Raw genomic sequence first — 57,671 nt, 5'->3', positions numbered from 1 at the left:
CGTTTTCGCGTGAAAAGCCGTGCAGAATCTCTCCTATCGCCCCGGCATCGAGGCTGCGCGCGGGCCTGAGGGTAACGGTCACAGCCGGTCTCCGATCAGGAACTGCGCGGCGCGGTCCAGCCGGATATGCGGCGGGCCGTCACCGGGGCGCAGCGACAGATGCGCCGGGGCAAAGGTCATGAACCCATAATCCTCGCCCAACCAGGTGTCGGCCCCCTTGCGCGCGGGGCCCAGCAGGTGGGCGGGGTCTTCGGGCAGCTCTCCGGGGTAAAAGGCCGCCTGCTTGCCGGTGTCCAACGTACCGCGCACGCAGGGCAGTTCGACGCCGTTGTGGGTGCGGATTTCTTCGGTCGTCACGCGCAGCGCGGCGATGGACATGGCAGCGGTTTCGGCCCCGGCGAACCTGGCGCGGTCGCGCGCGTCGCGGGTCAGGGCCTCCATGATCGCGGTCAGGCGCGGGTGTTGCAGGTGGTGCAAGTGATCGGCCTTGGTGGCCGCGAACAGGATGCGTTCGACCCGCTTGCCCAGGAGCAGCTGGCTGAGCCATGCATTGCGGCCGGGCCGGAAGGCCGACAGGATATCGCCCATGGCGCGGCGCATGTCCTCGACCGCCTGCGGCCCCTTGTGGATCGCGCCCAGCGCATCCACCAGCACCACCTGCCGGTCGATCCGGGCGAAATGATCCCGGAAAAAGGGCTTCACGACCTGCGCCTTGTAAGCCTCGAACCGGCGCTCCATCTCGCGGTGCAGGCTGCGGCGGCGCGAGGCGCCCTCGACCGGCAAAGGCGCAAAAGTCAGCACCGGCGACCCGGCCAGATCGCCCGGCAGCAGGAACCGGCCCGGCGTACAGTCATAGAAACCCGCATCCCGCGCGGCAGTCAGATAGTCGGCAAAGCCCCGCGCCAGGCCCTGCGCGGTGGGTTCATCATGGACGTCGGCCGGGTCAACGGACTTGATCTGGGCTAGGAAATCCGCCGCTGCCGGTCGCTGCGCGATGCGGACCAGCGTTTCGCGCGACCAGTCGTCATAGGTTTTTTCGAGTAGGGCCAAATCCAGCAGCCACTCGCCGGGATAGTCGACGATGTCCAGATGCACGGTGCGCGGCCCCTGCAGGCCGGCCAGCAACCCGGCGGGGCGGGCTTTGAACGACAGGCGCAGCTCGGACACGGCGCGGGTGCTGTCGGGCCAGTGGGGCTGCGGCCCGGTCAGGGCCGACAGGTGCGATTCATAGTCGAACCGGGGCACGGTGTCGTCGGGCTGCGGCTGCAGGTAGGCGGCGTTGATCCGGCCCTCCTGCTGGGCGACCAGGCCGGGCATCCGCCCGCGGTCCAGCAGGTTGGCCACCAGCGACGTGATGAACACCGTCTTGCCCGACCGCGCCAGACCGGTGACGCCCAGCCGCACGACCGGTTCGAAAAACGTCTCGGACACGCGGTCGCCCACGGATTCGACGCCGCGCACAAGACTGTCTGCCAGTGATGAGATGACCAAACCGCCGCCCCGCATTTCTTGTTTGTCCCAAGATAGGTAGCCGCTGCCCCGGTTGCCAGCGCTTTTGCCGCCTGCCCTTGCCCGGGCGCGTCCGGCAGGGTACCAGCAGCGCATGCCCAGATACGCGTTGAAAGTCGAATACCAAGGTGAGCCGTTTGCCGGATGGCAGCGGCAGAAAGAGCTGCCCTCGGTCCAGGGCGCCATCGAGGCAGCCCTGTCGAAACTGCAGCCCGGGTCACACACGATCGCGGCCGCGGGTCGCACGGATGCGGGTGTTCACGCGCTGGGGCAAGTGGCCCATTGCGACCTTGAAAAAGACTGGGACCCGTTCCGCCTGTCCGAGGCGCTGAACTATCACCTCAAGCCGTTGCCGGTGGCGATTCTCAAGGCCGCGCGGGTGGCGGATGACTGGCATGCGCGGTTCTCGGCCATCGAGCGGCAATACCTGTTCCGCATCCTGATCCGCCGTGCGCCCGCGACCCATGACAACGGCCAGGTCTGGCAGATCGGGCATCCGCTGGATGTCGCAGCGATGCAGCAAGGGGCCGACATGCTGATCGGGCGGCACGATTTCACCACCTTCCGGTCCTCGATCTGCCAGGCGGCCAGCCCGGTCAAGACGCTGGACGAGCTGCGCGTCGAACAGGTTCAGGGCTTTTCCGGCCCCGAGGTGCATTTCCACGTCCGCGCCCGGTCCTTCCTGCACAACCAGGTCCGCAGTTTCGTCGGCACGCTGGAACGGGTCGGTGCGGGCGCCTGGACACCGCAGGACGTGCGCGATGCGCTCGAGGCCGCCGACCGCGCGGCCTGCGGGCCGGTCTGCCCGCCGCAAGGATTGTACCTGGCGCGAGTGGGCTACCCCGATCCTGTTTTCGACTGACGTCAGAGCGCGCGCAGCAGCAATCCGCCCGCGATCACTGCGATCAGCAGCCCGGCCACCAGTTCGATCGTGGGCGCCAACACGGCCGCGAACCGCGTGGCCGAGGCCGAGGCCAGCAACCCGCCCCGCAACCCGAACGACGTCCAGCCAACCAGGGTGGTGACGGTCGCGGTGCCCAGCGCCATGGCAAAGGCCCCGGCGATACCGACCATCGCGATGCCCATCTGCCAGGTCAGGATCAGCACGAACAAGGCCCCGGTACAGGGTCGCGCGGCGATGCCGGCGATCAGGATCAGCGCCTCGCGCAGGCTGCCAACCTGGGCCACCTCTTCGGCGGTGGGGCCGTGACGATGCCCGCAATCGGAACAAACCTCACCGTCGTGATGGTGATGATGCCCGTGATCATGATGATGGTGATGGTCGTGCGGGGCACTGTCCGCACGACCGCGCCGGGCGAAACTGCGCAGCGATCGCAGAACCAGCCACAGCCCGATGGCCGCGATCGCGCCATAGCTGACCGGGGCCATGATCTGCTCGGTGGTACCGACAAGGCTTTCCCGCGACATCTGGAACACCAGAACGCCTGCATACACCAGAACGATCGCCGTCACGGCCTGCCCCAGCGAGGACAGTACGCTGATCGCCGACAGGCGCAGAAAGGCAACATTACGGCCCAGCCCGTACCCTCCGATCAGCACCTTGCCATGACCCGGCCCCACCGCATGGAAGAACCCATAGGCGAAACAGACGGCCAGCAGCGTGGCCACGGCCTCGGGCTGTTCGGCCCGCGCGGCCCGCAGGGCACGGGCAATTTGGTTCTGGAATTCCCGCTGCTCGCCCGCGGCCCAAGCCGCGAGGTTGTCAAAACCTCCGCTGCCCCAGAACCACAGCAGCAGCGCAATCGCCAAACCAACCGGCAGAATCAGGTAGCGGGACATGAAACGCGGATCTCGGTGGCAAAGCGTTCACCGACCAGAGGGATGTCGTTCTCCTCGAGGTCATAGTCGGCGTCCAGGGTCAGCAGAAAGGCCTGCATCTGGGCCAGTTCGCCGTCGATATCCGGCTCGAACCTGTCGATCCGGCAGGTTTCAGGCCCGGATACGGTGACCGGGCGCGTCACTTCGTAGGCGGTATAGAATGTCTCATCATAGGGTTTGGCCGATAGGCTTTGGGCAACCACTGGGTCGCCCTCGACCTTGCGCAGATGGGTGGTCACGATACGGCCATCCTCGGTCGTGGCGCGCGGCTCCAGCGGACCGGACAAGGCAACCGGCTGATCGGAGGCCAGGATGACGAGATCACCGTTGTATCCTTCGACCCACTGCGCGTCGAAACCGGCGAGGCGCTGCTCTTCCGCCTCAGACAGTACGCCGTCGCCGTCCTGATCCAACCTCATGTCTTCAAGCACAAGCAGCGAGTAGAACTCGTCATAGGCCCAGGTGACGCGGACATGGGTGAGGTTGCCCGACTCGTCCACGATGAATTCCAGCCCGGTGTCGATGAAGACATGCGGGTGCGACACCGCGGAAAACGGCAGGCAACAGGCGATCAAGGTGGGTATCCAGCGCATGAACGCGAAGATAGGGTGCCCGACCGGTGCTGGCAACGCGGTTCGGCGGCGGGCCCGGATTTTGCCGCTCATTTCGGCGGAAACAGGACCAGCGTCTGCAGCGCCGTGCCGATCGGGCCTTGAGTATCGTACAGAACCGACTGCGACATCCCGATGCCGCTGGGCTGCCAGTGCGACACGGAATCCGAGGCGAGCCAGTCGGACGTCGGCTCGCGGTGGATCTGCACCGTAAGGTCGGTGTTCATGAACCCCATTTCCGAGGTCGGCGCATTCCAGGAAATGCCGTTGCCACAATCGGCCAGCGGGCATAGCGACTGGATCGGCGAGGGGGTTTCGCCCTGCAGCAGCGGTGGGGTGCGCATCCAAATGGTTTTTGGGCCCGCCCCCTGATTACCGCATTTGGGATAGGCCACCTCGGAATGATGGGCAAAGCCGGGCAGGTCATGCCGCATTTCGCCGATGGGAAACGGGCCGTCTTCGATCTGCGACAGGTCGGGGCCTTCGATCGCCACATTCGGCACCGGCCCCAGATCCCGGCGCGCCAGATGCATCGTAGTGGCGGTGGCGCAAAGCGTGTCATCGAGGTCATGCACCGTGACACGCGTGGTGGCCAGCGTCTTGGTGTGGCGCACGGTCTCGGCGGCCACGCGCAAACCGGACAGAGGCAGCGGACGCAGCAGATCGACGGTCAGGCGGGTCAGCATCTTGTCGGGGCCGACCTCGATCTCGGCCGCACGCACGATCAGGCCCGCAACCGGGCCGGCATGACAGTGGTCGGCCGACCACGGCCCACGCGCCGGGTCATTCCCGACAAAGGCCCCGTCGGGCTCGACCCGGAAATAGGCGGTCTCGCCCACCACTGGCTGCATCGCCGCGTCCTGCATGTCAGATCTTTTCCTGAGTGTGCTTCTTCAGCTCGGCCCGCGCCACCTGACGGCGATGCACCGCATCCGGGCCATCGGCCAGCCGCAACGTGCGCACATGCGTCCAGGCGGTGGCCAGCGGCGTATCCTGGCTGACGCCCTGCCCGCCGAACATCTGCACCGCCTCGTCGATCACCTTCAGCGCGACGCGCGGTGCCACGACCTTGATCTGGCTGATCCACGGGGCCGCTGCGCGCGCATCGCCCTGATCCATGTACCATGCAGCCTTCAGACACAGCAGGCGGGCCATCTCGATCTCCATCCGGCACTCGGCGATGATGTCGAAATTGGCACCCAGCTGCGCCAGCTTCTTGCCGAAGGCTTCGCGCTGCAGGGCGCGTTTGCACATCTGCTCCAGCGCCATCTCGGCCTGGCCGATTGCGCGCATGCAGTGATGGATGCGACCGGGCCCGAGGCGCCCCTGCGCGATTTCGAACCCGCGGCCCTCGCCCAGCAGGATGTTCTCGGCCGGCACCCGGACATCGGTGAACCGGATATGCATGTGCCCGTGCGGCGCGTCGTCATGGCCGTACACTTCCATCGGGCGCAGGATCTCGATCCCCGGCGTGTCGGCGGGCACCACGATCATCGACTGGCGCTTGTGCTTGGGCAGGTCGTCGCCGCCGGTCTTGACCATCACGATATAGACCTTGCAGCGCGGATCGCCCGCGCCGGACGACCACCATTTCTCGCCATTCAGAACATAATCGTCCCCGTCCCGCACGCAGGACATCGAGATATTCGTGGCATCCGACGAAGCCACATCCGGTTCGGTCATCAGATAGGCCGAGCGGATCTCGCCCTCGAGCAGCGGTTTGAGCCACTGCGCTTTCATCTTCTCGGTGCCGTAGCGCTCGAACACCTCCATGTTCCCGGTATCGGGGGCGGAACAGTTGAACACCTCGGCGCCCAGCGGGGTCTTGCCCATCTCTTCGGCGAAATAGGCGTACTCGACCGTGGTCAGGCCGAACCCCTTGTCGCTGTCGGTCAGCCAGAAATTCCACAGACCGGCCGCCTTGGCCTTGGCCTTCAAGCCTTCCAGGATCTCGGCCTGGCGGTCGGTGTACTGCCAGCGGTCGCCCTTGTTGATCTCGGCCTGGTATTCCTCTTCCAGGGGCATGATTTCGTTGCGGATCATCTCGCGGACCCGCTCCAGCAACGCCCGGTTCTCCTCGCGCAAGACGAATGACATGTTCATGAAGAATCCTCCGTAGATCCCGGAACCGGGCTTTACCTTTGCGCCGAGGATGGCTTAGCTGCGGCAACTGTGTCCAGCGGCGTGACGGCACGTCACTTGCAATCAATTTGAAACGGAAGAGGGGCGCAGATGGCGTTGTTGATCGATACCGGCCTGTCCGACTGGATGAGCGATGCCGATATTGCCGAAGAGGTACGGCGACATGCACCAACGGCCGATGTGCGCACGCCAAGCACCATTGGTGACCCGGCCGAGGTCACCATGGTGGCGGTTGTCGGCCTGCGGGACGATCACGCGAGCCGCCTGCCCAATCTGCAGCTGGTGCAAAAGTTGGGCGCCGGGGTCGAGACAATCGTGTCAAACCCCGCCCTGCCCGCGCATGTCCGCGTGGCCCGCCTGAAACCAGACGCCCCGGCGCAAGGCATCGCGGAGTGGTTTCTGGCCTATATCCTGTACGCTCACCGGAACATAGGCTTTCACGCGGACGCTCAGCGCCGGGCCGAGTGGCGGCCGAAAGCGCCGGTGCTGACATCTGACACCGTAGTCGGAGTTCTGGGGCTGGGCCATATCGGCAGCCGTACCGCCTGCATGCTGCGCGATGTCGGGTTTCAGGTCATCGGCTGGAGCCGGTCACCCAAGCAAATCAAAGATGTCACCTGTCTGCACGGGCAGGATGCTTTGCCGGGAATGCTGGGCGGTTGCGACCATGTCTGCGCGATACTGCCCTCGACCCCCGAAACCATCGGCTTGTTCGACGCAGAAATGCTCAGCGCAATGAAGGACGGCAGCCAGTTGTTGAATGCGGGACGTGGCGACCTGATCGACGAAACAGCCTTGATCGAGGCACTTGACCGGGGTCGTCCGGGCCATGCGGTTCTCGATGTGACCTCACAAGAACCATTGCCCGAAGACAGCCCTTTATGGCGGCACCCGTCGGTCACGATCACACCGCACGTGTCGGGATGGCATCTGGGTGATGCGTTGGCGGATGTCGCCCAGAACTTTCTGCGGCTGAGCGCAGGTCAGCCCCTGCTGTACGAGGTTGATCGCAGCCGCGGTTACTGAGCCGCGATTACGGCGTCAGAATCCAATTGCCGCTGGCATCCTTGCACTGACGGGTGCGGATTTCCGGGTTGGGCGCCGCCCCGGACGGCTGCACAAAGTGCTGGAAGTGAACGCAGTTGTCCTTCACGTCCCGTATCCTGACCGTGCCTTTGGTGCCCGTTTTCTCGTTGACCCAGTTCCGCTCCTGCCCAACGCTTGGGGTTCCGCCTGCCAGCATCGAAGACGTCGTCGCGTCCAGAACTTGGTAGTCTTCCGGGCTCAGCCCCATTTCGGCGATGATCCGGGACAGAGGCTTGGCATCGACCGCCCCCACGACACCCGACAAAAACAGCGCAAACAGGGCAGCAGGCAACCGGACAGTCATAAGGAACTCGCTTTCGTGAAAATTGAACTGCACCAAGAATATACATCCGAGCAATCAGGGCCAAGCCCCCGCGGCCGGACCTTCAAATAATGCCGAACAAACCTATTGGACTGCTGGCGCTATCCGCCTGCTGCTGATGTGACCATAGTAACCGGAAACCAAGCTTGAGGCACAGGAATGGCTCATCAAAACTACTACGCGCCCACCGGCGGGCTTCCGGACCAGACGCAGCTGCTAACTGACCGCGCCATGTTCACTGACGCCTATGCCGTCATCCCGAAAGGCACGATGCGCGACATCGTGACCAGCTTTCTGCCTTTTTGGGAACAGACCCGACTGTGGGTCCTGTCGCGTCCCCTCAGCGGGTTTGCCGAGACGTTTTCGCAATACATCATGGAGGTCCAGTCGGGCGGCGGCAGCGATACGCCCGAGACGGACCCGGAAGCCCAAGGCGTGCTCTTCGTCGTCGAAGGGTCGGTTACCCTGACCCTGGCGGGGCAGGTCCACGTGCTGGACACAGGGGGCTATGCCTACATTCCGCCCGGGTCCGATTGGACCTTGCACAACCGCTCTGACGCCGTGGCCCGGTTCCATTGGGTGCGCAAGGCCTATGAGGCCGTACCCGGATTGCCGGCACCCGATCCGATCATCACCAACGAACGAGACGTCGCCCCAACCCCAATGCCCGGCACCGAAGGTCGGTGGGCCACCACGCGCTTCGCGGACCCGAATGACCTGCGCCATGACATGCATGTGAACATTGTCACGTTTGAACCGGGCGGGGTCATCCCCTTTGCCGAAACGCATGTCATGGAACACGGGCTTTATGTGCTTGAGGGAAAGGCCGTCTATCGACTGAACCAGGATTGGGTCGAGGTCGAGGCCGGTGACTACATGTGGTTGCGCGCGTTCTGTCCTCAAGCCTGCTACGCGGGCGGGCCGGGGCGATTCCGGTATCTGCTCTACAAGGACGTCAATCGGCACATGCCGTTGAAACTGTCCACACGATGACCAGCAAAAGGTCCTGAAAACGGGCTTTTGCGTCGGCAGGGGTTCACAGGGACGGCGGAATTTGCTGAAATCAGAGGTGATTTCGTTTTGTTCATTCGTGGAGATTGGTCGATGAAACTGCGCGCCCCTCTGACGGCACTGGCCATGATCGGCCTGATGGTCGCCGTCGACACCGCCCCGGTCGTGGCGAAGGAAGCGACCAAAACCGTATCCGTCATGAGCCGCATATGGGCTGTGACGCAGGTTGCGGATACCCCTGTCGTGTATCGTGCGACCCGCGACAACAACAACCTCAACCCGTTCGGCCCGCCGCCGCGCCTGCGCACGGTTCAGGCCATTGCGGCCATCCAGCAGGCAACCGGGTGCAAGGTGATCCGGTCAAGCATGTACCAGAATATTTCGGGCCAGTTCTTCTCGCAGGTCAGCTGCGGATAACGGAGACTCCATAGGGGCATTGAGGTCGGTCAGACGGCCTGCCATAGCTTGCGCATGAAACTCGCAATCAACGGATTCGGCCGCATCGGCCGCACGATCCTGCGGCAGGTCATGGCCCTGCCAGCGGGTTCGGATGTTCAAGTGGTGCTGATCAACGACATCGCACCGCTGGAAACCTGTGCCTATCTGTTCAAGTACGACAGCACGTTCGGCCCGTATACCGGGACGGTTGAAACCAGCGCCGGGGCCTTGCAGGTGGATGGACATTCGATTCCACTTAGCCACAGCGACGACCTTGCCGACGTCGATCTGTCCGGCGTGGACGTGATGCTGGATTGCACGGGTATCGCGCGCAGTTCGGACGTGGCGATCCGGGGCCTCCAGGCAGGGGCTGGCAAAGTGCTGATTTCCGGCCCGTCCCCGGCCGCCGAGACAACGATCGTTCTGGGTGCCAACGAAGACATGCTGGGCAATGCCCGGATTGTATCGAACGCGTCCTGCACCACCAACGCGCTGGCGCCGCTGGTCAAGGTGATCGACGAGATCGGGGGCATCGCCTCAGCGCACATGACCACGATTCACTGCTACACCAACAGCCAGCCGATGGTGGACGCTCCGCGTGGCGACCTGGCGCGGTCACGGGCCGGGGCCTTGTCGATGGTGCCCACAACGTCAAGCGCGACCCATCTGATCGACGTGATTCTGCCGCATCTGGCCGGGAGAATTTCCGGTGCGGCGGTGCGGGTGCCCACTGCCAGCGTCTCCGCCGTAGACCTGGTCGTGACCCGGCAAAAAGGAATGGAGCCCGAGCTGTTCTCGGCCGAATTGCGCCGCGCCGTCGAGGCATCAAAGGTGCTCGGCTGGACCGACTTGCCGCTGGTCTCGTCTGATCTGCGTGCGCGACCGGAATCCCTGGTGATTGCCGGACCGGAAACGCGGGTCGTCGGGCAAAACCAGGTTCGGGTTTTCGGATGGTACGACAATGAGTGGGGTTTTTCGGCCCGTATGCTCGATGTCGCCGGTATGATGGCTCAGACGGAATAGCCCGCAGCGCGCTTGGCGCTGCAGGGCTGAGTTACAGGTTTCAGTCGTGCGGCAAACTGCCAGCGCCGTGACCGGCCATTCCGCCCGAGACCTCTTCGGTCGATTCCTCGGCCAGTTCATGCGGCAGAATGAGGTTCAGCACGATGGCGATCAGCGCTGCGGGCAGCAGTCCGCTTGTCATCAGGATGCGGATTGTGTCCGGCAAGTGCTGAACCGCGCCGGGCTCCAGCTGCAAGCCGAGCCCGATCGACAGCGAGATGGCGAAGATCACCATGTTGCGCCGATTCCAGTCCACGTCGGACAACATCGAAATGCCGGCAGCCACCACCATGCCGAACATGACGATCACACCGCCCCCCAGAACTTCGATCGGAACAGTGCGTATGATGGCGCCGACCTTGGGAACAAGTCCGCATAGGATCAGGAACAGCGCACCAATCGTGACGACATGGCGGCTCATGACACCGGTCATCGCGATCAGGCCGACATTCTGACTGAACGAGGTATTCGGCAAACCGCCAAAGATACCGGCGACAGCCGTGCCAACACCATCTGCGTAGGTCGCTCCCGCGATTTCTTTGTCCGTGGCCTCGCGACCCGCACCGCCTTTGGTAATGCCCGAAACGTCACCGACGGTTTCGACCGCTGACACGAAAGCCATGAGGCAGAACCCGATCACCGCCGCCAGCGAAAACTCGAACCCATATTTGAAGGGCACCGGCAGCGCGAAACCAGCGGCCCGCGACCAGCTTGTTCCAATGGTTTCGAACGTCACCATTCCGACCATCAGGGCGTAGACATAGCCGACAGCCAATCCGACCAGAACCGCAGACACCGACAGCATTCCGCGAGCAAAGAACTTGAGGCCCAGCGTGACGATCACGACGACCAGTGCCGCAGACCAGTTGAGCAGCGATCCGTATTCCGGCGTACCGATCGCAGGGACACCACCCGCCGCATACTGGATGCCGACCTTGACCAGTGCCAATCCGATCATCGTCACAACAAGGCCCGTGACCAATGGCGGCAGAGCGAAGCGAATCTTGCCAATGAACATCCCAAGGCAGGCGTGAAAGATACCGCCGATCAGAACGCCTCCGAACAGCGCGGCAAGGGCCTCGACGCCCTTGCCAGCCACCAATGGGATCATGATTGGCAGGAACGCAAAGCTTGTTCCCTGAACGATGGGCAATGCCGCACCAACCGGGCCCAGCGTGATGGTCTGCAACAAGGTCGCCAGCCCTGCAAACAGCATCGACATCTGGATCAGATACAGCAGCTCGGGAAAATCGGGCGAGTTCGACCCGAAGCCAAACCCGGCCGCACCGGCCACGATGATGGCGGGGGTCACGTTTGACACAAACATTGCCAAAACGTGCTGAATGCCAAGTGGTATCGCCTTGTGCAGCGCGGGCGTGTAATTCGGATCCCGAAGCTGATCGGGTGTTCCTATCGAAGTTTCGGCCATGATCTCAACTGTCTCCCTGTTTTCTCATGGGGGTCTTGCCGCTTCTCCGACGGCTTCAAAATTGGCTTAGCGTTCAACTACCTCGTAAGGGGTGTCGAACCAGTGCTCCTCGAGGTTTGCACCCGAACCGATACGGTCGACTACAGCGAACAGGCCAGGCGCGTGCAGCGGCGTCAGCACGCCATGCCACGTGCCGCGATGAAAGTTCACGGCCTGTCCCGGCTGCGTCACGAAGGCCTGTGGCCGGCCCGGAACGCCATCCTCATCCGGCGCGACGATCACCAGGAACGGCTGGTGGGACATGGGAATGAAGGCCTGGCTGCCCAGAGGGTGACGTTCGACCATGTCCAGTTGATAGGGCAATGTCCGTGGGTTGGCGTCGAACAGGCTGATCCCCGCGCGCCCGTCCGCAAAGTCCAGAACCGCCCGGTCGTGATACCGCCCGCACTGACCCTGATTGATGATCTTGTCCGGCGCGCCGGAAACCTCGAGCACGTCACCGAACGGCGCAAAAGCTTGGGCCGTCAACGGCGCGATATGGACGACTCGCGTCATGAGGGCAGCACGTCGCGCAGCCGGAACTCGGCGATGCGCTCGACCTGACAGCAGGCTTCGGCGAGCTCGGTCTCGCGGTCATTCTCGATGCGCCGCTGGAACGCATGCAGGATCGAGGCCTTGTCGTGGTCGCGCACCGCGATGATGAAGGGAAAGCCGAATTTTTCGGTGTAACGCGTGTTCAAATCGGTGAAGGCGTCGCGCTCGGCGTCGGTCAAGGCGTCCAACCCAGCCGAGGCCTGCTCGGAGGTGCTTTCGGCCGTCAGGCGTTTGGCCTGTGCCAGCTTTCCCGCCAGATCCGGATGCGCGGTCAGAACGCCGAGGCGTTCCTCAGGCGAGGCCGAACGGAACACCCGCGCCAGCGCGTTGTGCAGCCCGCCCGCCGTATCATGGGCGGGGCCCAGTTCCAGCGCCCAGGCGCGCTCGGCGATCCAGGGCGAATGTTCGAAAATGCCGCCATAGGCCGCCACGAAGGCGTCGCGGTCCATCTGCGAGGGGCGTGGGCGATCCTGCGGCGGATGATGCGCCGCCCAGTGTTCGGCAATCTGCAACCGGGTCGCGAACCATACATCGGAGAAGCCGCGCGCATAGTCCAGGAACCGCTTCAGCGCCATCACTCGGCCCGGCCGGCCGATCAGGCGGCAATGCAGGCCGATCGACAACATCTTGGGCGCGCCCGCCTGCCCCTCGGCATAGAGCGCATCGAAACTGTCGCGGAGATAGGCGAAGAACTGATCGCCCGAGTTGAACCCCTGCGGCGTGGCAAAGCGCATGTCGTTGCAGTCCAGCGTATAGGGCACGATCAGCTGATCGCGTCCGCTGACGTGCATCCAATAGGGCAGGTCGTCAGCGTAGGTGTCGGCCACATAGGCAAACCCGCCTTCCTCGGCCACCAGCCGAACGGTGTTGTCCGAGCACCGCCCCGTGTACCAGCCGCGCGGACGTTCCCCGACCACCTCAGTGTGCAGGCGGATCGCCTCGGCGATCTGGGCGCGCTCCTCGTCTTCCGGCATGTCCTTGTGCTCGACCCATTTCAGGCCGTGGCTGGCGATCTCCCACCCGGCGGATTTCATCGCCGCCACCTGATCAGGCGAGCGCGCCAGCGCGGTGGCCACGCCATAGACGGTCACCGGCAGGTCGGCCATCAGGCGATGCAGCCGCCAGAACCCAGCGCGGGCGCCGTATTCATAGATGGATTCCATGTTCCAATGTCGCTGGCCCGGCCAAGGCGCGGCGCCGACGATTTCGGACAGAAACGCCTCGGACGCGGCGTCGCCATGCAACACGCAGTTTTCGCCGCCCTCCTCGTAGTTCAGCACGATCTGCACCGCCAGCTTGGCCCCGCCCGGCCACTGGGCTTCTGGCGGGTTGGCTCCGTATCCAATCATGTCGCGGGGGTATCGGGGGGGCTGCATTCTGCTTTCCGTCTTCAATTTCAGGCTTCCATTCGGTTTATCCCATAAAACCGTGATGGATTATCAAATCAATCCGAACGCTGTTTCCGGTTGTTTCAGCGTTCCCTGTGCCACGGCCTTTGCCGCAAGATGGGCAATGCAAACCGGATTGCCTAAAATGGCATCCAAACACGAAACGTGCAGACAACAGCAGGAGCAACTCGTGGCAGGTTATCTGACGACCCACGTTCTGGACACGGCGCGCGGATGTCCGGCCGACGGGCTGAAAATCGCGTTGTACCGGGTGTCCGGCAATTCGCACCGGAAACTGGTTGAGATGGAAACCAACGCGGACGGGCGCACCGACAGTCCCATCCTGCCGGAAAAGACTTTCAAGACTGGTATCTACGAGTTGATCTTCTTTGCGGGGGACTACCTACGTGCCTCCGGACAAGCCGTTGAAGACCCTCTTTTCCTTGATCAAATACCGATCCGGTTTGGCATGTCCGACCCCGAGGCGCATTACCACGTGCCGCTTTTACTGTCGCCATTCGGGTATTCGACCTACCGGGGCAGCTGACCCCTCAGACCTGCGACGTCCGCACCACGTCGCCGATCCGCGAGATCATGAAATCCATGAACAGGCGCGCCTTGGGGTCCTGATGACGCCGATGCGTGTAGAGACACGCCATCTGGACTGAAACCGGTGGCGTGTCGACGGCAACGGGCACCAATCGCCCGGCCTTGAGATGCTCGGCCACTTCAAAAACAGGTTTCATCGCGATCCCCTGCCCAGCCAGCGCCCAATCAGTCAGAACATCGCCGTCGTCGCACTCGAACCGCCCGGACACCGCAAACCGTTTCGGTCCTTCGGCTGTCTGCAGTAGCCATTGGAACTCGGTCGCCCCGGGGAATCGCAGGTTCAGACATTCGTGCCGGTCCGAGATCAGGTCCGCCCCGGTCCGGGGCATGCCTCGGCGCGCGACATAGTCTGGCGCAGCACACAAGACACGCTGGCAATCCGCGATTTTGCGAATCCGCAAAGTGCTGTCTTCGGGTTGACCGATGAAGAACGCCAGATCCAGCCCTTCGGTCGTGAGATCAACAGACCTGTCCGTCAGACGCAGCCGCACGTCAATCTCGGGGTAGTCGGCAAGAAATTCAGGCACTTGAGGCGCCAACAGCCTTCGCCCGACCCCCAGTGGAGCCGCAACAAAAAGCGATCCCCGGGGCGCTTCGGTCAGGTGCACGACCTGCGCCTCGGCCTCGTTCACGGCATCCAGAACCGCAACCGCACCGGGGTAGAACGCCCGGCCCTGCTCGGTCGGGCTGAGGTTTCGGGTGGTACGCTGGAACAATCGCACACCCAAATGATCTTCGAGCTGGGAAATCCGCGCCGAAGTCACCGCTGGCGAGATTCGCAGATCGCGTCCGGCCGCGGACATGCTGCCAAGATCATAGACCCGGACAAAGGTACGGATATTGTCGAGATAGGACATCTTTTCGTTTTTTTTGATACAGTTTGACAATATACGGGAATACCGAAGAAAACCCCGTTTGCCTAGTGTGTCGGCAAGCAATCGGAGAGCTTTGCATGTATGAATTCGCCGTGTTCTGGGACTGGATGGCATTTGCGGTGCGGTGGCTGCATGTCATCACGGCAATCGCCTGGATCGGATCGTCGTTCTATTTCATCGCGCTGGATCTTGGCCTGAACCGCGACATCCCCGGTCCTGCTGATGGCGAGGAATGGCAGGTGCATGGCGGCGGCTTCTACCATATCCAGAAATACCTCGTGGCGCCCGAGCGGATGCCCGACCACCTGACCTGGTTCAAATGGGAAAGCTATGCAACCTGGCTCAGCGGCGCGGCACTGCTGATGATCGTCTACTGGGTGGGCGGCGAGCTGTATCTGATCGACGCACAGAAGGCCGATCTGGCGCTGTGGCAGGGCATCCTGATCTCGGCGGCATCGCTGACCGTGGGCTGGCTGATCTATGATTTCCTGTGCAAATCGGGTCTGGGTGAGCGTCCGACCCTGTTGATGCTGCTGCTGTTCGTTCTGCTGGTGGCGATGGGCTGGGGATACAACCAGATCTTCACCGGCCGCGCGATGATGCTGCATCTGGGCGCCTTCACCGCCACGATCATGACGGCCAATGTGTTTTTCATCATCATGCCCAACCAACGGATCGTGGTGGATGACCTGAAAAATGGCCGCACCCCGGACCCGAAATACGGCAAGATCGCCAAGCTGCGCTCGACCCACAACAACTACCTGACGCTGCCGGTCGTTTTCCTGATGCTGTCGAACCATTACCCGCTGGCCTTTGCGACCGAATACAACTGGATCATCGCGGCGCTGGTGTTCCTGATGGGCGTCACCATCCGGCACTATTTCAACACACGCCACGCCCGGGCCGGCAACCCGACCTGGACCTGGCTTGTGACGGCCCTGCTGTTCATCGCCATCATGTGGCTGTCCACTGCGCCGATGTACAAACCGCTGGAAGAGGCCGAGGCGCAGCCCCTGACCCAGTTCGAGGAGCGCTTTGTGCAGGCCAGCGGCTTTGAAGAAGCCCATGACGTCGTGCTGGGGCGCTGTTCGATGTGCCACGCGCGCGATCCCGTCTGGGACGGAATCCTCTGGGCCCCCAAGGGTGTTCTTCTGGAAACCGAAGGTGACATCGCCCGCAATGCCGAGCAAATCTATCTGCAGGCTGGCGTCAGCCACGCGATGCCGCCGGCCAACGTCACCTATATGGAACCCGAAGACCGCGAAGCCATTATCCGCTGGTTCCGAAACGCGGGCCTGTAGCGGCAGCTTTTCCACAACTTCACATGGGAACTGGGAAATCCGCGTTTATTTCTTTGCCTGAGCGGTTTGAGATGGTCTAACTGTTTCCAAGGGATCGCGGCGCCGCGACAAGCGGCGCAAATCAATGCGGCCCGGGACAGGTGGAGCCATTTTATGCAGGCGAGCAGACGTAGGGGCGGTCTGAAGAACTGGTGCGCGGGTGTGTTTTTTGCCCTCGCCCCGACCTGTGCGATGGCACTGGAAACATCGCTTGCAGCGCCAGGTTTGTCGGACGACTTGAAAAAGCAGATTGAGGAAACGTCCTCGGTCATGACTGCCGACAACCGGGGTCTGGACACGCCGCTTGAAGTTCTGTCCGCCGCATTGTCGGATTACCGAACGATCGTGCAAATTCTCTATGATGCCGGATATTTCGGCCCGTCGGTCAGCATCAAGCTGGACGGGAAGGAAGCGGCAGATCTCAGCTCGCTGAGCGTTCCTGCGCAGATCAATCGGGCAACGATCACCATTCGCCCCGGCAAAGCGTACAATTTCGGAACCGCAGTCGTTCAGCCTCTGGCCCCCGATACCGAGTTGCCCGAAGAGTTTGCCTCCGGCAAGCTGGCCACGACCGGCGCCATTCAACAGGCGACTTCGGCCGGGATTCAGGCCTGGAAGGACGCGGGCCACGCCAAAGCCAAGCTGCGCGATCAACAGATCGTCGCCCGGCACGCACAGGCACAGTTGGACGCCCGGATCGACCTGGACCAAGGACCGCGCCTGAAGTTCGGCAAGATGTATATCGAAGGCGGCACCGATGTCCGCCACAGCTCGATCGAAAAAATCGCCGGCTTCCCCTCGGGCGAGGTCTACTCGCCGGAAAAGCTGCAGAAAGTCGGCACACGGCTGCGGCGGACCGGTACGTTCAGCACCGTCTCGATCCAGGAACGGGACACGCCGAACCCGGGCGGCACGCTGGATTTCGACGCCACTTTCGAGGACTTGCCCAAACGCCGCCTGACGTTCGGGGTCGAACTGGCCTCGCGCGATGGTCTCGACTTGACTGCGACCTGGACCCACCGCAACGTGTTCCGCCGCGCTCAACGGCTGCGCTTTGAGGCCGCCATCCGAAACATCGGCGGGTCTGAGGATATCGACGGGCGGTTGGGTCTGCGTCTGGATCAGCCCGACCGACTGGGCCCGGACGACAATACCTTCTGGAGTGCGCTGCTCGAGCGCCGAAACACCGACAATTACAGCGTGTCGGTTGCCTCGCTGACCTATGGTGCGCGGCGGACGTTCTCGGACGAGTTGTATGCCGAGGCGGCTGTGGGTTTTTCCATCTCGAACGCTGACGACGCCTATGGTGACGGCCGCAAGTTCAGATATTTCATCATTCCGTTCCGGTCCGAGTGGGACAAACGCGACAGCAAGGTCAGCGCCACCCGCGGGTATTACCTGGACAGCCAGTTCATGCCCTTTGTCGGCATCTCGGGCACGGATACCGGGCTGCGCCTGTTTTTCGACGGTCGCGCCTATACCAGCCTGGGCACTGGCGGTCGGATCGTGCTGGCCGGACGGGTGCAACTTGGATCGATTCTCGGCCCTCCGGCGGATGGTGTCACACCGGATTTCCTGTTCTTCTCCGGCGGCGCGGGCACTGTGCGCGGTCAGCCCTATGAAAGCCTTGGTGTCCCCGTCGGCACGGGCATTACCGGCGGCAAGTCCTTTCTTGGCCTGTCGGGCGAGGTGCGCGGTAAGGTCACTGAAAAGCTGTCTCTTGTAGGGTTTTACGACTACGGTATCGTGGACACGTCCTCGTTCATCGGCAGTGGCGCCGAGTACCACGCGGGCGCGGGCCTTGGCGTTCGGTACGATCTGGGCGGCTTCGGCCCGCTGAGGCTGGACCTGGCGGTGCCTGTGCAAGGTGACACGGGCAACGGGCTGCAGTTCTATATCGGGATCGGGCAAGCATTTTGAGGCGTTACCTTTCATATCCTCTGGCGGTCGGGGCAACCGCCTTTGCCCTTTCCGGCCCCGTGGCCGCGCAAGAGGAAGAGAGCGGCGGTCTGCTGACCGATTTCCTGCAGAACACGTTATCCGGGGACAACCGCAATATCCGGGTCATCGGCCTTGAGGGCGCGCTGAGCTCTCGCGCACGCATTCAGGAGATCACGGTGGCCGACGACGAAGGAGTCTGGCTGACCATCAAGAACGCCGAGCTGGATTGGAACCGGCTGGCCCTGATCCGCGGCCGGTTTTCCGTGAACGCCCTGACCGCCGAAGAAATCGACATCGCACGCGCACCCGGCAAGACCACCACGGACGAACCGGCCGCCACCGCCGAGACCGAACCCTTTCAACTGCCCGAACTGCCCGTGGCGATCGAGATCGGTGAACTGCGCGTCGACGAATTGTCTCTGGGCGAACCGCTGATCGGCGTTGCGGCAGACCTTTCGGTGGACGGAAACTTGAATCTGGCCGATGGCGCGCTGGACACCAAGCTGGACATCAATCGGTTGGACCGGGCCGGCGATCAGATAAATCTTGTGGCCGGTTTCCAGAACGAAAGCCGGCAAATCGACCTGGACCTGACCATCTCCGAGGCGTCAGGTGGGCTGATTTCGACCGCATTGAATATTCCGGACAGCCCACCCATCGGCCTGACGGCCAAAGGGTCCGGTCCGATCACCGATTTCACGGCGGATATCGGGCTGAGCAGTGACAATGTCGACCGTGTCTCGGGCCAGGTGCGCCTGCGCGGGATCGAGAAGACCGAAGGGGCGGCAGACGAAGGCATTGCCTTTACCGCCGACCTGGGCGGCGACCTGACTCCATTTCTGGCCGCCAACATGGATACGTTCTTCGGTACGGATACACGCCTGTATGTCGATGGCCGTACCGGAGCCGAAGGTGCGCTGGAGATTACCGAGGCGGACATCACGTCCGAAGCTTTGAAACTGGAAGCGCAGCTCAGCCTTGGAACAGGTGGGGCGCTGCAACTGGCAGCCGTCCAGGCACGGATCTCGCCGCCGGCCGGGGACGACGTCGTCCTGCCATTCGGTGGAGGAGACACATCCGTCAAGGCCGCACAGCTCTCTGCCCTGTTCGACCACGAAAACGGCAATCATTGGGATCTGAGCCTGACGACCGAGAATGTTGTCACACCACAAATCCAGATTGCGCACACGCGGTTGACCGCACAGGGCACTCTGACTCAGATCGGCGGTCTGGACCTGTCCGGAGATCTTCAAGCCTCTCTGGACGGTTTGGACTTGGCTGACCCTGCTCTGAACACAGCGGTGGGCGATCGCGTCACCTTGGATGGCCTGTTCGAATACGGACGGGACAAATCGCTCCGACTCTCGGGTATCGAACTTGGGGGAACCGACTATTCAGCGACCGCCGATGCGGTCGTCAGCGGGCTGGAAAGCGGTCTGAAAATTGACGGATCGGCAACGGTGGAGGCGTCAGATCTGTCTCGTTTCTCTGAGGTCGCCAAATTGGATCTGGGCGGCCGGGCGTCGATCCGGGTCGAGGGGGCGGGCTCGCCGTTGGAGGGCAGTTTTGACGGCAAGCTGGCCGTTTCCGGACAAAACCTGTCCACTGGTCGGGGCGACATCGACCCCATCATCGCGGGCGAGACGGACATCACGCTGGACGCCAAGCGGGATGCAAACGGCATCCTGATCCGCGCTTTCACCATCGACGGCGAAACATTGAACGCACAGGCGGATGGCGCTGTCACCACTCCGAACGGCAATTTGACCATCGACGGCCAGGCCCGCGTGAATGCCTCGGACCTCTCAGTATTCTCCGGCCTCGCCAAGCGCGATCTTGCGGGGGCCGTTCAGGCCCAGGTGGATGGCAAGGGCACCGTGCAGACCCTTGAGTTTGATGGCACTGCGCAGGTGACGACTACAGACCTGCAAACCGGGCTGGATCAGGTGGATCCGCTTGTGACCGGGCGCGTTGTCCTGAACTTCGACGGGGCCCGCACCGGTGACCGGATCGAAATTCGAAAAGCAACCGTTGACGCAGCCGCGCTGAATGCCCAAGTCGCGGCAACCATCGACGATCCGACCGGAAACCTGGCTTTTGACGGTCAGGCGCAGGTAGATGCCCCCGACCTGTCCGTCTTTTCCGGACTGGCAGGCCGTACGTTGGCGGGCGCGGTCACAGCGGATGTGACCGGTCGAGGGGCCCGTGGCAGCAAAGTCTTCGACGTGCAGGGCAAAATCAATGCAGAGGACATCCTGACCGGAATCGAAGCGGTGGATGCGCTGATCCCCGGACAGACGACGCTGACAGTCGACGCATCGAACGGCGATGAAGGGTTGAACATCCGAAACTTCCGGCTTGCAGGGACAGCCTTGTCCGCCAACGCATCCGGCATCTTGAGCCGCGAAAGCGGCGGGCTGAGCTTCTCCGCCGCGTTGGACGACCTCGCCCGGGTTTCACAGACCCTGACGGGACCGCTGAAGGTGAACGGGAATGTGGCCCCCACATCCAGCGGAGTCGAGGGCACGGTCAGAGTGACCGGCCCGGAGACGTCCTACGCCAATCTTGTAGGCAGCGTGAATACGGATGGCTCGGCCGACCTGGACTTTGACGCCAAGTTCGATCGGGTCGAACGTTTTGCGCCCGAGTTTCCGGGCAGCTTGACGGCGAAAGGCAATGCAACGCGCCAGAACGGCGTGTGGACCATTGATGCCAATGCCGCCGGACCAGCCGAGATCAGCAGTGCAGTCAAAGGAACCTATGACGAAGCCTCGGGCAATGCCGACATTTCTGCACAGGGCGGCGTCAATTTGGGTATTGCAAACATCTTCATCACGCCCAACAAGATCGACGGATCGGCCCGGTTCGACCTGGCGTTGAAGGGCAAGCCGGCGCTGGAGACGGTGAGTGGTCAGATCACCACCTCAGGGACGTCGATGGCGATCCCCAGCGTTGGGCAGACCATCACCGATATCGGCGGAACTGTAGACCTTGCCAACAGCCGCGCAACGGTTTCGATGCGCGGCGGCATGCGCGCCGGAGGCGGATTTACGGTCAGTGGCCCGGTCGACCTGACACCGCCGTTCAACGCGCAGATCACAACTGCAATCAACAACCTCGTCCTGACCGACAATCTTCTGTACGAGACCACGTTGAACGGCCAGATCGCAATGACGGGCGCCTTGGCAGGGAACAGTTCGCTGGTCGGGCAGATCACGTTTGGCGAGACCAACATCAACCTGGCCGCGGCATCTGGCGCGGTCGGGGCCGCGCCGATCCCGAAAATCGAACACGTGAACGAAAGCAATGCCAGCTACGTCACTCGGGAACGGGCGCAGTTGGTTGAAAAAGAGGAAACGTCGCAATCGGACTCTCGCATCTCTCTCGACATCAGCCTGTTGGCCCCCAAGGCGGTTTTCGTGCGAGGCCGCGGTGTGAATGCTGAATTGGGCGGTGCTATCTTCATCAAGGGCACCACCAAATCCGTCATCCCATCGGGCCAGATCGAACTGATCCGCGGCAATCTGGACATCCTTGGCCGGAGGCTGGCGCTGACCAAGGGCGTGGTCAGCCTGCAGGGCGACCTGACGCCGTATATCGAGTTCGAATCCTCGGCCAGCACTTCGGATGGAACCGCGACGTTGGAAATCGCGGGCCCGCTGGATTCTCCGACAGTCGATGTGTTCTCGGACCCCGAACGCCCCGCCGAAGAGGCGCTGGCCATGCTGCTGTTCGGCAACCGCTTTTCCGAACTGTCCCCGTTTGTCATTGCCCAGATGGCCGCGTCGCTGGCCCAGCTGAGCGGTGCCGGTGGCGATGCCACCAAGGGCGTTCGGGACGCCACGGGCGTAGATACCGTCGACGTCGGCGCGACCGAGGGCGGCGGCGGGCGTCTGGGCGCCGGCGCTTATCTGAGCGACAACCTGTACACCGATTTCACCGTGAACACCGAAGGCGACACCGAGGTGAACCTGAACCTGGACGTCAGCGACAGCGTGACGGTGCGTGGCACCGTAGATGGGCGCGGCGATACCGGCATCGGGATTTTCTTCGAGCGTGACTACTAGGGTTGGGCGGGACCGCCACCCTAGACTTCTTCGACGGACAAGACCCCATCCAGTGATTTGATGGCACCCTTGATCTGGGGATTGATCGGGAACTCCTGCCCCAGATCCATTTCGACCTCTCCCGGCAAGCCCGGATCCAGCAGACACAAATGGATCGGCCCTTTCGAGGCGTTCTTGGCCGCCCCCGCGGCATCCGCGAGAACGCTGGCGACCGTCGACAGCGCCTGTGATTGGTCCAAAAAGATACGAAGCCCGGTCGCGCCGGCCTCGGCCACGACTGAATCCGCCGGCCCGACCGAGCGCGCCAGCAGCTTCAGCTGGTCGGCCTCCATCGTGGCTTCGGCCGTCAGCACGACCTGCGCGCCGGTTTCCAGGTATTCGCGTGATTTCTCCAGGGTTTCCGAGAACAGCGTCACCTCGTACGCCCCCGTCGGGTCGGACAGCTGTGCAAAGGCGAACCGGTTGCCCTTGGCCGATTTCCGCTCCTGTCGCCCGGCGACCACACCGGCCATCTTGGCGATCAACGGACCCGAGCGTGCCTTTTCGGTGACCTCGTCGAGTGTCATCACCTGCTTGCGTTTCAGGGCCGGCATGTAGTCGTCCAGCGGGTGGCCGGACAGGTAGAAGCCGATCGCCTTGAATTCTTCGCTCAGCCGTTCGGCGGGCAGCCAGTCGGGCGATTTCGACAGGCGCGGTTCAGGCAGATCGTCGCCCGCCTCGCCGAACAGCGACACCTGGTTCGAGTTCTTCTGTTCGTGGATCGCCGCCGAATACTGCACCAGCTGTTCCAGGCTTTCGAAGACCCGGCGGCGGTTCTTGTCCAGCTCGTCAAAGGCCCCCGCGCGGGCCAGCATCTCCAGCGGCCGTTTGCCGACCTTCTTCAGATCGACCCGGCGGGCAAAGTCAAAGAGGTTGACGAACGGCTTGTCGCCCCTGCCCTGCACCACGAGGTTCATCGCCTCGACGCCCACGTTCTTGAGCGCGCCCAGCGCATAGACCAGTTTGCCATCCACCACATCAAACGTCGCCTGCGACCGGTTTATGCAAGGCGGCACATAGGGCAGTTCCAAACCCTTGCGGACCTCTTCGAAATAGATCGCCAGCTTGTCGGTCAGATGGATATCGCAGTTCATGACACCGGCCATGAATTCGACCGGGTGGTTCGCCTTCAGCCAGCCGGTCTGATAGCTGACCACCGCGTAGGCCGCCGCGTGAGATTTGTTGAAGCCGTAGTTGGCGAATTTCTCCAGCAGGTCGAACACCTCGGACGCCTTCTTGGCATCTACCCCGTTCGCGGCTGCCCCGGCCTCGAATTTCGGGCGCTCGGCGTCCATCGCCTCTTTAATTTTTTTACCCATCGCGCGGCGCAGCAGGTCGGCGCCGCCGAGGCTGTAGCCCGCCATGACCTGCGCGATCTGCATCACCTGCTCCTGGTAGACGATGATGCCTTGCGTTTCTTCCAGAATGTGGTCGATCAGCGGGTGGACCGAAGTGATCTTGCGCTGGCCATTCTTGACCTCGCAATAGGTCGGGATGTTCTCCATCGGGCCGGGGCGGTAGAGCGCGACAAGCGCCACGATGTCCTCGATGCAGGTGGGTTTCATGCGCTTGAGCGCATCCATCATGCCCGAGCTTTCAACCTGGAACACCGCCACGGTCTTGGCCGCGGAATAAAGCTTGTAAGTGGCCGGGTCATCCAGCGGAATGGCATTGATCTGGTTCTCGGCCCCCTCGGCCGGCTCATAAAGCTGCCGACCGTCGGCCGCCACGTGCAATGGCCGTCCGGACTTGAAGATCAGGTCCATGGCGTTCTGGATGACCGTCAGAGTCTTGAGGCCCAGAAAGTCGAATTTCACCAGACCGGCCTGTTCCACCCACTTCATGTTGAACTGGGTGGCAGGCATGTCCGAGCGGGGGTCCTGATAGAGCGGTACCAGCTCGTCCAGCGGCCGGTCGCCGATCACCACCCCGGCGGCGTGGGTCGAAGCGTTGCGCAGCAGCCCCTCGACCTGCTGGCCGTAAGTCAGAAGGCGGTCGACCACCTCTTCGTTGCGGGCCTCTTCGCGCAGGCGCGGTTCGTCTTTCAGGGCCTTCTCGATCGACACCGGTTTGACGCCTTCGACCGGGATCATCTTGGACAGGCGGTCCACCTGGCCGTAGGGCATCTGCAGCACCCGTCCGATGTCGCGCACCGCGGCCTTGGACAGGAGCGCGCCGAAGGTGATGATCTGGCCAACCTTGTCGCGGCCGTATTTCTGCTGAACATACCGGATCACCTCTTCGCGGCGGTCCATGCAGAAGTCGATGTCAAAGTCGGGCATCGACACCCGTTCGGGATTCAGGAAGCGTTCGAACAGCAGGCTGTAGCGCAGCGGGTCAAGGTCGGTAATCGTCAGCGCATAGGCCACCAGCGACCCCGCGCCCGAGCCACGGCCCGGACCGACGGGGATGTCGTGATCCTTGGCCCATTTGATGAAATCCGCAACGATCAGGAAATAACCGGGGAACCCCATGCCCTCGATGATGTCCAATTCGAAATCCAGACGTTTCTGGTATTCCTCGGGTGGGACGGCGTGCGGGATCACCGCCAGTCGGGCCTGCAGACCCTCGTTGGCCTGGCGGCGTAGCTCCTCGACCTCGTCATCGGCGAATTTCGGCAGGATCGGATCCCGCTTGTAGGCCATGAAGGCGCAACGTCTGGCAATCTCGACCGTGTTTTCGATCGCCTCGGGCAGATCGGCAAAGAGCGTGACCATTTCCTGCGGCGACTTGAAGTAATGCTGCGCGGTCAGGCGGCGGCGGCCCTCTTGCTGGTCGACATAGGCGCCCTCGGCAATGCAGATCAGCGCATCATGCGCCTCGTACATATCCGAGGTCGGGAAATAGACGTCATTCGTGGCCACCAGAGGCAGGTTCTTGGCATAGGCCATTTCCACATGGCCGCGCTCGGTCAGGCGCTCGGCCTCGGGCTGGCCATCCTCGCCGGGATGACGTTGCAGTTCCACATAAAGGCGATCGGGGAACATCGCGGCCAACCGATCGACCAGCAACTCGGCTGCCGGACGCTGGCCCTGCTGCAACAGGCGGCCAACGGGGCCGTCCGGTCCGCCGGTCAAGCAGATCAGCCCATCGGAATGCGCAGCCAACTCCTCAAGCGTGACCTGGGGCAACTGCCCGCCCTTGTCCACATAAAGGCACGAACTGAGCTTCATCAGATGCTCGTACCCCGTCTCAGATTGTGCCAGCAGTACAATCGGCGCGGGGGGCTTGGGTTTTTCCCCCGGCTGCGCTTGGATATATGCCAGATCAACCTGGCAGCCCATGATCGGCTGCACACCCGCACCACTTGCGGTAACCGAGAATTCCAGCGCTGCGAACATGTTGTTGGTGTCCGTCACCGCAACTGCGGGCATGTCCATCTGCTCGCACAGCGTTGGCAGTTTTTTCAGTCGCACCGCCCCCTCAAGAAGGGAATATTCGGTGTGAACTCGGAGGTGGATGAATCGAGGAGTACTGCTCATACGAGGCAGGCTATCGCACTCGCGACCCGGGAAAAAGCCGGAACAGTTAAGGGTGATTGCTGAAAAAATAGCCGCGCATTATTCGGAGATTCCAGAAGGTGCTTCAGCCGACGCCGCCGGCGTTTCACCAAAATCTCTTTCAATTCAGATGCCTAGATAATAATGACGTGGTGCATATCAAGGCATGGGATCGGGAATGGTACATTCGGCAGGCAGTTTTTCTTGCCAGCGCGCACAGGCTGTTTCTAACATCTTCAGGCAAGCTACAAGCCCGCTTCTTTCTCTACGTCGCATCGAGACAGGAGCACCCATGGGCGCAACCGGGTAAGGCGACGGGTTTCAAGAATGAATATCACGTTTCTTCTGAACGGAGAGACAGTGGAGCTGGCGGATGTCGATCCGACGGCCACATTGCTGGATTGGCTGCGCGAGGATCGCGGCCTGACCGGCACCAAGGAAGGCTGCAACGAGGGCGATTGCGGGGCCTGCACCGTCATGGTTACGGACGAGGCCGGTGCCAAGGCGCTGAATTCCTGCATTCTTTTTCTGCCTCAACTGCACGGCAAGGCTGTGCGCACGGTCGAGGGGGCGAGCGGGCCTCACGGCGAGCCCCATCCCGTCCAGCAGGCGATGGTGGATCTTCATGGCTCGCAATGTGGATTCTGCACACCCGGTTTCGTGATGTCGATGGTGGCGAGCCATGCAAATGGCGCGACCGATCACGACACGCAACTGGCCGGCAACCTGTGCCGCTGCACCGGCTATGCGCCGATCATCCGCGCGGCAAAGGCCGTCGAAGACCAGCCGGTGCCGGTCTGGGTCAAGGACAAGCCGGTTGCGGCCAAGCCGGCCTCGCCCCTTCTGCCGAAGTCATCCGACGAACTGGCCAAAGTCTTTGCCGCCCATCCCGGTGCAACTTTGATCGCGGGTGCCACCGATGTCGGCCTCTGGGTCACCAAGCAACTGCGGAACCTGGACCCGGTGATCTTTCTGGGCAGCTGCGACGATCTGAAGGAGATCTCGGTCACTGAAGACGAAGTGCGCATCGGCGCGATGGTGGACATGAACCGCATGGGCGCGGCGATGGCCGATCTGCATCCGTCCTATGCCGAGATGATCCGGCGCTATGCCAGCGTGCAGGTGCGCCACGCGGCTACGGTGGGCGGCAATATCGCGAACGGCTCGCCCATCGGGGACAACCCGCCCGCGCTGATCGCGCTGGGGGCCACATTGCACCTGCGCAAGGTCGACGAGAGGCGGGCGATCCCGCTGGAGGATTTCTTTGTTGATTACGGCAAGCAGGATCGCGCGCCCGGCGAGTTCGTGGAAGCGGTCAGCTTTATGCGCCAACCCGATCGGCTGAAATGCTACAAGCTGAGCAAACGGTTCGATCAGGATATCTCGGCCGTCTGCGGCTGTTTCAACATCACCGTTTCGGACGGCGTCGTCTCGCAAGCCCGGATCGCCTTTGGCGGAATGGCCGGTGTGCCGAAGCGCGCGACACAGGTTGAGGCCGCGCTGACCGGTCGCCCGTGGACGGCGGAAACGGTTCAAAGCGCCTTGCCGGCCTTTGCCGAGGACTATTCCCCGATGAGCGACATGCGTGCCTCGGCCTGCTACCGGCTGGAGACCGCAAAGGCCATGCTCGAACGCTATTTCCTAGAAGACCAGGGCGAGCTGACCAATGTGCTGGAGGTATCGGCATGAGCGTGACCAAGCCCCTGCCCCATGACGCGGCACCCCTGCATGTGTCGGGAACCGCCCGTTATGTTGACGACATTCCGACGCCCAAGGGTACGCTGCATCTGGCGTTCGGCCTGAGCCCGATCGCCAAGGGCCGGATCACGGCGATGGACCTGTCAGACGTCCGCGCGGCCCCGGGAGTCGTTTTGGTGATGACGGCCGAAGATCTGCCCTTTGCCAATGACGTCTCGCCCTCGATCCATGACGAGCCGCTGCTGGCGGATGGGACGGTGAACTATGTGGGCCAGCCCGTGTTTCTGGTTGTCGCCACCAGCCATCTGGCGGCGCGCAAAGCCGCGCGGTTGGGCAGGATCGACTATGCCGAGGAAACGCCGATCCTGACGATCGAGGAGGCTCTGGCCGCAGACAGCCGGTTCGAGGACGGCCCCCGCATCTATGCCAAAGGTGATGCGGAAGCCGCCATCGCGCAGGCGGCGCATGCGATCGAAGGCACGTTCGAGATCGGCGGGCAGGAGCATTTCTACCTGGAAGGTCAGGCCGCGCTGGCGGTGCCGCACGAAGGCAGCGACATGCTGGTGCATTCCTCGACCCAGCACCCGACCGAGATTCAACACAAGGTAGCTGATGCTTTGGGCGTTCCCATGCATGCGGTGCGGGTCGAAACCCGGCGGATGGGCGGCGGGTTCGGTGGCAAGGAAAGCCAGGGCAACGCGCTGGCCGTGGCCTGCGCAGTTGCGGCACGGGCAACCGGTCGAGCCTGCAAGATGCGCTATGACCGCGATGATGACATGACCATCACCGGCAAGCGCCACGCCTTCCGCATCAGCTACAAGGCCGGCTTCGACGAAAACGGCCACATTCAGGGCGTTTCCTTCCTGCACTACGCCATCTGCGGCTGGGCGCAGGACCTGTCGCTGCCGGTCGCCGACCGCGCGATGCTGCATTCCGACAATGCGTACCTTCTGCCCAATGCGCGGATCGAGAGCCATCGGCTGAAGACCAACACACAATCGGCCACCGCCTATCGCGGCTTTGGCGGGCCGCAGGGAATGGTGGGCATCGAACGGGTGATGGATCACGCCGCGCATGTACTAGGTCTGGACCCGGTCGAGCTGCGACGGCGAAACTACTATGAACCGGCGCATGCAGGTGTTGAAGAACCGGTGCAGGACAAGCCGCTGGGCCACCCGGATCCGAACGAGGATCTGACCAGCCGCGGCGCGGTCGAAACCGGCCGCTCGGTGGTGCGCCCCGTTCCCGCGGGTGGGAACACCACCCCCTACGGCATGGAAGTCACCGATTTCGAGTTGCATCCCATGACCGAAGCCTTGCTGGAGTCCTGCGATTACGCAGCACGCAAGGCGGCGATCGAGAAGTGGAATGCCGAAAACCGCGTGATCAAGAAGGGCATCGCCTTTTCACCGGTCAAGTTCGGCATTTCCTTTACGCTCACCCATCTGAACCAGGCCGGGGCGTTGGTGCATGTCTACCAGGACGGCTCGGTGCATCTGAACCATGGCGGCACCGAGATGGGCCAGGGCCTGTTCCAGAAAGTGGCGCAGGTAGCGGCCGCGCGGTTCGGCATTCCGCTGGAGATGGTGAAGATCACGGCGACCGATACCGCCAAAGTGCCGAACACCTCGGCCACGGCGGCCTCGTCCGGCAGCGATCTGAACGGGATGGCGGTCAAGGCCGCCTGTGACACGATCCGCGACCGGATGGCCGCCTATCTGGCCGAGCGGCATCAGACCGATCCAACGGCGGTCGTCTTTGCCGATGGCCGGGTCAGCGTGGGCGAGGAAAGCTACAGCTTTGCCGAGGCGGCAGCGCTGGCCTATCAGGGGCGCGTCAGCCTGTCGGCAACCGGGTTCTACAAGACCCCCAAGATCGAGTGGGACCGGATCGCCGGACGCGGGCGCCCGTTCTTCTACTTCGCCTATGGAGCTTCGGTGACCGAAGTCGCCGTGGACACTCTGACCGGCGAGAACCGCATCCTTCGGACGGATATCCTGCATGATGCGGGTGCTTCGCTGAACCCTGCGCTGGATATCGGCCAGGTCGAGGGCGGCTATGTGCAAGGTGCGGGCTGGCTGACGACCGAGGAACTGGTCTGGGACGACAAGGGCCGGCTGCGCACCCATGCGCCATCGACCTACAAGATCCCTGCCTGTTCGGATCGCCCCGACATCTTCAATGTCGCACTTTGGGACTGCCGGAACCGCGAGGACACGATCTATCGCTCAAAAGCGGTGGGTGAGCCGCCCTTCATGTTGGGCATCTCGGCCTGGCTGGCCCTGTCGAACGCGGTTGCGGCCTGCGGTGACGGGTATCCGGCGATCAATGCCCCAGCCACCGCCGAAGAGGTCTGGACCGCCGTTCAACGCATGCGTGGAGGCACCTGATGGGATTTGACCGGGAGACTTTGAGGGAGGCGGTCAAAACGCATGGCAAGGTGACTCGCGTGGTCATTGCCGCAATCCGAGGCTCGTCCCCGCGCGAGGTCGGCGCTGCGATGCTGGTCTGGAAGGGCGGGCAATCCGGCACGATCGGGGGCGGCACGCTGGAGTATCAGGCGGCTGAGGCCGCCCGGGTTCAGCAAAGCCCAACCCGCCTGTCCCGCCATGCGCTGGGTCCCGACCTCGGGCAATGCTGCGGCGGTGCCGTAACGCTGCTGAGCGAGGTCTATGACCTGAAGTCCGTCGAGGCCCTGGACGATACCGTCATCGCACGCCCGACTGCCGGTGGTGACATGCCATTGTCGGTCAAGCGGCTGCTGGCAACCGCACGCGCACAGGGTATCGCGCCTGAACCGCAATTGCTTGACGGCTGGATGATCGAGCCGGTGCACACACCGACCCGCCAATTGTGGATCTGGGGGGCCGGTCATGTCGGACGGGCGCTGGTGGATGTGCTGTCGCCTCTCCCCGATCTTGCCATCACTTGGGTAGACACCGCAGCCGACCGGTTTCCGGCTGACATCCCAGCAGGTGTAACCGTGGTTCCGGCAGCGAACCCGGCCGACCTCGTGCACCACGCACCGGTTCAAGCCGAGCACTTGGTGCTGACTTATTCACACAATCTGGATCTGGAACTGTGCAACCGGCTATTGACGCACGGTTTTCACTTTGCCGGGCTGATCGGCTCGGCTACGAAATGGGCGCGATTCCGCTCGCGCCTGGCTGCGCTGGGTCACTCACCGGCTCAGATCGCCCGGATCACCTGCCCGATCGGTGACCCATCGTTGGGCAAGCACCCGCAGATGATCGCAGTTGGTGCGGCAGCGCAAATCCTGCGCCCCGCCCGACAGAACGACTTGAAGAAGGACCAGAGCGCGTGACCACTCCACTACTGAGCTTGCAGGGGTTGACCAAGGCCTATCCCGGCGTCGTGGCCAACGACCAAGTGTCCTTTGACATCGGTGAGGGCGAAGTTCACGCCCTGCTGGGCGAAAACGGCGCGGGAAAATCCACGCTGGTGAAGATGATCTACGGGCTGGTCAAGCCTGACAGCGGCACGATGCTGTTGCGCGGCCAACCTTATGCGCCGGCCGAGCCGCGCGCGGCCCGTGCCGACGGCATTGCCATGGTGTTCCAACATTTTTCGCTGTTTGACGCGCTGAACGTGGCCGAAAACATCGCCTTAGGCATGGAAAGCCCGCCGCCGATGGGTGATCTGGCATCGCGCATTCGCGAGGTCTCGGAGACCTATGGCCTTCCGCTGGATCCGTATCGTCGGGTTGGTGATCTGTCCGCCGGTGAACGCCAGCGGGTTGAGATCATCCGCTGCCTGCTGCAGGACCCAAAGCTGCTGATCATGGACGAACCGACCTCGGTCCTGACCCCGCAGGAGGTAGATATCCTGTTCGAAACACTGAAAAAGCTGCGGTCGGAGGGAACCTCGATCCTGTATATCTCGCACAAGCTCGAGGAAATCCGCACGCTGTGCGATCACGCCACCATTCTGCGGCTGGGCAAGAACGTGGGTGAATGCACACCCAGCGAAACAACCGCCCGCGACATGGCCGAAATGATGGTGGGATCAGCCCTTCAGACCCCTGAACGGTCCGGGCGAGAGTTCGGACCCGTAGCACTGGATGTTACCGGGCTTTCGGTTCCGTCCCCTTCCGAATTCGGGACCGCGCTGAAGAACGTGCACCTGACCGTGCGCAAGGGCGAAATCCTTGGCATCGGCGGCGTGGCTGGCAACGGTCAGGATGAACTGCTGGGCGTTTTGTCCGGCGAAATTCTGACGGACGCGGATGCGATCCGCTTCAACGGCCAGCCGATTGGCAAACTGGGTCCGACGGCCCGGCGCAGACTGGGTGTGCTGACGGCCCCGGAAGAGCGGTTGGGACATGCCGCGGCGCCGGACATGAGCCTGACGGAAAACGCTCTGCTGACCGGCTCGGTGCGCGAGTCTTTGGAGAAGAACGGTTTTTTGAAATGGGCTGACACCCGCATTTTTGCGGAGAAGATCATTCAGGCATTCGACGTGCGGACCCCGGGGCCGGAAAACGCCGCGCGGTCGCTGTCGGGCGGCAACCTGCAGAAATTCGTCATCGGCCGGGAAGTCCTGCAAAACCCCGAAGTTCTGGTCGTGAACCAGCCGACCTGGGGCGTCGACGCCGCCGCAGCCGCTGCGATCCGTCAGGCCATTCTGGACCTTGCGGCCAAGGGAACGGCGGTGGTCTGCATCAGCCAGGATCTAGATGAGCTGATGGAGATTTCCGACAGTTTCGCCGCCTTGAACGAAGGGCGCCTCAGCGCTCCGCGTCCCACAACTGGCCTGACCGTCGAAGAGATCGGTCTGATGATGGGCGGCGCGCATGGGATGGAGGTGGCCCATGTGTAACCTACGCTGCCGCCTCTGGCGCAAAAATCCAAAAAAGACGAAGACTTTGGGGGGATGAGCAAATGATAGTGTTGGAGAAACGGCCACAGCCGTCCAAGGCGTGGTCTTATGCCACCCCTCTGGTCGCAGTGCTGGCCACCATGGTTTTCGGCGGGTTGCTGTTTGTAATTCTGGGCAAGAACCCGGTCGAAGCGATCGGAACCATCTTCTGGGAACCCCTGTTCGGAGAGTTCTCATTTTATTACCGACCGCAACTGCTGGTGAAGGGCGCACCGTTGGTTCTGATCGCCATCGGTCTGTCGCTGGGCTTCCGCGCCGGTATCTGGAATATCGGCGCCGAGGGCCAGTACATCATGGGCGCTATCTTCGGCGCCGCGGCCGGTCTGGCCTTCTACCCTCTGGATGCGTGGTACGTCTTTCCAATCATGGTGATCGCCGGCGCATTCGGCGGCTGGATCTGGGCGATGATCCCGGCCCTGCTCAAGGTTCGGTTCGGCACCAACGAGATTCTCGTTTCCCTGATGTTGGTTTACGTGGCCGAGCAGTTTCTGGCCTCGATGTCGCTGGGTTTGCTGAAAAACCCCGAAGGGTTCGGATTTCCCGGCTCGCGCAACCTGCAGTCCTATGAAAGCGCCCACAATGCTGAACTGTTCGCCGGAACAGGCATGCACTGGGGCGTCGTCGCGGCCTTTATCGCGGTGATCTTTGCCTATGTCCTGCTGAACCGGCACATGCTGGGGTTTCACATCCGCCTCACGGGCGAAGCTCCGCGCGCGGCACGATTTGCTGGCGTGAATCCCCCGCGGCTGATCCTGTTTTGCCTGGGGCTGTCGGGCGCGCTGGCCGGTCTTGCCGGTATGTTCGAGGTCTCGGGCCCGTCAGGCGTGGTGAGCATCGACTTCAACGTGGGCTACGGCTTTACCGCGATCATCGTTGCGTTTCTGGGCCGTCTGCACCCGGTGGGCATCCTGCTGGCCGGCGGCCTGATGGCGCTGACCTATATCGGTGGCGAAATCGCACAATCCCAGCTGGGGCTACCCGCTGCGGCCATCCAGGTGTTCCAGGGAATGCTTCTGTTCTTCCTGCTGGCCTTCGATCTTTTGACCAACTACCGCATCCGTGCGGCCCGTAGCGAGGTGGCGTGACCATGGACCTTGGAGAAATCAATCCCGTTCTTTTGCTGGCCTCGTTGATGGTTGCCGCAACCCCGCTTCTGCTGGCGGCGATCGGAGAGCTTGTCGTCGAAAAGGCCGGCGTTCTGAACCTCGGCGTCGAAGGCATGATGATCGTGGGCGCAATCAGCGGATTTGCCATCTCGGTCGAGACAGGCTCGCCATGGTTGGGTTTCGTCGCGGCGGCCGTTGGCGGTGCGCTGCTGTCGCTGCTGTTCGTTTTGCTGACCCAGTTCGCGCTGGCGAACCAGGTGGCCAGCGGTCTTGCGCTGACGCTGTTTGGCTTGGGCTTCAGTGCGCTTCTGGGCCAAAGTTATGTGGGCATCAAACCGCCCAGCATGGGGGACATCCATATCCCGCTGCTCAGCGATATTCCGGTCATCGGCCCGATCCTGTTCCAACATGATCCGATCCTCTATGTCGGGATCGCGTTGACGGCAGCGGTATGGGCCACTCTGAAATACACCCGCGTCGGGCTGATCCTTCGTGCGGTGGGTGAGAACCACGATGCGGCGCATGCCCTCGGCTACAAGGTCATCAAGATCCGCATTATGGCGATTCTGTTCGGCGGGGCCTGTGCGGGGCTTGGCGGTGCATATATCAGCCTGATCCGGGTCCCTCAGTGGACCGAAGGCATGACCGCCGGAGTCGGCTGGATTGCTTTGGCTCTGGTGGTGTTTGCCAGCTGGAAACCGTGGCGTGCCTTGCTGGGTGCCTATTTGTTTGGCGGAATCACGGTCTTGCAGCTTAATCTGCAGGCAGCGGGCGTTGCCATACCTGTCGAGTATCTGGCAATGTCGCCCTACATCATCACGATCCTTGTGCTTGTGATCCTTTCGGCCGACAAGAGCAGCGCACCTGCCTCACTGGGCCGGACCTTCCACGCCTCGCACTAGGGGCCAACTGTACCAACTTGGGGAGTAACTAAATGAAATTCACTTCACTTCTGGCAAGCGCCGCCATGGCACTTGGCCTTGCCACGGGCGCCGTGGCCGAGGACAAGACAAAGGTCGGTTTCGTCTATGTCGGCCCGGTGGGCGACGGCGGCTGGACCTATGAACACGACAAGGGCCGCCAGGCCGTCGAGAAGCACTTTGGCGACAAGGTCGAAACCGTGTACGTGGAATCGGTGCCCGAAGGCCCGGATGCCGAGCGCGTCATGACTCAGATGGCGCTGGAAGGTGCGGACCTGATCTTCACCACCTCGTTCGGTTACATGGACCCGACCATCAACGTGGCCAAGAAATTCCCGGACGTGAAATTTGAACACGCCACGGGCTACAAGACCGCCGACAACGTGTCGGTCTACTCGGCGCGTTTCTATGAGGGTCGCGCTGTCCAAGGTCATATCGCCGGCAAGATGACCAAGTCGAACATCATCGGTTACATCGGCTCGTACCCGATCCCCGAAGTGATCCGCGGCATCAACTCGGCCTTCATCCACGCCAAGAAGGTGAACCCGGATGTCGAGTTCAAGATCGTCTGGGCCTACACTTGGTTCGATCCGGCGAAAGAGGCCGATGCGGCGAAGGTTCTGATCGAACAGGGCGCCGACGTGATCCTGCAGCACACGGACTCGACCGCACCGCAGGCGGCCGCACAAGAAGCCGGCAACGTGATCACTTTCGGCCAGGCCTCGGACATGAGCGAATATGCTCCGATGCCGCGCGTTAGCTCGATCATCGACAACTGGGCGCCTTACTACATCGCACGCACCCAAGCCGTGATGGACGGCTCCTGGGAGTCGGTGAACACCTGGGACGGCATCAAGGAAGGCATGGTTGAAATCGGCGAGATTTCCGACGCCGTTCCGGCCGACGTCAAAGAAGAGGCGCTGGCCCTGAAAGCCGCGATTGCAGATGGCAGCTATCACCCGTTCACCGGACCGCTGAACAAGCAGGACGGCAGCGCGTGGCTGGCCGAGGGCGAAGTGGCTGATGACGGCACCTTGGCCGGCATGAACTTCTATGTCGAAGGGCTGGAAGGCGACATCCCGCAATAAGCGTGGCATGTACTGTCAACAAACCCAAAGCCCGCCGGAAACGGCGGGCTTTTTCAGTTCCCGGAACGGTTGCCGAAACTGCGCGCTGCCAACACGATCCGGGATATGGCGGTCAGGAAACACAAGCTGCCGAATATCCACGCCAAGGCCGCAAACGCATCCGGCACCAGACACAAAAGAACAAGGAAACCGATCGTTTCGGCCCCCTCCAGCAAACCACCGGAAAAATACAAGGCCTTCTGCCCTCTGGCGTCGGTCTTCAAACCGTGCCGGTCCGCCAGTAGGGAAAAGCCCAGAAAACTGGTGCCGTTGAAATAGAAGGACAGCAAAAGGAAAGCACCGGCCACGCCATTGGCAGCCGGGTCAGCCAGAACGAATGCGAACGGGATCGCGCCGTAGAACAAAAAGTCGCAGGTGATATCCAGATAGCCGCCGAAATCGGTCCCGCCCCGGGCGCGCGCAACAGCACCGTCCAAGCCATCCGCGAGACGCGACAGCAGTAACGGCAGCAGCGCCCAGTACGTCGCGCCTGTCACGATCAGGCCCGCTGCGACCAAACCAAGAGCCAGCCCAATCAGCGTCACCTGGTTTGCCGTAAAGCCCAACCGCGCGAGAAAACGGCCCTGAGCGTTCAGGGCCGGGTCGATAATCGGGCGGATTTGCGCATCAAACATGTGCGGCAGTTAACCGGGGACAGGCGCCATTTCCAGACACAATAGCGCGAGAACACTCACGTTCCCGCCATCAGTGACCGCTTAGAACCAGCGTGTTCACCGGCATCAGGATCAGACGCAGTCGCAAGCCTGCCGCATGAACCACACCGATCGTGTCCACGACATGCAGGAATGCCCTTTCCCAGAACCCCAGATCTTCGTGTTCAAGCCTGTCGTGATTGTCGGTGTAGACATTGGCTAGACAGTTGCTGCCCGGGGGCACCTTGTCTGCCAGCCCTTCATAAAGTGGCTCGAGGTACACGAGGATTGATCCGGGGGTTGTGTTCTGTTGAACGTCGCGCAATTCGTCAGTGGGTCGGATCTGCCCCGAAGGGATCACATCCTGCACCTGGACCACTACGACCGGAATCACCGTGAATGGCCGCGTCATACAGCCCAGCTCTCCGATCATTCCCGGTTTGATCACCTGCGCCGACATCTGGTTGAAAGCCGCCTGAAACCGGTCGCGCCCGGAATCCGTCGGAACCAGAATTCCCGCCGGGCGCATCAGCGGGCTGACAAAATCGCCGACCCGCAACCCGAACTGCTCGACCCGGCCCGTCACACCGGCGCTGATTGTCGTCTTGTCCAATTCGGCCAGAGCGGCATCCAGCTGCGCCTCGGCGCTGGCCAACTGGGCAGGGATCAGTTCTTCGATCTTCTGAACAACGGCCGCCTTTTGGGATTGCGCGGCCAGAACCTTGGCCTCGCGCTCGGCGACAAGGTTCTCCAGTCGCTCGATCTCGGTCAGGCGGACTGCGCTGGATCCCTGATCGCGCAGGGTGGTGTTGCGCTCCAAATCCTCAAGCGCCTGCGCCAGCGCCGCCTGCGCGCCTGCAATACCGGCTTCGGCCTCGGCCAGATCCGTTTGCGCGACCTTCAGCGAGGCCTGTATCTGAGCAATCTGGGCATGTGCGGCTTCGACCTGCGCGCGCTGGGTGAAATCCTCGATACGGAAGATCGGCTGGCCCGCGGTGACCATCTGGTTGTTGGTAACATAGACCTCGGACACGCGCCCACCCAGTTGCGGAAGAATCGTTACGGTCCGGAAATAGGACGCCGCCGTTTTGCTCGCCGGGTGGAAGTAGAACAGCGTGGTAATCACCGTCAGCGCAAGGATCGCGCAGGCGGTCAGCCCCCAGCGCAGTTCGTACCACATGGTGAACAGAGTGATTTCGTGACCAATCCGCTTTCCCTGAACGAAGCGTCGGAACAGAAAGTCGGGCAGAACGGTGACCAGTGCGCACAGAAATGTTTCGATCATGCGTCAGTGCTCCTGCGGAGCGGCGGGCTCAGGGTCAGGCACGGCGGGCGGAGGTGACGCCCCGGGTGCCAGCGACCGAATTGCATCTGCAATCGCGCGCAGGGGCGCTGCAAAGTCAGGAAACTGAAAACCCGCCACCAGGATAGCAGCAACCCAGAAAATCCCGTTGTGCGTAAACAGGGCCAACAACGCCAGGATACCGACCAACTGAAACTGCGGGTGGTTGTTCTCATGTGCCATCTTCTCGGGGATCGAGTGCAATGTGAAATACGCGACACCGATCAGCAGGATCAGACCAACCGTGAAGATCACCATGAAATTGAAGAGAAAATCGCTGCCATCCGCCTGGGTCACATATGACGGAATGTGCCCTGTGGCCATTGGGTGTAGGTCTGCGCTGGTCACCCTGCTCTCCTGCGTTTTTGGTTGTGAATGTTTGGAAGGGTTGATGCGCAAATTCAACCCTGATTAAAACTTGGGACGACAATTGATCAAAGACCCCCGTTCGTCGGGCTCATTTCAGGCACTCTCATGACACTCAGGCTTTCCAATCCCGACGGCACTGACATTGGCCGTTTCACCTTTGGCACGATGCAGTTCGGGGGCCGCGCCGATGCCGAGCAAAGCCGGGCCATGTTCGACGCCTGTCGCGCGGCCGGTATCACGCATTTCGATACAGCTTATGTCTATACCGACGGTGCGTCGGAAACATTGCTGGGCCAGATGATCGCGTCTCAGCGCGAGCAGCTGACGATCGCCACCAAAGCGGGCTACACAGGCGGCGCCGGCGCGGCCAACATCCGTGCGCAGTTCGACGTTTCGCGCAAACGTCTGGGTCAGGACATGGTCGACCTGCTGTACCTGCACCGATTCGACCCGGATACCGATCTTGCCGAAACGATGGAGTGCTTTGCCCAGCTCAAAGACGCGGGCAAGATCCGCTATGTCGGCCTGTCTAATTTTGCCGCCTGGCAAGTGATGAAAGCCGTGCGCGTCGCCGCAGATTTCGGCCTGACCATTGACGCGCTGCAACCGATGTACAACCTGGTCAAGCGACAGGCCGAGGTCGAGACCCTGCCGATGTGTGCGGATCAAGGTATCTCGGTTTTTGCCTACTCGCCGCTGGGTGGCGGATTGCTGACCGGAAAGTACGCCCATGGCGGTGCAGCCGGCCGGCTGTCCGAAGATGACCGATACGCCAGCCGCTATGGGGCTGAATGGATGGCCGAAACAGCTGCGGAGCTGGCCCGCTTGGGGCATCAGGCCGGCGTGGATCCGGCGACGCTTGCCGTCGCTTGGGTTGCCGCCAGCCCGTTTGCCCCGTCGCCGATCATATCGGCCAGATCTGCCGAACAGCTGGCACCGTCGCTGGCCGCGATGACATTCGACCTTCCGGCTGAGCTCTACGCCCGCATCACGGCGCTCAGCCAGACACCGCCACCGGCGACGGACCGGTTGGAGGAGGTCCAGTGATTGATTTTCTGATCATCGGCGGCGGTATTGCCGGCCTCAGCGCCGGCGCGCGTCTGTCCGAGCATGGATCGGTGACCGTACTCGAGGCCGAGGACGCGCTGGGCTATCACGCCTCGGGGCGATCGGCGGCATTGTTCGAAGAAGGTTATGGCCCGCCTTCGGTCGTGGCTCTGAACAAGGCCAGCGCCGAGTTCTTTTTTTCGAACGACTATCTGACCCCGCGCGGGTTGATGCTGCTGGCCAAAAGTGATCAGGCCGACCAGTTCCGCAAAGACCTGGGCAAGCTGGGAATGGCCGAAATTTCGGTCCCCGATGCGTTGGCCCGTGTCCCGGTCCTGAACCCGGAAACCGTCGCATACGCAGCGCTGAGTGAGGGCGCTTACGACATCGACACCGACCGTGTACTACAGGATTTCGCCCGCACCATTCGCGCCAACGCGGGATCGGTACTGACCCGCCAAAAAGTGACGCGGATCCGCAAGGACGGCCATTGGCTGGTGGAAGCGGCCGAGGTCTTTCAGGCGCGCACCATCGTCAATGCCGCTGGTGCGTGGGCGGACGAGGTCGCAAGGATGGCCGGGATCGCACCGATCGGAATCACGCCGCGCCGCCGTTCCATGGCCCGACTGCCAGCACCTGGGGGCCGTGATGTGAAAAATTGGCCGATGATGCTGGGCGCGGGTGAGACCTGGTACGCCAAACCGGATGCCGGCAAGCTGTTGGTGTCACCGTCCGAGGCCGACCCGGTCGAACCGCATGACGCCTATGCCGACGATATGGTGCTGGCCGAGGGCCTGGCCCGGTACGAAGAAATGGTGACCAGCCCGGTCACCCGTGTCGAGACCAATTGGGCCGGGCTGCGCAGCTTTGCCCCGGATGGCACGCTTGTTCTGGGTCCCGACCCGTCAGATGAAAGTTTTGTCTGGTCTGCCGGTCAGGGAGGGTACGGGTTTCAAACCGCACCGGCGGCGTCGCGATTGGTCGCGGATCTTGCGTTAGGCCGCGCGCCCGAGTTGGATGCCGCGATGGTCTCCGCGCTATCCGTGTCCCGGTTACGCTGATGGGCAGGCGGAAACTGCCTCCGACGGCAAGCGTCGCCTCTCAGGGTGACGGCGCGAAGATGATCGCTCCTGCGGCCAGCCGCAATACAGACGCCTTGTGCGCGTTGCTAGCCGAGATGCCCTTCGCAACTGGAAACGCATTGGAACTGGCCAGCGGCACGGGTCAACACGTCGCCGCATTTGCCCGTATCTTTCCTGACCTGACTTGGCAGCCAAGCGAGATCGATCCCGCCCGCCGGGCCAGCATCGACGCCTATGCGGAGGACCTGCCAAACATCCTTCCCGCCGTAGATTTGGACGCAACCCTGTCCGGATGGCACCAGAACTTTGGCAACCAGAACCTTATCATTCTGATTAACCTGCTGCATCTGATCAGCTGGAAAGAAGCCCGCAATGTTCTGTCCGAGGCCGCATTGGCCCTTTGCCCCGGGGGGCGGTTCGTTCTCTACGGACCGTTCATGCGTCAGGGTAAGCTGATCAGCGACGGCGACCGACGCTTTCATACCGACCTGACCCGGCAAGATCCCGAGATCGGCTACAAGGACGACAGCCAGATCAGCAACTATCTGGAAAGCACAGGGCTGCGGGTTGTCGGAGTGGTTCCAATGCCTGCGAACAATCTGGCTTTTGTCGCAGAAAAGCCTTTGACCTGATCAAGATCAAAGCCGTTCCGACGCCGCTGATACATATGCAGGATGCAATATGTAAAAGAGGCACAAGACATGACCTGGTCAGACAAGCTTGCTGAAACGCGCAGCGGATTGCGCAACCTGAACGGAGCCATACCAGATACCGCCCGCGCTTTCGGCGCGCTCGGGAAATCGGTCAAGGAAGGCGGAACACTGGATTTCAAGACCAAGGAGTTCATCGCCTTGGGCATGTCCATCGCAGTGCGGTGCGAACCCTGCATTTCGTTGCACACCGAAACACTGGTCAAGGCGGGCGCTTCGCGTGAGGAATTATCGGACGTTCTGGCCATGGCGATCCAGATGGGTGGCGGTCCGTCGATGATGTACGCAGCCAAGGCGCTGGAGTGCTTCGACGAACTCAGCGCATAGCCAAAAAAAGGCCCCGGAGTCGTCCGGGGCCTCTGTCCGATCAACCGTCCTTGCGGATAGTCTCGTTCTTGGGGTCATAGGGGCTGTCGCACGTCACGACCGCATCCCACAGCTGGTCCAGCATTTTGACCTTTAGTTTGGTACCTTCCACGGCCAGTGCGGGCTTTACATAGCCCATGCCGATGGATTTCTCGAAAGCCACCGAATACCCGCCCGAGGTCAGACGCCCCACGCGCTCACCTTCCGGAGTATACAGAGCCTCACGGCCCCACGGGTCGGCGTCCTCGGGCCCGTCGATCAGCAACGTACAGCATTTCACCCGCACGCCGGTCTCGATCAGCTTGTCCTTGCCGTGGAACTCTTTGTCCAAATCGACGAAACGCGGCAGGTCGGCCTCGAGCGGGGTGGCGTCGCGGCCCAGTTCGGTGCCGAAGGCGCGATAGGATTTCTCCTGCCGCAGCCAATTCTGGGCGCGGGCACCTACCAGCTTCATGCCGTGCTTCTCGCCGGCCTTCTCCAGAAGGTCGAACAGGTAGTTCTGCATCTCGATCGGGTGATGCAGTTCCCAGCCCAGCTCGCCGGTATAGGCCACGCGGATCGCGTTGACCGGGCACATGCCCAGTTCGATCTGACGTGCCGACAGCCAGGGGAAGCGCTTGTTCGAAAGGGCGGTTTCCGGCTCGGCGTCCTTGATGACCTCTTTCAGCACGTCGCGCGATTTCGGTCCGGCGATGGCAAAGACGCCCCACTGGGTGGTCACGTCCTGGATCTCGATGTAGCCGAACTCGTCCATCTTGTCCTCGGCCGCCTTGCGCAGGAAGTCGGCGTCATACTCGGTCCAGGCACCGGCCGAGACGAGGTAATACTCGTCCTCTTTCAGGCGAACGATGGTGTACTCGGTACGCGTGGTGCCATGCGCCGTAAGCGCATAGGTCAGATTGATGCGACCGACCTTGGGCAGCTTGTTGCAGGTGAACCAGTCGAGGAACTGGGTTGCACCCGGGCCTTTGACGACATGCTTGGTGAAGGCTGACGCGTCGATCAGACCGACACCGTTGCGGATCGCCTTGGCTTCTTCGACGGCATACTGCCACCATCCACCACGGCGAAAGCTGCGGCTTTCCTTGTCGAAGTTGTCGGGGGCATCGACCGGGCCAAAATAGTTGGGGCGTTCCCATCCGTTGACCCACCCAAACTGCGCGCCGCGGGCTTTCTGACGATCATAGGCCGGAACGGTGCGCAGCGGACGGCAGGCCTCGCGCTCTTCATCCGGGTGATGCAGAATGTAGACGTGCTCGTAGCATTCCTCGTTCTTGCGCGCGGCGAATTCCGTGGTCATCCAGTTGGACGAATAGCGTTTGGGGTCCAGCGAGGCCATGTCGATCTCGGCTTCGCCATCGACCATCATCTGCGCCAAATAATAGCCGGTGCCGCCGGCGGCGGTGATGCCAAAGCTGAACCCTTCGGCCAGCCACATATTTCGCAGGCCCGGCGCCGGGCCGACCAGCGGGTTGCCATCAGGCGTATAGCAGATTGGACCATTGAAATCGTCCTTGAGGCCGGACTCGGCACAGGACGGGACACGCTCGGCCATGGCCATGTACTGATCGGCGATCCGGTCCAGATCCAGAGGGAACAGGTCAGCGCGGAAACTGTCGGGCACACCGTATTCGAAACGCGCCGGGGCGCCGTGCTCGTAGATGCCAAGGATCCAGCCGCCGCGCTCTTCGCGTGCGTAGGATTCGTTGTCGGCATCGCGCACAACCGGGTGTTCCGGATTGCCGGCTTCACGCCATTTCACCAGTTCCGGATCCTTGTCCATGACAATGAAGGTATGCTCGACCGGGATCGCGGGCATCTTGATGCCAAGCAGCTTGGCGGTACGCTGGGCATGGTTTCCCGAAGCGGTCACGACGTGCTCTGCGGTGATGACCACCTGCTCGTCGCTGGGGACAAGGTTGCCACCCTTTTCGACCATCTTGGTGCAGGTGACTTCCCAGTGGGTTCCGTTCCAATGGAAGGCATCGGCCTGCATCTTGCGCACGATCTCGACACCGCGCTGGCGGGCGCCCTTGGCCATCGCCTGGGTCACGTCGGCCGGATTGATGTAACCGTCCTCGGTATGGTAAAGTGCGCCCTTCAGATCCGAGGTTTCGATCAGCGGCCAGCGCTCCTTGATCTGCTCGGGCGTCAACCATTCATATTTGACGTCGCAGGTCTCGGCAGTCGAGGCATAGAGCATGAACTCATCCATGCGGTCCTGCGTCTGCGCCATGCGCAGGTTTCCAACCACCGCGAACCCCGCGTTCAGGCCGGTTTCCTCTTCCAGCGTCTTGTAGAAATCCACCGAGTATTTGTGGATATGGGTCGTCGCATAGGACATGTTGAACAGCGGAAGCAGACCCGCGGCGTGCCAGGTCGAGCCCGAGGTCAACTCGTCCCTCTCGATCAGCATGACATCATCCCAGCCCGCCTTGGCCAGGTGATAGGCTATCGAGGTCCCAACGGCGCCGCCGCCAACGACCAGTGCTTTGACTTGGGTTTTCATACGCCCGCTCTCCGGATTGAGTCTGTTTGGCAAGGTTTATGCCGAACGAGACCAATCAGCGCCAAGTCCATCCGACGCAAAACGGTGCAAAACCGACCTGCCGTACACGTTGGGACGCGAATCCGCGAACAGGCACGCACCAAGAGCCGATAGTTGCGCGCGCTTTCCCGGCCTGGTCAGACGATCTTGCCGGGGTTCATGATGTTGTCAGGATCCAGCGCGGCCTTGATCGCCGCCATGTACCGGGTCGCATCCCCAAGTTCCCGCACCAGATACGGTTTCTTGCCCTGCCCGATTCCATGCTCACCCGTGCAGGTCCCGTCCATCGAGATCGCCAGATCGTTGAGCCATCCGACAAACTGACCGGCCCGCGCCACTTCGTCGGCATCCTCCATGTCGATCAGCACCAGCGTATGGAAGTTTCCGTCGCCGACATGACCGACGACCGGGGCCAGCAGGTCTAACTCGGCTGCCTTGTCCTGAGCCATGGTGACGCATTCGGCCAAGCGCGAGATCGGGACGCAGACATCCGTCGAGATTCCTCGCGCTCCGGGCCGAAGCTGGAGGGACGCCCAGTACATGTCGTGCCGCGCCTGCCAGAGCTTGGACCTTTCTTCGGTGCTGGCCGTAGCGACAAAGCCCGTGCCACCAAAATCCTCGGCGATTTCGCCAAAGGTTTCGGCCTGTTCCGCTGCGCCGGCCTCCGAGCCATGAAACTCGAGCAGAAGCAACGGCGTTTCCGGCAGCTTCAGCCCGGAATACGCGTTGGCAGCCTTGACCGACATCGCGTCCAGCAATTCGATCCGAGCGACCGGAACCCCGAATTGAATGGTCGTCATCACGGCCTGACAGGCCGCATCAACCGTCGGGAAAGAGCACCGGGCCGAGGTAATCGCCTCGGGGATGCCGTGCAGTTTCAGAGTCAGTTCCGTGATGATGCCCAGCGTGCCCTCGGCACCGATAAGCAAGCGGGTAAGGTCGTAGCCGGCCGAGGATTTTTTGGCCCGGTGACCGGTACGGATGATTTTGCCATCGGGCATAACCGCCTCGAGGCTCAGGACATTGTCCTTCATCGTTCCATAGCGAACCGCATTGGTACCCGACGCTCGGGTTGCCGCCATCCCGCCCAATGAGGCATTGGCTCCGGGATCAATCGGAAAGAACAGCCCCTTGTCGCGCAGATGGGTGTTCAAGTCCTCGCGGGTGACCCCGGGCTGCACGACGCAATCCAGATCACCTTCGTTCACGGCCAAAACCCGGTTCATCTGGCCAAGATCGATGCAAACCCCGCCGGCGGGCGCGTTCACGTGACCTTCCAGCGACGTTCCGGTGCCGAAAGGGATCAGGGGAACCTTGTGCGCCGCACAGGTCTTGACGATGTCCGAGACCTCCTCGGTCGAGGTTGGAAAGACCACTGCATCAGGGCTTTGGTTTTCGATCCAGGTCGTGGTGTGCCCGTGCTGCTCGCGGACCGAGGCGCCGGTCTGCAACCGGTCCCCGAACCGCTGTTTCAGAATGCTGATGGCGGTGTCGATCCCCGCCGCATTGCGGAACAATGCTGTCGCTTCAACCATGGCAACCCTCCCTTGGTGCAGTGGCGCAGGCCCAGACAATGACTAGAAGGCCCACGCCACAGGGGCAATACCCATCGCTGCGACGTGATCACTCGCCCAGTGCGATGCCCTCTCGACGTGGATCAGCTCCGCCGTGCAGACCGTCGCGGATTTCGATGGCATGAAGGCCCGAGGTCAGATCCCGCGCGTTCACTTCAAAGCCCAGCTCGCCCAACATGTCCGCAAAGCCTTCGGCGCTTGTGCCGACCTCGACATCATAGGTCCCGAAACGGTTCACCAGATGCGGAAGGGCGACCGCCTGCTGGACGTCCATACCCCAATCCGCCCAGGCAATGATGGATTTTGCGACGTAACCGATGATCCGGCTGCCACCCGGAGACCCGATCGCCAGAACCGGAGACCCGTCCTGCATGACAATCGTCGGACTCATCGAGGAACGGGGGCGTTTGCCCGGTTCGATCCGGTTGGCAATCGGAACCCCGTCCCTGTGGGTCCGGAAGGAAAAGTCGGTCAGTTCGTTGTTCAGCAGAAAGCCGTTGGTCATCAGACGCGAACCAAAACCGTTCTCGATTGTCGTTGTCATCGAAAGCACGTTTCCATAGGCGTCGACGATCGAAATATGGGACGTCGACGGCAGTTCAATCGACGCATCGTCGGCCCAGTTCAGCGCGTGGTCAAACTCAGGATTCCCCGGCGCAACCTCGGTCAACGCCCCAGTGTCATTCAGCAACGCGGCACGCTCGGCCAGATAGGCCGGATCGATCAGGCCCTGCGTCGGCATCGGAATGAAATCACTGTCGGCCATGTAGCGACCGCGATCCGCGAAGGCCAGGCGCGAGGAATCGCCGATCAGCCGCCACGCTTCGGCGCTTTCGGGACCCATCGCCGCCAAATCGTAGCTGTCGAGCATGCCAAGGATCTGTCCAACCGTCAGCGCACCCGAAGACGGCGGACCCATCCCGCAGACCTCATAGCTGCGATAGGCGGCACAGATCGGCTCGCGCTCGATCACCTGATACAGCACCAGATCAACTCCGGACAGAACCCCCGGGTTGCCCGGAGCGTTTCGGACAGTCCGCACGATGTCCGCCGCGATCTCTCCTCCATAAAAGCCCGCAGCCCCTTCGGACGCCAAAACCCGCAGGGTTTCGGCATAGTCTGGGTTGGTGAGGCGCTGACCCTGGGCCAACGGCTCGCCGTCCGGCAGGAAGTAGTTGGCCGTGTCAGGAAAACGTGCCAGACGATCAGCGTCGGCCTGAATCAGGCCCGCCAGCCGCGGTGAAACGACAAACCCTTCGTCGGCCAGTCGGATACCATCCTCGAACAGACCGGGCCAGGGGCTGCGCCCCCAGCGCCGATGGGCTTCCTCCAACAATGCGGGTGTGCCGGGTGTCCCGACCGAAAGCCCGCCAACAACCGCGTCAAAGAATTTGAGCGGCTCGCCGTTTTCGTCCTGAAACAGGGTCGGGCTTGCCTCTCTCGGCGCGGTTTCTCGCCCATCCAGCGTGGTCAACCGTCCGCTGGCCGCATCGTACCAGACAAGAAAGGCACCTCCGCCCAAACCCGAAGACTGCGGTTCGACCAGGCCCAAGACAACCTGAACGGCGACCATTGCATCCGCTGCCGTTCCGCCGGCAGCCAGAACCTTGGCACCCGCTTCGACGGCCAGCGGGTTGGCCGCCGCAACCATCCATGTTTCAGCTTTGACGGGCACGCCGTCGGCCTTGGCCTTCAGCGCGGCGATCACCTCGTCGGTCAAGGCCTGAACTTGGCCGTCGGATGCACCCTCGGGCGCGACCTCATCGGCGGTTTGCTGGGCAAACACAGGGCTCGCCAGGGTCAGCGCGCAGGCCACAGCAGTAGGGAACCAACTGGAGAACATGAAAAACCTCCTTATCCAAATACTGAATCTGACAGTGCACGGCACCGTGCTGCCCCGCAACCATATGCGGGGACGACCGCCAAACACGGCAAAGCTCTGCCTTGCAAACAGCAGGAGCCTGTATGCCTTGGCGTGTTCTTACAACATTGCGGGAACGACCTGATCAGGCGGCCGGTGCCCGTCTTCAAACGTCTTGATATTGATGATGACCTTTTCGCCCATCTCGATGCGCCCCTCAAGCGTCGCTGACCCCATATGCGGCAGCAGCACGACATTCGGCAGCTGCCGAAGTCGAGGGTTCACGTCGGTTCCGTGCTCGTAGACGTCCAGCCCGGCCCCGGCGATCTCGCCCGCCCGGATCATCCGCGTCAACGCGTTTTCGTCCAACACCTCGCCCCGCGACGTGTTCACGATGACCGCTGTCGGCTTCATCAGCTTCAGGCGCCGCGCGTTCATCAGATGAAATGACGAAGGTGTTGATGGGCAGTTGATCGAGATCACGTCCATACGCGCCACCATCTGATCAAGGCTTTCCCAATAGGTCGCCTCGAGATCCTGTTCTATTTCGGGACGCAACCGGCGACGGTTGTGGTAGTGGACCTGCATTCCGAAGGCACGGGCGCGGCGCGCGACGGCCTGTCCGATCCGCCCCATACCCAGAATGCCCAGACGCCGGCCTCCTATCCGCCCGCCAAGGAAAGCCGTCGGCGCCCAGCCGCTCCAGTCCCCCTTTTGCATAACCGACAGACCCTCGGGAATCCGACGGGTTACGGCAAGGATCAACGCCATCGTCATGTCGGCGGTATCGTCGGTCAGAACACCCGGCGTGTTCGAGACCAGGATGCCGCGCTGACGCGCCGTCGCGACATCGATATGGTCGACACCGGCACCATAATTCGCAATCAGCCTCAGCTGCTCTCCGGCCTGGCCCAAAACACCCGCGTCGATCGTGTCCGTGATCGTCGGAACCAGCACATCGGCCTGTTTGACCGCCTCGACCAACTCGTCGCGCGTCATCGGTGTGTCGGTGTCCCGCAAACGGACGTCGAACAACTCGCTCAGACGTGTCTCGACCACTTCGGGCAACCGTCGCGTTACAACAACACTCAGACGTTCTCTTGGCACTTCAGCCCTCCTACCGCTTTGCATTCCGATGCGCGTCATGGCATCGTGGCGCAGGATCAGTCGGGGCACAAGAACCCCATGGGCATCGCTCCAACCTTTTTTGAAACACGGCAGACAGGCAAATCAGCGGGCAGGCAGTGAGTGCTTTCTTGAGGGCGAAACGCCCAGTTCTGGCATTTCTAATCACGCTTCTGTTCCTGACAGGCGCAATCGCGCACGCGCAGGAAAAACGCGGGCAGGTGACGAACCTGCCTTTGCCGCGCTACGTGTCGATGAAGGCGGCCGAGGCGAACGTACGCCGCGGTCCTTCGCTGACTCATCGTGTTGACTGGGTGTTCAAGCGACGCGGCATGCCACTTCAGGTGACGGCCGAATATGGCAACTGGCGCAAGGTTCAGGATCGCGACGGGGCCGGCGGATGGGTCCACTACGCTTTGTTGTCAGGTGTCCGCACGGTTCTGATTGAGTCGGACATGCTGCCGGTCTATGCCAGCCCCGACCCCAAATCCCCGGTCAACGCTCATTTCGAAACAGGCGTCGTGGCCCGCTTGGGCACTTGCACGGTGGATTGGTGCCGCATTTCGGCCGGTGGCTATCGCGGCTGGACCCTCAAAAGCAATCTTTGGGGCGTGGAGCCCGACGAAATCCGAGAATGAGACCGCTGCTCAGGCCGTCTCGCGGATGAAGGCCAGAACCGTTTCCGCAAGTTCCAGAGGCACGTCCTCTTGAAGGAAGTGACCGGCTTTCGGCAGCACAACATGCTTCTGTCCCGCCGCACCGGGACAAAGTTTCTGAAAAACCCCATCCACCCCGGCCATAATCCTGTCCTCAGCACCAAAAGCCGTCAGGACAGGGGTTTGCAGACCGCGGATAACGTTCCAAGCCTGTCGGTTCGGTTCAGACTCGGGGTCGTCGGGGCGGTCAGGCACCAGCATCGGAAATTGTCGCGCCCCCGCCTTGTAACGATCGTCAGGGAACGGCGCGTCATAGGCGTCGACCTCGTCCTCGGTCAGCTTTGAAACCGTTCCGCCGTAGACGATGCGGCCGGCGCGGAAATCCGGCACCTCCTGGCTGAACTGTCGCCAGGCGGCAAACGCCTCGCCCAAGGGCTGGTCCCCGGTTGGTAAGGCCGTGTTGGCGACAATGACCCGGGCGAACCTGTCCGGCATCTCGGCCCATAGGCGCAACCCGATCAATCCGCCCCAGTCCTGACAGACCAAGGTGATATCCCGCAGATCGAGTTGACGCAGAACCTCACCCATCCAGAAGACATGCCGCGCATAGGTATAGTCGCCGCGCTCGACGGGTTTGTCGGATCTGCCGAAACCCACAAGGTCCGGAGCGATGACCCGGTGGCCTGCGGCGACGACTGGCGGGATCATGTGACGGTACAGATAAGACCAACTGGGTTCGCCGTGCATCATCAGTACTGGAGCTGCCGCGCGCGGCCCCTCGTCCAGATAGTGGACCCGCAACGCGCCGCCTTCAGTATCATCCACCTCAAGGTAGTTGGGTGCGAAATCATAGTCGGGCAGATTTTGGAACCGTTCGTCCGGTGTGCGCAACGCCTTCATACTCTGATCTCCCATGGTTTTTTGGCAGGCTAGCATTCCTGGCCCGCGACGATAGGGTGAACGTCACGACGCGACAAACCGGAGCCGCCATGAAAGCCGTCACCTATCAGACATTTGGACCCGCCGCTGATGTTCTGTCCATTCAAGAACTGCCGGACACACCCCCGGGCCCGGGCGGAGTGACAGTTGCGCTGGCCTATTCGGGAGTGAACCCTTCGGATGTGAAGGCTCGTGCGGGCGCACGGCCCGGGATCACCAAGCCACCTTTCCCGGTGATTGTACCGCACAGCGACGGCTCAGGTGTCATCTCGGCTGTCGGGCCGGGCGTTCCGGGCTCGCGGGTGGGTCAAAGGGTCTGGATCTGGAACGGCCAATGGGGTCGTGCGTTTGGGACGGCCGCAACCCAAATCACCCTGCCCTCGGAACAGGCTGTTCACCTGCCCGACACGGTCGCGCTGCAAACCGGTGCCGTTCTTGGGATTCCCGGCCTGACCGCCAGCCACACCGTGTTTTCCGGTGGCCCGGTATCGGGTAAAACCCTGCTGGTTCACGGCGGTGCAGGGACGGTCGGATTCCTTGCCGTCCAGTTGGCCAAATGGGGCGGAGCAAAGGTGCTGGCCACAGCCAGTCCACGCAACTTCGAACGTGTGAAAAAGGCTGGAGCCGATGCGGTACTGGATTACACGGCGCCTGATTTGCCGGCACAGATCCTGGACGCCAATCAAGGGCATCCGGTCGATCGCATCGTCGATGTGGAGTTTGGCCAAAACGTCGAAACCAACGTGGCAGTTATCGCCGAAAGCGGCAGAATCAATGCGTATGGCTCGGCCCAGAATATGACGCCGACGCTTCCGTTTTATCCGCTCATGTTCAAATCGGTGACGTTGGAAATGGTCTTGGTGTATCTGCTGCCGGCCGATCTGCGTAACCAGGCCATTGCGAACCTCCACCACGCGCTGGCCGACGGCGCGCTGAACTGCCCGATCCAAAAGGTCTATTCGATGGAAGAATGCGCCGCCGCACACCGTGCGGTCGAGGCCGGAAACCGAACCGGAGCAGTGCTGTTGGAGACCAAATAGATCGCCCGCAAAAAAATTTTCGCGGGTCTCGATTTTTTGCGGGAAAGCACTTGAACACCGTCACCAACAATCGTAGATAGCCGCTCACCGTTGGGGTGTAGCCAAGTGGTAAGGCAGCGGTTTTTGGTACCGTGTATCGTAGGTTCGAATCCTACCACCCCAGCCACTAATTCTCTCAAAATCGTTAGATCAAGAGAATGGGCACTATCCATGTCGAACAGTGCGCCACGGTAGTTGGGATCTGGACGGCAGAGTGCAATACGACCCGCACGACAAGGCGTCGCCACCTCCGAGAATGGCCTTTAAACAGCATAGATGCGGTCTTCGTGCGGGTTGAAGTACACAATCTTCGAAAGGTTGCCGATGAAATATTTGGCGAACGAAACTTTGTCGCCAATATAATATGGGAGAAGAAGTACGCTCCATCAAATGATGCACGTTGGTTTAGTGACAACCATGATCATATTCTTGTGTATGCAAGAGACAAAGATTCTTGGAAGCCTAGAGCTCTGCCACGATCTGAAGCCCAGAACCAAAGATATACCAACAGAGACGATGATCCACGCGGACCTTGGAAGTCTAGTGATTTGTCTGTGAAGTCATATTCTGCAGCGTACGACTATGAGATTGAAACGCCTTCCGGACGAGTGGTCCGGCCGCCACACGGTGCATGTTGGCGAGTGTCTAAAGAACGATTCCGCGAAATGGTCGACGACAATCGGATTTGGTTCGGTGAGGACGGGAACAACGTGCCCTCCGTCAAGAGATTTTTGTCTGAAGTAAAGGACGGCGTCGTTCCGCTAACAATTTGGAAATATCAAGAGGTGGGCCATAATCAGGCAGGACGCCAAGAGCTCAAAAAACTATTCGATGGCCAAGGCTATTTCGATGGCCCCAAGCCCGTGTCTTTGTTGCGTAGGATTATCTATCTTTCTGGCGCAGCTGATGGCGATATAGTCTTGGATTTTTTCGCAGGCTCCGGAACAACGGGTCATGCCGTCATGGAAACGAATGCCGAAGACGGCGAGAATAGACGGTTTGTGCTTGTCCAGCTTGGCGAAGAAGTTGAAGCGAACTCAGATGCAGGCCGAGCTGGATATTCAACAATTGCTGACATCACTAGAGACAGGCTTAGGAGAGCAGGGCGCAAGATCCTAGAGGGCAACTATCACCCCAATTGGAACCGTGATATTGGCTTTCGGGCGTTCAGCATAGACACCTCGAATATGCAGGACGTCTATTACACACCCGACCAGACCGACCAAAAGAGCCTGCTGGACGCCGTAGACAACATCAAACCAGACCGCACATCCGAAGACCTTCTTTTCCAAGTGCTCGTCGACTGGGGAGTTGACTTGACGCTGCCCATCAGCAGCGAAACGATCCATGGCAAGAAGGTCTTCTTCGTTGATGAAAATGCTTTGGCCGCTTGTTTCGAGACAGGCGTGACCGAAGAGCTCGTCAAAGAACTTGCCACCCGTGAACCACTTCGAGTGGTCTTCCGAGACAACGGCTTTGTCAGCGACGCCTTGAAGATCAACGTAGAGCAAATCTTCAAACAGCTCTCGCCCATGACTGACGTCAAAGCAATCTGAGGGCGTTGGCATGAAACTGAAGTTCAAAGTCCAGGCCTATCAGACTGAAGCTGTCGAAGCTGTTGTCGACTGCTTTGCGGGCCAACCGCGCAGCGATGGTATCACCTACCGCATCGACCCCGGTCGCTCAAAACAGATCAGAACAGAAGAAGAAGGCTTCAAGAACGCCGACCTTCAGCTGCCAAAAACTGAGGTTCTAAAAAACATCCAAGCTGTTCAGCGCCGCCAGAACCTGCCGGTATCGGATAAGCTGATTTCGAGCGCTGGCTGTGACTACAATCTCGACATTGAGATGGAGACCGGGACCGGCAAGACGTACTGCTACATCAAGACCATCTTCGAGATGAACAAGCGGTACGGATGGTCGAAATTCATCGTCATGGTGCCGAGCATCGCCATCCGCGAGGGTGTTCATAAGTCCCTACAGATTACCGCCGAGCACTTTGCCGAGACCTATCAGAAGAAAGCACGGTTCTTCGTCTACAACTCCAAGCGTCTGCACGAGCTTGAGAGCTTTTCCAGCGATGCTGGCATCAACATCATGGTGATCAACACGCAAGCCTTTGCTGCGAAGGGCAAGGATCAGCGTCGTATCTACATGGAGCTGGACGACTTCCAGTCGCGCCGACCCATCGACGTGATTTCGCGCAACCGGCCCATCCTAATCCTCGACGAGCCTCAAAAGATGGAGGGGAAGGCGACAACCAAGTCGCTAGAAGAGTTCAACCCTTTGATGATCCTGCGCTATTCGGCCACCCATAAGACGCAGCACAACAGGGTGCATCGTTTGGATGCACTGGACGCTTTCAACCAAAAACTCGTGAAGAAGATCGCGGTACGCGGCATTCAGACACGCGGCCTCGCTGGCACAGCGCCATACTTGTATCTTGAAGGCATTGAGGTTTCGAAGAAGGCGCCAGTCGCCAGGATCGAAATGGAGGTCAAGCTCGCGACAGGAGAGATCAAGCGTCAGCTGAAGCGCTTGGAGTTTGGCCGTGACCTGTTGACCGTATCAAACGGCCTTCAAGCTTACAGCGGCTTCACGATCACACAGATCGACGCTAACAAAGACGCTGTTGAATTCTCGAATGGTTTTGAACTGCGAGCAGGAGAGGCTACGCAAGACATCTCCGAAGAGCACATGCGGCGCATCCAAATTCGTGAAACCATCCGTGCGCACTTTGAGCGAGAACAGCAGCTCTTTGCGCAGGGCATCAAGGTGCTTTCGCTATTCTTTATCGACACGGTTGCCAAGTACCGTGACTACGAGGCCGCAGACACCAACGGTGAATACGCTCTTGTCTTCGAAGAAGAGTATGAGCAGCTCCGCAAGGAGTACTTGGAGACCCTTCCTCTGGAGCATCAGGAATACCGAGAGTTTCTGGGGCGCGACCCCGTCGACAAAGTGCATGAGGGGTATTTTTCCATCGACAAGAATAAGCGCCTTGTTGACCCAAGCGTAAAGAAGACGGGGGAAGAGAGGGGCCTGTCCGACGACGAAGGTGCCTACGACCTTATCCTGCGCAACAAGGAGCGGTTGCTGTCTCAGGGCGAACCTGTTCGCTTCATCTTCTCGCACTCCGCACTGCGCGAGGGATGGGACAACCCTAACGTCTTTACCATGTGCATGTTGAAGCACAGCGATAATACGATTTCACGCCGTCAGGAGGTGGGTCGTGGGCTGCGGCTTAGCGTAGACCAGTCCGGTGAGCGCATCGATAACCCTGCAGTCGTCCATGACGTCAACGTTCTCACGGTTGTTGCGAGTGAGAGCTACAAGGATTTCGTGTCGAACCTCCAGAAAGAGATTTCTGAGGCTTTGGCATCCCGGCCACGCAAAGCCAATGAAGCATACTTCAAGGGGAAGGTGCTACGTACCGAGCATGGCGATGTGACGGTCACGCCGGAGATGGCGTCTCAAATCGAATTCTACCTGATCCAGAACGGCTATGTGGATCACCAGCGTCAGGTCGTCGAAAAGTACCATCAGGCAAAGACAGAAGAGACGCTTGCTCCTTTGCCTGAAGAACTCGCCGGATTTGCTCCCCAGGTCTTCCAGCTTGTTGATAGCGTCTTCAGCGCCGACGCTTTGGCACGCATCGTAGACGATGGTCGCAAACCGAAAACCAACCCCCTGAATGACAATTTCGAGAAGAAGGCCTTCAAAGAGCTCTGGGAGCGGATCAATCAGAAGGCCGTTTATCGGGTGGACTTCGATAGTGAAGAGCTGGTCGAAAAGTGCGTCCGAGCACTGAACAAGGAGCTCAATGTCACCCCCCTAGTGGTGCAGCAGGTCTTTGGGGACGCGCCTCACGAAGTAGTAGACGCCATCTTTCACAAATGAGTGGGGTGCAGTTTTGTTCTCCGCCATGTTCTACGGTAGCTCCATCCTGAGATAAAGCTGAAGCTTTTCAATGGCTTGGCGGATGCTATGGTGCCCGGGGGCGGAATCGAACCACCGACACGAGGATTTTCAATCCACTGCTCTACCCCTGAGCTACCCGGGCACGGGAACGGCGTTTGCCGTTGGGTGCAGGCCTTCTATGACTTGCCAAACGCGGTGTCCAGAGGCTTTTTCAGATTTTTTCAGTGCGGGCGATCCTTGACTTCAACGTCATCCTGGATCTCATCATCAAGGTCATCCTCGCGCTGCGACGGAACCGAATAGGAGCCGTTCAGCCACTTGGCCAGATCGATATCGGCGCAGCGTTTCGAACAAAACGGACGAAACTGTTTGACCGAATCTTCTCCGCAGATTGGACAGCTCATTTCAGGACCTCCGACAAAGGGATGCGGCCGCGTTTTCGCTGCAACTCGTAGTGGCCCAGCGGCGTCCAGCCGGCAAGGATCGTTTCTTCGCTGTCAGCCCTGAAGGCAGCGCGGAGTGCGGATTCGAACCCGCGCCGGTCCTTTTTGGGCATTGGCGCAAGGTCCAGCGTGATCTGCCCGCCCAGCCCGCGCACGCGCAGGGCGCGCGGCAGTTCCTTGGCGCAGGCGAAATTGGCCTTTGTCCCCGCAGCCAGCGATCCATCCGAACCGGTGTTCACATCCACGGCCACCAAAGCCCGGGTTAGTTCGACATACATATGCGCCCCACCCGCCAAAGGATGGGATGCGCCACGTGCGGCGTCCAGCGCCTCGAGCACGCCATAGTCCGCGAAACCGCCCGCCTGGGTCGAGACCTCGGCCGGCTCCACCCATTCGCGCCAAGCGAGGACATGCGGTCCGTCGCCCTCGGACAGCGTTTCCGGCGCGTTTCCGGTGTCGTTCACGACCTGCTCGGCCAGCGCTCGCATGGCGGCGATGTCTTCGGCGATCTCATCGGCATCCGCGCCCTGGCAACCGGAGCGCAGGATCAGACCGAAGGGGCTGCCGTCCATCTGCTCATGCGCGATCACCAGCAGCCGGTCGCGCTCCTCATCATCGCGGATCGAGCGGGAGATGTTCAGCCCGGGCGCATCCGGCGTGACGATGGCATAGCGGCTCTTGAACAGAATGCGGTTCGTCACCGGCAGGGCTTTGCCCGGTTCGGCATAGCCCGTGACCTGCACCAACAGCATCTCACCCGGCGCCAGTCCCTTGACCTGCCGAAGGAAAGCCGGACCATCCGGCGTTGTCAGGAACATCCCGCCCTGCCCTTTGATCGCCCGCTCGGCCCGGGCACGGTAGATCGTACCAGGGGCAGGCGCATCGGCGGCGATCAGGAAATCATCCAGTTTACCATCCACCATCAGGGCCGCGGCTTCGCGGCCTTGAATGTGATCCAGAATGATCGTTCGACCTTTCATAGTGCCTCGCAATACAAGGGGTAACCGATGCCTTGCAACAGTCCTGCGGTTTCGGACAAAGGCAGCCCGACGATACCGGTGAACGAGCCAGAGATCCACGGAATGAAGGCGCCCGCGGGCCCTTGGATGGCATAGGCACCGGCTTTGCCCTGCCAATCGCCGGTGGCGAGATAGGCGTTGATTTCCACGTCCGAAAGACGCTTGACCTTGACCTGGCTGACCACATCACGCTGCAGCACCCGATCGCCGCGACGCACCGCGACAGAGGTGATCACACGGTGGCGACGGCCCGACAGGGCGTGCAGAAATTCGGCTGCCTGTCCCGCATCCTCGGGCTTGCCCAATATGCGTCGACCCAGCGCAACCGTCGTGTCGGCGCACAGGACGATATCATCGGGCGCCGCAGTCACGGCATGCACCTTTTCACGGGCAATGCGCGCGCAATACGGCAGCGGAAGCTCGCCCCTTTCGGGGTCTTCGTCGATGTCGGGGGCCGAGATGGCATCGGGCTGCACGCCAAGCTGAGCCAGCAGGTCCAGCCGTCTGGGGCTGCCCGATCCTAGAATGAACGCCATTGCGGCAGGCGTTACTTGAAGCGGTAGTTGATCCGACCCTTGGTCAGATCATAGGGGGTCATCTCGACCTGAACCTTGTCGCCGGCCAGAACACGGATGCGGTTTTTGCGCATCTTGCCTGCCGTATGTGCGATGATCTCATGGCCGTTTTCCAGCTCGACCCGAAACGTCGCATTAGGCAGGAGTTCCTTCACGACACCGGGAAATTCGAGCGTATCTTCCTTGGCCATGTTGTCTCCATCTTTGCGTTGCCCTGCAGAATCCACAGGTGGCGCTTAAATGAGCCTATTTCGGCCTTATTTCAAGGGTGGAATCACTTAAAGGCGCGACATTGTGACCGATTCGACTCGGGGCGTCTGCTCGGTCCAGTGAGATCGGTTCAGGACATGGCCATCCGCCCGGACCTCGGCGATCGCCGACAGGTCGACGTCTGCGTAGGTCCAGCCGGGCTGGTTGAGCACGCCTTCCGACAGCACGCCGGTTTGTGGAAAGCCCTTGTCCGGCGGGCCGAAAACGCCTCCGGTCCCAGTGTTGGTGTCTACGGACTGAGACCAGTCATTGTTGCCCACCAGCGACGCCATGACCGCAACACATTGATTCTCCAGCGCCCGCGCCATCGCTCCGATACGGACACGCCAATAGCCCGACAGGGCCTCGGTGCAGGACGGCACAAGGATCACGTCGGCCTGTGACAGGGCGCGGCCCAGCAGGGGAAACTCGCTGTCATAGCAGATCAGAACGCCGATCCGGCCCAGCGCCGTCTCGAAGATCTTCAACGGTCCTCCCGGCTCGATGTCCCAGTCTTCGCGCTCGAACCGGGTCATGATCTGCTTGTCCTGATGATCCTGC

The 57,671-nt window shown here is 61.5% G+C and carries 49 protein-coding genes and 2 tRNA genes (2 of these 51 cut by a window edge); 25 read left to right on the top strand and 26 right to left on the bottom strand.

The features are described from left to right. Window positions 1-82, bottom strand: the start of a protein-coding gene (locus AC2FNL_RS03440; protein ID WP_496832422.1) for a GNAT family N-acetyltransferase. Its footprint begins 362 nt before the window's first position; 82 of the gene's 444 nt are visible here — the first part of the coding sequence; the start codon lies at window positions 80-82; its stop codon lies off the left edge, out of view. After that, on the bottom strand, window positions 79-1,491 hold the full coding sequence (locus tag AC2FNL_RS03435; protein ID WP_496832420.1) for a YcjX family GTP-binding protein: 1,413 nt from the start codon (window positions 1,489-1,491) through the stop codon (window positions 79-81). Before AC2FNL_RS03435 ends, AC2FNL_RS03440 begins: the two co-directional genes overlap by 4 nt. Window positions 1,492-1,603: 112 nt before the next feature. On the opposite strand from AC2FNL_RS03435, the gene truA reads away from it, so the two are divergent. Further along, a complete protein-coding gene (truA, locus tag AC2FNL_RS03430) occupies window positions 1,604-2,371 on the top strand; it encodes a tRNA pseudouridine(38-40) synthase TruA (protein WP_496832418.1) in 768 nt (255 codons plus the stop codon). A 2-nt stretch (window positions 2,372-2,373) separates the two neighbouring features. Here the strand turns inward: truA and AC2FNL_RS03425 are convergent, their stop codons facing one another. The 4 genes from AC2FNL_RS03425 to AC2FNL_RS03410 all read right to left on the bottom strand — a co-directional run bounded on the left by AC2FNL_RS03425 (window position 2,374) and on the right by AC2FNL_RS03410 (window position 6,062). Continuing rightward, window positions 2,374-3,309, bottom strand: a complete 936-nt coding sequence (locus tag AC2FNL_RS03425; RefSeq protein WP_496832416.1) for a nickel/cobalt transporter — start codon at window positions 3,307-3,309, stop codon at window positions 2,374-2,376. Beyond that, a complete protein-coding gene (locus AC2FNL_RS03420) occupies window positions 3,294-3,941 on the bottom strand; it encodes a DUF1007 family protein (RefSeq protein ID WP_496832414.1) in 648 nt (215 codons plus the stop codon). Before AC2FNL_RS03420 ends, AC2FNL_RS03425 begins: the two co-directional genes overlap by 16 nt. 68 nt (window positions 3,942-4,009) lie before the next feature. Continuing rightward, window positions 4,010-4,825, bottom strand: coding sequence for a thioesterase family protein (locus tag AC2FNL_RS03415; RefSeq protein ID WP_496832412.1), 816 nt, complete (start codon window positions 4,823-4,825; stop codon window positions 4,010-4,012). 1 nt (window position 4,826) lies between these two features. Beyond that, window positions 4,827-6,062, bottom strand: coding sequence for an acyl-CoA dehydrogenase family protein (locus AC2FNL_RS03410; protein ID WP_496832410.1), 1,236 nt, complete (start codon window positions 6,060-6,062; stop codon window positions 4,827-4,829). A gap of 129 nt (window positions 6,063-6,191) precedes the next feature. On the opposite strand from AC2FNL_RS03410, the gene AC2FNL_RS03405 reads away from it, so the two are divergent. Next, on the top strand, window positions 6,192-7,127 hold the full coding sequence (locus tag AC2FNL_RS03405; protein ID WP_496832408.1) for a 2-hydroxyacid dehydrogenase: 936 nt from the start codon (window positions 6,192-6,194) through the stop codon (window positions 7,125-7,127). A 7-nt stretch (window positions 7,128-7,134) separates the two neighbouring features. Here the strand turns inward: AC2FNL_RS03405 and AC2FNL_RS03400 are convergent, their stop codons facing one another. Next, on the bottom strand, window positions 7,135-7,491 hold the full coding sequence (locus AC2FNL_RS03400) for a hypothetical protein (protein WP_170456201.1): 357 nt from the start codon (window positions 7,489-7,491) through the stop codon (window positions 7,135-7,137). 177 nt (window positions 7,492-7,668) lie between these two features. Here AC2FNL_RS03400 and AC2FNL_RS03395 point away from each other — a divergent pair, with 177 nt between their 5' ends. The 3 genes from AC2FNL_RS03395 to AC2FNL_RS03385 all read left to right on the top strand — a co-directional run bounded on the left by AC2FNL_RS03395 (window position 7,669) and on the right by AC2FNL_RS03385 (window position 9,981). Continuing rightward, window positions 7,669-8,502, top strand: coding sequence for a bifunctional allantoicase/(S)-ureidoglycine aminohydrolase (locus AC2FNL_RS03395; RefSeq protein ID WP_496832406.1), 834 nt, complete (start codon window positions 7,669-7,671; stop codon window positions 8,500-8,502). Between the two features lie 111 nt (window positions 8,503-8,613). Continuing rightward, the gene (locus tag AC2FNL_RS03390; protein ID WP_496832404.1) at window positions 8,614-8,937 is read left to right on the top strand and encodes a hypothetical protein; all 324 of its coding nucleotides are present in this window, start codon (window positions 8,614-8,616) and stop codon (window positions 8,935-8,937) included. Window positions 8,938-8,991: 54 nt separating this feature from the next. Next, complete coding sequence (locus tag AC2FNL_RS03385) at window positions 8,992-9,981, top strand: type I glyceraldehyde-3-phosphate dehydrogenase (RefSeq protein WP_496832402.1); 990 nt, start codon at window positions 8,992-8,994, stop codon at window positions 9,979-9,981. 40 nt (window positions 9,982-10,021) lie between these two features. Here the strand turns inward: AC2FNL_RS03385 and AC2FNL_RS03380 are convergent, their stop codons facing one another. The 3 genes from AC2FNL_RS03380 to puuE all read right to left on the bottom strand — a co-directional run bounded on the left by AC2FNL_RS03380 (window position 10,022) and on the right by puuE (window position 13,419). Further along, complete coding sequence (locus tag AC2FNL_RS03380; RefSeq protein WP_170337488.1) at window positions 10,022-11,449, bottom strand: uracil-xanthine permease family protein; 1,428 nt, start codon at window positions 11,447-11,449, stop codon at window positions 10,022-10,024. Between the two features lie 66 nt (window positions 11,450-11,515). Next, window positions 11,516-12,004: an ureidoglycolate lyase gene (locus AC2FNL_RS03375; protein ID WP_496832400.1), complete on the bottom strand. Its 489-nt coding sequence runs from the start codon at window positions 12,002-12,004 to the stop codon at window positions 11,516-11,518. Then, on the bottom strand, window positions 12,001-13,419 hold the full coding sequence (gene puuE / locus AC2FNL_RS03370; RefSeq protein WP_496832398.1) for an allantoinase PuuE: 1,419 nt from the start codon (window positions 13,417-13,419) through the stop codon (window positions 12,001-12,003). Before puuE ends, AC2FNL_RS03375 begins: the two co-directional genes overlap by 4 nt. Window positions 13,420-13,621: 202 nt before the next feature. Here puuE and uraH point away from each other — a divergent pair, with 202 nt between their 5' ends. Continuing rightward, window positions 13,622-13,978 (top strand): hydroxyisourate hydrolase, encoded by a 357-nt coding sequence (uraH, locus tag AC2FNL_RS03365; RefSeq protein WP_170337485.1) that lies wholly within the window; start codon window positions 13,622-13,624, stop codon window positions 13,976-13,978. A 4-nt stretch (window positions 13,979-13,982) separates the two neighbouring features. Here uraH and AC2FNL_RS03360 read toward each other — a convergent pair whose 3' ends face one another. Further along, window positions 13,983-14,897, bottom strand: a complete 915-nt coding sequence (locus tag AC2FNL_RS03360; protein WP_093963045.1) for a LysR family transcriptional regulator — start codon at window positions 14,895-14,897, stop codon at window positions 13,983-13,985. Window positions 14,898-14,992: 95 nt separating this feature from the next. Here AC2FNL_RS03360 and AC2FNL_RS03355 point away from each other — a divergent pair, with 95 nt between their 5' ends. The 3 genes from AC2FNL_RS03355 to AC2FNL_RS03345 all read left to right on the top strand — a co-directional run bounded on the left by AC2FNL_RS03355 (window position 14,993) and on the right by AC2FNL_RS03345 (window position 22,263). After that, a complete protein-coding gene (locus AC2FNL_RS03355; protein WP_093962813.1) occupies window positions 14,993-16,216 on the top strand; it encodes a urate hydroxylase PuuD in 1,224 nt (407 codons plus the stop codon). A gap of 276 nt (window positions 16,217-16,492) precedes the next feature. After that, window positions 16,493-18,175: an autotransporter assembly complex protein TamA gene (locus AC2FNL_RS03350; RefSeq protein ID WP_496832395.1), complete on the top strand. Its 1,683-nt coding sequence runs from the start codon at window positions 16,493-16,495 to the stop codon at window positions 18,173-18,175. Next, the gene (locus tag AC2FNL_RS03345) at window positions 18,172-22,263 is read left to right on the top strand and encodes a translocation/assembly module TamB domain-containing protein (protein ID WP_496832393.1); all 4,092 of its coding nucleotides are present in this window, start codon (window positions 18,172-18,174) and stop codon (window positions 22,261-22,263) included. Before AC2FNL_RS03350 ends, AC2FNL_RS03345 begins: the two co-directional genes overlap by 4 nt. A 20-nt stretch (window positions 22,264-22,283) precedes the next feature. Here AC2FNL_RS03345 and dnaE read toward each other — a convergent pair whose 3' ends face one another. Next, window positions 22,284-25,784 (bottom strand): DNA polymerase III subunit alpha, encoded by a 3,501-nt coding sequence (gene dnaE, locus AC2FNL_RS03340; protein ID WP_496832391.1) that lies wholly within the window; start codon window positions 25,782-25,784, stop codon window positions 22,284-22,286. 345 nt (window positions 25,785-26,129) lie between these two features. Between dnaE and xdhA the strand changes: the two genes are divergently transcribed. From xdhA to AC2FNL_RS03305, 7 genes are all read left to right on the top strand, one after another. Beyond that, entirely contained in the window at window positions 26,130-27,491 is a 1,362-nt protein-coding gene (gene xdhA, locus AC2FNL_RS03335) for a xanthine dehydrogenase small subunit (RefSeq protein WP_496832389.1), read from the top strand. Beyond that, a complete protein-coding gene (gene xdhB / locus AC2FNL_RS03330; protein WP_496832387.1) occupies window positions 27,488-29,890 on the top strand; it encodes a xanthine dehydrogenase molybdopterin binding subunit in 2,403 nt (800 codons plus the stop codon). The genes xdhA and xdhB overlap by 4 nt, the downstream gene beginning before the upstream one ends. Then, window positions 29,890-30,825, top strand: coding sequence for a xanthine dehydrogenase accessory protein XdhC (gene xdhC, locus AC2FNL_RS03325; protein WP_093962819.1), 936 nt, complete (start codon window positions 29,890-29,892; stop codon window positions 30,823-30,825). Before xdhB ends, xdhC begins: the two co-directional genes overlap by 1 nt. Continuing rightward, the gene (locus AC2FNL_RS03320; RefSeq protein WP_093962820.1) at window positions 30,822-32,339 is read left to right on the top strand and encodes an ABC transporter ATP-binding protein; all 1,518 of its coding nucleotides are present in this window, start codon (window positions 30,822-30,824) and stop codon (window positions 32,337-32,339) included. The genes xdhC and AC2FNL_RS03320 overlap by 4 nt, the downstream gene beginning before the upstream one ends. A 62-nt stretch (window positions 32,340-32,401) precedes the next feature. Continuing rightward, window positions 32,402-33,484: an ABC transporter permease gene (locus tag AC2FNL_RS03315; RefSeq protein ID WP_496832385.1), complete on the top strand. Its 1,083-nt coding sequence runs from the start codon at window positions 32,402-32,404 to the stop codon at window positions 33,482-33,484. A 2-nt stretch (window positions 33,485-33,486) separates the two neighbouring features. Then, window positions 33,487-34,407, top strand: coding sequence for an ABC transporter permease (locus AC2FNL_RS03310; RefSeq protein ID WP_170337474.1), 921 nt, complete (start codon window positions 33,487-33,489; stop codon window positions 34,405-34,407). A 32-nt stretch (window positions 34,408-34,439) separates the two neighbouring features. After that, window positions 34,440-35,513 carry a BMP family ABC transporter substrate-binding protein gene (locus AC2FNL_RS03305; protein ID WP_093962823.1) on the top strand — a complete coding sequence of 358 codons (1,074 nt, stop codon included), beginning with the start codon at window positions 34,440-34,442 and terminating at the stop codon, window positions 35,511-35,513. A 53-nt stretch (window positions 35,514-35,566) separates the two neighbouring features. Here the strand turns inward: AC2FNL_RS03305 and AC2FNL_RS03300 are convergent, their stop codons facing one another. From AC2FNL_RS03300 to AC2FNL_RS03290, 3 genes are all read right to left on the bottom strand, one after another. Further along, complete coding sequence (locus AC2FNL_RS03300; protein ID WP_170337472.1) at window positions 35,567-36,187, bottom strand: CDP-alcohol phosphatidyltransferase family protein; 621 nt, start codon at window positions 36,185-36,187, stop codon at window positions 35,567-35,569. A 70-nt stretch (window positions 36,188-36,257) separates the two neighbouring features. Beyond that, window positions 36,258-37,490, bottom strand: a complete 1,233-nt coding sequence (locus AC2FNL_RS03295; RefSeq protein WP_170337786.1) for an HlyD family secretion protein — start codon at window positions 37,488-37,490, stop codon at window positions 36,258-36,260. Window positions 37,491-37,493: 3 nt separating this feature from the next. Next, a complete protein-coding gene (locus AC2FNL_RS03290; RefSeq protein ID WP_437342871.1) occupies window positions 37,494-37,895 on the bottom strand; it encodes a hypothetical protein in 402 nt (133 codons plus the stop codon). Between the two features lie 126 nt (window positions 37,896-38,021). On the opposite strand from AC2FNL_RS03290, the gene AC2FNL_RS03285 reads away from it, so the two are divergent. The 4 genes from AC2FNL_RS03285 (at window position 38,022) to AC2FNL_RS03270 (ending at window position 41,082) form a co-directional block, all read left to right on the top strand. Continuing rightward, complete coding sequence (locus AC2FNL_RS03285) at window positions 38,022-38,963, top strand: aldo/keto reductase (protein ID WP_496832381.1); 942 nt, start codon at window positions 38,022-38,024, stop codon at window positions 38,961-38,963. Further along, window positions 38,960-40,024 (top strand): NAD(P)/FAD-dependent oxidoreductase, encoded by a 1,065-nt coding sequence (locus tag AC2FNL_RS03280; RefSeq protein WP_496832379.1) that lies wholly within the window; start codon window positions 38,960-38,962, stop codon window positions 40,022-40,024. Before AC2FNL_RS03285 ends, AC2FNL_RS03280 begins: the two co-directional genes overlap by 4 nt. A 59-nt stretch (window positions 40,025-40,083) precedes the next feature. Beyond that, entirely contained in the window at window positions 40,084-40,677 is a 594-nt protein-coding gene (locus tag AC2FNL_RS03275; RefSeq protein ID WP_496832377.1) for a DUF938 domain-containing protein, read from the top strand. Between the two features lie 69 nt (window positions 40,678-40,746). Beyond that, on the top strand, window positions 40,747-41,082 hold the full coding sequence (locus AC2FNL_RS03270) for a carboxymuconolactone decarboxylase family protein (protein ID WP_496832375.1): 336 nt from the start codon (window positions 40,747-40,749) through the stop codon (window positions 41,080-41,082). 40 nt (window positions 41,083-41,122) lie between these two features. On the opposite strand, the gene AC2FNL_RS03265 is transcribed toward AC2FNL_RS03270, so the two are convergent. The 4 genes from AC2FNL_RS03265 to AC2FNL_RS03250 all read right to left on the bottom strand — a co-directional run bounded on the left by AC2FNL_RS03265 (window position 41,123) and on the right by AC2FNL_RS03250 (window position 48,211). Next, on the bottom strand, window positions 41,123-43,630 hold the full coding sequence (locus AC2FNL_RS03265; protein ID WP_496832373.1) for a GcvT family protein: 2,508 nt from the start codon (window positions 43,628-43,630) through the stop codon (window positions 41,123-41,125). A gap of 176 nt (window positions 43,631-43,806) precedes the next feature. Beyond that, window positions 43,807-45,204: an FAD-binding oxidoreductase gene (locus AC2FNL_RS03260; protein ID WP_496832371.1), complete on the bottom strand. Its 1,398-nt coding sequence runs from the start codon at window positions 45,202-45,204 to the stop codon at window positions 43,807-43,809. 88 nt (window positions 45,205-45,292) lie between these two features. Beyond that, complete coding sequence (gene ggt / locus AC2FNL_RS03255) at window positions 45,293-47,086, bottom strand: gamma-glutamyltransferase (protein WP_496832369.1); 1,794 nt, start codon at window positions 47,084-47,086, stop codon at window positions 45,293-45,295. A 138-nt stretch (window positions 47,087-47,224) separates the two neighbouring features. Further along, window positions 47,225-48,211: a 2-hydroxyacid dehydrogenase gene (locus tag AC2FNL_RS03250; RefSeq protein ID WP_093963047.1), complete on the bottom strand. Its 987-nt coding sequence runs from the start codon at window positions 48,209-48,211 to the stop codon at window positions 47,225-47,227. A 182-nt stretch (window positions 48,212-48,393) separates the two neighbouring features. On the opposite strand from AC2FNL_RS03250, the gene AC2FNL_RS03245 reads away from it, so the two are divergent. Next, window positions 48,394-48,867 carry an SH3 domain-containing protein gene (locus AC2FNL_RS03245; protein ID WP_260066315.1) on the top strand — a complete coding sequence of 158 codons (474 nt, stop codon included), beginning with the start codon at window positions 48,394-48,396 and terminating at the stop codon, window positions 48,865-48,867. A 9-nt stretch (window positions 48,868-48,876) separates the two neighbouring features. Here the strand turns inward: AC2FNL_RS03245 and AC2FNL_RS03240 are convergent, their stop codons facing one another. Further along, window positions 48,877-49,800, bottom strand: coding sequence for a haloalkane dehalogenase (locus AC2FNL_RS03240; protein WP_496832367.1), 924 nt, complete (start codon window positions 49,798-49,800; stop codon window positions 48,877-48,879). A gap of 74 nt (window positions 49,801-49,874) precedes the next feature. On the opposite strand from AC2FNL_RS03240, the gene AC2FNL_RS03235 reads away from it, so the two are divergent. The 4 genes from AC2FNL_RS03235 (at window position 49,875) to AC2FNL_RS03220 (ending at window position 54,803) form a co-directional block, all read left to right on the top strand. After that, window positions 49,875-50,864, top strand: coding sequence for an NADPH:quinone reductase (locus AC2FNL_RS03235; protein WP_496832365.1), 990 nt, complete (start codon window positions 49,875-49,877; stop codon window positions 50,862-50,864). Between the two features lie 91 nt (window positions 50,865-50,955). Further along, window positions 50,956-51,030 (top strand) — tRNA-Gln (locus tag AC2FNL_RS03230). Window positions 51,031-51,061: 31 nt separating this feature from the next. Continuing rightward, the gene (locus tag AC2FNL_RS03225) at window positions 51,062-52,459 is read left to right on the top strand and encodes a site-specific DNA-methyltransferase (protein WP_496832363.1); all 1,398 of its coding nucleotides are present in this window, start codon (window positions 51,062-51,064) and stop codon (window positions 52,457-52,459) included. Between the two features lie 10 nt (window positions 52,460-52,469). Continuing rightward, on the top strand, window positions 52,470-54,803 hold the full coding sequence (locus AC2FNL_RS03220; protein WP_496832361.1) for a DEAD/DEAH box helicase family protein: 2,334 nt from the start codon (window positions 52,470-52,472) through the stop codon (window positions 54,801-54,803). Between the two features lie 88 nt (window positions 54,804-54,891). Here AC2FNL_RS03220 and AC2FNL_RS03215 read toward each other — a convergent pair. The 6 genes from AC2FNL_RS03215 to AC2FNL_RS03190 all read right to left on the bottom strand — a co-directional run. Continuing rightward, window positions 54,892-54,966, bottom strand: a tRNA-Phe gene (locus AC2FNL_RS03215). Between the two features lie 79 nt (window positions 54,967-55,045). Next, a complete protein-coding gene (locus AC2FNL_RS03210; RefSeq protein ID WP_093962852.1) occupies window positions 55,046-55,228 on the bottom strand; it encodes a DNA gyrase inhibitor YacG in 183 nt (60 codons plus the stop codon). Continuing rightward, on the bottom strand, window positions 55,225-56,247 hold the full coding sequence (locus AC2FNL_RS03205; RefSeq protein WP_093962853.1) for a ribonuclease E/G: 1,023 nt from the start codon (window positions 56,245-56,247) through the stop codon (window positions 55,225-55,227). Before AC2FNL_RS03205 ends, AC2FNL_RS03210 begins: the two co-directional genes overlap by 4 nt. Continuing rightward, complete coding sequence (locus AC2FNL_RS03200) at window positions 56,244-56,822, bottom strand: Maf family protein (RefSeq protein ID WP_496832359.1); 579 nt, start codon at window positions 56,820-56,822, stop codon at window positions 56,244-56,246. Before AC2FNL_RS03200 ends, AC2FNL_RS03205 begins: the two co-directional genes overlap by 4 nt. A gap of 11 nt (window positions 56,823-56,833) precedes the next feature. Further along, window positions 56,834-57,052 (bottom strand): translation initiation factor IF-1, encoded by a 219-nt coding sequence (infA, locus tag AC2FNL_RS03195; RefSeq protein WP_005978431.1) that lies wholly within the window; start codon window positions 57,050-57,052, stop codon window positions 56,834-56,836. Window positions 57,053-57,139: 87 nt separating this feature from the next. Then, a protein-coding gene (locus AC2FNL_RS03190; RefSeq protein WP_496832357.1) for a carbon-nitrogen hydrolase family protein crosses the window boundary here: on the bottom strand, window positions 57,140-57,671 show its 3' portion. Its footprint extends 344 nt past the window's final position; only the last 532 of its 876 coding nucleotides appear in the window; its start codon lies beyond the right edge, outside the window; it ends in the stop codon at window positions 57,140-57,142.

This window comes from Ruegeria sp. CRTD044 (assembly GCF_059613485.1).
Note: the sequence above shows the minus strand (reverse complement) of the source record. Positions and strands in the feature narration are given on the sequence as shown.

Bases quoted from the DNA above. Each gene is read 5' to 3' on its own strand.
- infA (WP_005978431.1), bottom strand. From the start codon at position 57,052: ATGGCCAAGGAAGATACGCTCGAATTTCCCGGTGTCGTGAAGGAACTC.
- AC2FNL_RS03415 (WP_496832412.1), bottom strand. From the start codon at position 4,825: ATGCAGGACGCGGCGATGCAGCCAGTGGTGGGCGAGACCGCCTATTTC.
- AC2FNL_RS03300 (WP_170337472.1), bottom strand. From the start codon at position 36,187: ATGTTTGATGCGCAAATCCGCCCGATTATCGACCCGGCCCTGAACGCT.
- AC2FNL_RS03205 (WP_093962853.1), bottom strand. From the start codon at position 56,247: ATGAAAGGTCGAACGATCATTCTGGATCACATTCAAGGCCGCGAAGCC.
- AC2FNL_RS03220 (WP_496832361.1), top strand. From the start codon at position 52,470: ATGAAACTGAAGTTCAAAGTCCAGGCCTATCAGACTGAAGCTGTCGAA.
- AC2FNL_RS03390 (WP_496832404.1), top strand. From the start codon at position 8,614: ATGAAACTGCGCGCCCCTCTGACGGCACTGGCCATGATCGGCCTGATG.
- AC2FNL_RS03235 (WP_496832365.1), top strand. From the start codon at position 49,875: ATGAAAGCCGTCACCTATCAGACATTTGGACCCGCCGCTGATGTTCTG.
- AC2FNL_RS03200 (WP_496832359.1), bottom strand. From the start codon at position 56,822: ATGGCGTTCATTCTAGGATCGGGCAGCCCCAGACGGCTGGACCTGCTG.
- AC2FNL_RS03425 (WP_496832416.1), bottom strand. From the start codon at position 3,309: ATGTCCCGCTACCTGATTCTGCCGGTTGGTTTGGCGATTGCGCTGCTG.
- xdhC (WP_093962819.1), top strand. From the start codon at position 29,890: ATGGGATTTGACCGGGAGACTTTGAGGGAGGCGGTCAAAACGCATGGC.
- AC2FNL_RS03405 (WP_496832408.1), top strand. From the start codon at position 6,192: ATGGCGTTGTTGATCGATACCGGCCTGTCCGACTGGATGAGCGATGCC.
- AC2FNL_RS03295 (WP_170337786.1), bottom strand. From the start codon at position 37,490: ATGATCGAAACATTTCTGTGCGCACTGGTCACCGTTCTGCCCGACTTT.
- puuE (WP_496832398.1), bottom strand. From the start codon at position 13,419: ATGCAGCCCCCCCGATACCCCCGCGACATGATTGGATACGGAGCCAAC.
- AC2FNL_RS03265 (WP_496832373.1), bottom strand. From the start codon at position 43,630: ATGAAAACCCAAGTCAAAGCACTGGTCGTTGGCGGCGGCGCCGTTGGG.
- AC2FNL_RS03210 (WP_093962852.1), bottom strand. From the start codon at position 55,228: ATGAGCTGTCCAATCTGCGGAGAAGATTCGGTCAAACAGTTTCGTCCG.
- AC2FNL_RS03360 (WP_093963045.1), bottom strand. From the start codon at position 14,897: ATGTCCTATCTCGACAATATCCGTACCTTTGTCCGGGTCTATGATCTT.
- AC2FNL_RS03400 (WP_170456201.1), bottom strand. From the start codon at position 7,491: ATGACTGTCCGGTTGCCTGCTGCCCTGTTTGCGCTGTTTTTGTCGGGT.
- AC2FNL_RS03270 (WP_496832375.1), top strand. From the start codon at position 40,747: ATGACCTGGTCAGACAAGCTTGCTGAAACGCGCAGCGGATTGCGCAAC.
- AC2FNL_RS03375 (WP_496832400.1), bottom strand. From the start codon at position 12,004: ATGACGCGAGTCGTCCATATCGCGCCGTTGACGGCCCAAGCTTTTGCG.
- truA (WP_496832418.1), top strand. From the start codon at position 1,604: ATGCCCAGATACGCGTTGAAAGTCGAATACCAAGGTGAGCCGTTTGCC.
- AC2FNL_RS03355 (WP_093962813.1), top strand. From the start codon at position 14,993: ATGTATGAATTCGCCGTGTTCTGGGACTGGATGGCATTTGCGGTGCGG.
- AC2FNL_RS03315 (WP_496832385.1), top strand. From the start codon at position 32,402: ATGATAGTGTTGGAGAAACGGCCACAGCCGTCCAAGGCGTGGTCTTAT.
- ggt (WP_496832369.1), bottom strand. From the start codon at position 47,086: ATGTTCTCCAGTTGGTTCCCTACTGCTGTGGCCTGCGCGCTGACCCTG.
- AC2FNL_RS03275 (WP_496832377.1), top strand. From the start codon at position 40,084: ATGATCGCTCCTGCGGCCAGCCGCAATACAGACGCCTTGTGCGCGTTG.
- AC2FNL_RS03410 (WP_496832410.1), bottom strand. From the start codon at position 6,062: ATGAACATGTCATTCGTCTTGCGCGAGGAGAACCGGGCGTTGCTGGAG.
- xdhB (WP_496832387.1), top strand. From the start codon at position 27,488: ATGAGCGTGACCAAGCCCCTGCCCCATGACGCGGCACCCCTGCATGTG.
- AC2FNL_RS03305 (WP_093962823.1), top strand. From the start codon at position 34,440: ATGAAATTCACTTCACTTCTGGCAAGCGCCGCCATGGCACTTGGCCTT.
- dnaE (WP_496832391.1), bottom strand. From the start codon at position 25,784: ATGAGCAGTACTCCTCGATTCATCCACCTCCGAGTTCACACCGAATAT.
- AC2FNL_RS03285 (WP_496832381.1), top strand. From the start codon at position 38,022: ATGACACTCAGGCTTTCCAATCCCGACGGCACTGACATTGGCCGTTTC.
- AC2FNL_RS03260 (WP_496832371.1), bottom strand. From the start codon at position 45,204: ATGGTTGAAGCGACAGCATTGTTCCGCAATGCGGCGGGGATCGACACC.
- AC2FNL_RS03310 (WP_170337474.1), top strand. From the start codon at position 33,487: ATGGACCTTGGAGAAATCAATCCCGTTCTTTTGCTGGCCTCGTTGATG.
- AC2FNL_RS03240 (WP_496832367.1), bottom strand. From the start codon at position 49,800: ATGGGAGATCAGAGTATGAAGGCGTTGCGCACACCGGACGAACGGTTC.
- xdhA (WP_496832389.1), top strand. From the start codon at position 26,130: ATGAATATCACGTTTCTTCTGAACGGAGAGACAGTGGAGCTGGCGGAT.
- AC2FNL_RS03380 (WP_170337488.1), bottom strand. From the start codon at position 11,449: ATGGCCGAAACTTCGATAGGAACACCCGATCAGCTTCGGGATCCGAAT.
- AC2FNL_RS03395 (WP_496832406.1), top strand. From the start codon at position 7,669: ATGGCTCATCAAAACTACTACGCGCCCACCGGCGGGCTTCCGGACCAG.
- AC2FNL_RS03420 (WP_496832414.1), bottom strand. From the start codon at position 3,941: ATGCGCTGGATACCCACCTTGATCGCCTGTTGCCTGCCGTTTTCCGCG.
- AC2FNL_RS03385 (WP_496832402.1), top strand. From the start codon at position 8,992: ATGAAACTCGCAATCAACGGATTCGGCCGCATCGGCCGCACGATCCTG.
- AC2FNL_RS03225 (WP_496832363.1), top strand. From the start codon at position 51,062: ATGGGCACTATCCATGTCGAACAGTGCGCCACGGTAGTTGGGATCTGG.